34 protein-coding genes are annotated in these 40568 nt (G+C 32.9%); 15 read left to right on the top strand and 19 right to left on the bottom strand.

Annotation, left to right across the window (positions count from 1 at the left end):
* The coding region (locus CXF54_RS15880; RefSeq protein WP_232782605.1) for a PKD domain-containing protein at positions 1 to 3501 on the bottom strand (3501 nt) is incomplete at its 3' end.
* A 46-nt stretch (positions 3502 to 3547) separates the two neighbouring features.
* Positions 3548 to 4024 carry a hypothetical protein gene (locus CXF54_RS09960; RefSeq protein ID WP_101203414.1) on the bottom strand — a complete coding sequence of 159 codons (477 nt, stop codon included), beginning with the start codon at positions 4022 to 4024 and terminating at the stop codon, positions 3548 to 3550.
* A 198-nt stretch (positions 4025 to 4222) separates the two neighbouring features.
* Here CXF54_RS09960 and folE point away from each other — a divergent pair, with 198 nt between their 5' ends.
* The 5 genes from folE (at position 4223) to CXF54_RS09935 (ending at position 8279) form a co-directional block, all read left to right on the top strand.
* Positions 4223 to 4900: a GTP cyclohydrolase I FolE gene (gene folE, locus CXF54_RS09955; protein WP_090841173.1), complete on the top strand. Its 678-nt coding sequence runs from the start codon at positions 4223 to 4225 to the stop codon at positions 4898 to 4900.
* Between the two features lie 9 nt (positions 4901 to 4909).
* The gene (cysS, locus tag CXF54_RS09950; RefSeq protein ID WP_101203413.1) at positions 4910 to 6394 is read left to right on the top strand and encodes a cysteine--tRNA ligase; all 1485 of its coding nucleotides are present in this window, start codon (positions 4910 to 4912) and stop codon (positions 6392 to 6394) included.
* Between the two features lie 43 nt (positions 6395 to 6437).
* The gene (gene yidD / locus CXF54_RS09945; RefSeq protein ID WP_090841177.1) at positions 6438 to 6659 is read left to right on the top strand and encodes a membrane protein insertion efficiency factor YidD; all 222 of its coding nucleotides are present in this window, start codon (positions 6438 to 6440) and stop codon (positions 6657 to 6659) included.
* 187 nt (positions 6660 to 6846) lie between these two features.
* Positions 6847 to 7776, top strand: a complete 930-nt coding sequence (lgt, locus tag CXF54_RS09940; protein ID WP_101203412.1) for a prolipoprotein diacylglyceryl transferase — start codon at positions 6847 to 6849, stop codon at positions 7774 to 7776.
* Complete coding sequence (locus CXF54_RS09935; RefSeq protein WP_090841182.1) at positions 7776 to 8279, top strand: DUF192 domain-containing protein; 504 nt, start codon at positions 7776 to 7778, stop codon at positions 8277 to 8279. Before lgt ends, CXF54_RS09935 begins: the two co-directional genes overlap by 1 nt.
* A gap of 443 nt (positions 8280 to 8722) precedes the next feature.
* On the opposite strand, the gene secDF is transcribed toward CXF54_RS09935, so the two are convergent.
* The 9 genes from secDF to CXF54_RS09890 all read right to left on the bottom strand — a co-directional run bounded on the left by secDF (position 8723) and on the right by CXF54_RS09890 (position 21400).
* Positions 8723 to 11737 carry a protein translocase subunit SecDF gene (gene secDF, locus CXF54_RS09930; protein ID WP_101203411.1) on the bottom strand — a complete coding sequence of 1005 codons (3015 nt, stop codon included), beginning with the start codon at positions 11735 to 11737 and terminating at the stop codon, positions 8723 to 8725.
* Positions 11738 to 11892: 155 nt separating this feature from the next.
* The gene (locus CXF54_RS09925) at positions 11893 to 12483 is read right to left on the bottom strand and encodes a hypothetical protein (protein WP_101203410.1); all 591 of its coding nucleotides are present in this window, start codon (positions 12481 to 12483) and stop codon (positions 11893 to 11895) included.
* Positions 12484 to 12604: 121 nt separating this feature from the next.
* Positions 12605 to 13255 carry a DUF4412 domain-containing protein gene (locus CXF54_RS09920; protein WP_090841190.1) on the bottom strand — a complete coding sequence of 217 codons (651 nt, stop codon included), beginning with the start codon at positions 13253 to 13255 and terminating at the stop codon, positions 12605 to 12607.
* Between the two features lie 298 nt (positions 13256 to 13553).
* A complete protein-coding gene (locus tag CXF54_RS09915) occupies positions 13554 to 14480 on the bottom strand; it encodes a malate dehydrogenase (protein WP_090841192.1) in 927 nt (308 codons plus the stop codon).
* Positions 14481 to 14573: 93 nt separating this feature from the next.
* The gene (locus CXF54_RS09910; RefSeq protein WP_101203409.1) at positions 14574 to 15587 is read right to left on the bottom strand and encodes a DUF6588 family protein; all 1014 of its coding nucleotides are present in this window, start codon (positions 15585 to 15587) and stop codon (positions 14574 to 14576) included.
* A gap of 174 nt (positions 15588 to 15761) precedes the next feature.
* Positions 15762 to 17711 (bottom strand): DNA topoisomerase (ATP-hydrolyzing) subunit B, encoded by a 1950-nt coding sequence (gyrB, locus tag CXF54_RS09905; RefSeq protein WP_090841195.1) that lies wholly within the window; start codon positions 17709 to 17711, stop codon positions 15762 to 15764.
* Between the two features lie 302 nt (positions 17712 to 18013).
* Positions 18014 to 19690, bottom strand: a complete 1677-nt coding sequence (gene asnB, locus CXF54_RS09900) for an asparagine synthase B (RefSeq protein WP_090841197.1) — start codon at positions 19688 to 19690, stop codon at positions 18014 to 18016.
* A 467-nt stretch (positions 19691 to 20157) separates the two neighbouring features.
* The gene (locus CXF54_RS09895; RefSeq protein WP_101203408.1) at positions 20158 to 20706 is read right to left on the bottom strand and encodes an HNH endonuclease; all 549 of its coding nucleotides are present in this window, start codon (positions 20704 to 20706) and stop codon (positions 20158 to 20160) included.
* A 64-nt stretch (positions 20707 to 20770) separates the two neighbouring features.
* The gene (locus tag CXF54_RS09890) at positions 20771 to 21400 is read right to left on the bottom strand and encodes a 7-carboxy-7-deazaguanine synthase QueE (protein WP_101203407.1); all 630 of its coding nucleotides are present in this window, start codon (positions 21398 to 21400) and stop codon (positions 20771 to 20773) included.
* A gap of 106 nt (positions 21401 to 21506) precedes the next feature.
* Between CXF54_RS09890 and CXF54_RS09885 the strand changes: the two genes are divergently transcribed.
* The 7 genes from CXF54_RS09885 (at position 21507) to CXF54_RS09855 (ending at position 26575) form a co-directional block, all read left to right on the top strand.
* Entirely contained in the window at positions 21507 to 23048 is a 1542-nt protein-coding gene (locus CXF54_RS09885) for a helicase HerA-like domain-containing protein (RefSeq protein WP_101203406.1), read from the top strand.
* 72 nt (positions 23049 to 23120) lie between these two features.
* Positions 23121 to 23672, top strand: a complete 552-nt coding sequence (locus tag CXF54_RS09880) for a hypothetical protein (protein WP_101203405.1) — start codon at positions 23121 to 23123, stop codon at positions 23670 to 23672.
* 19 nt (positions 23673 to 23691) lie between these two features.
* Complete coding sequence (locus CXF54_RS09875) at positions 23692 to 24024, top strand: hypothetical protein (protein ID WP_101203404.1); 333 nt, start codon at positions 23692 to 23694, stop codon at positions 24022 to 24024.
* A gap of 1 nt (position 24025) precedes the next feature.
* On the top strand, positions 24026 to 24397 hold the full coding sequence (locus CXF54_RS09870; protein WP_090841207.1) for a cupin domain-containing protein: 372 nt from the start codon (positions 24026 to 24028) through the stop codon (positions 24395 to 24397).
* 3 nt (positions 24398 to 24400) lie between these two features.
* Positions 24401 to 25240, top strand: a complete 840-nt coding sequence (locus CXF54_RS09865; protein WP_232782604.1) for an alpha/beta fold hydrolase — start codon at positions 24401 to 24403, stop codon at positions 25238 to 25240.
* A gap of 6 nt (positions 25241 to 25246) precedes the next feature.
* Positions 25247 to 26149, top strand: coding sequence for a 23S rRNA pseudouridine(2604) synthase RluF (rluF, locus tag CXF54_RS09860; RefSeq protein WP_090841209.1), 903 nt, complete (start codon positions 25247 to 25249; stop codon positions 26147 to 26149).
* 3 nt (positions 26150 to 26152) lie between these two features.
* The gene (locus CXF54_RS09855) at positions 26153 to 26575 is read left to right on the top strand and encodes a VOC family protein (RefSeq protein WP_101203403.1); all 423 of its coding nucleotides are present in this window, start codon (positions 26153 to 26155) and stop codon (positions 26573 to 26575) included.
* Between the two features lie 74 nt (positions 26576 to 26649).
* Here CXF54_RS09855 and CXF54_RS09850 read toward each other — a convergent pair whose 3' ends face one another.
* From CXF54_RS09850 to CXF54_RS09835, 4 genes are all read right to left on the bottom strand, one after another.
* Entirely contained in the window at positions 26650 to 27357 is a 708-nt protein-coding gene (locus CXF54_RS09850) for a TIGR02206 family membrane protein (protein WP_090841213.1), read from the bottom strand.
* 57 nt (positions 27358 to 27414) lie between these two features.
* A complete protein-coding gene (locus CXF54_RS09845) occupies positions 27415 to 28299 on the bottom strand; it encodes a bifunctional 5,10-methylenetetrahydrofolate dehydrogenase/5,10-methenyltetrahydrofolate cyclohydrolase (RefSeq protein ID WP_090841215.1) in 885 nt (294 codons plus the stop codon).
* Positions 28300 to 28414: 115 nt separating this feature from the next.
* Positions 28415 to 29743, bottom strand: a complete 1329-nt coding sequence (gene ffh, locus CXF54_RS09840) for a signal recognition particle protein (RefSeq protein ID WP_090841217.1) — start codon at positions 29741 to 29743, stop codon at positions 28415 to 28417.
* Positions 29744 to 29875: 132 nt separating this feature from the next.
* A complete protein-coding gene (locus tag CXF54_RS09835; protein WP_157823430.1) occupies positions 29876 to 31531 on the bottom strand; it encodes a hypothetical protein in 1656 nt (551 codons plus the stop codon).
* Between the two features lie 137 nt (positions 31532 to 31668).
* Between CXF54_RS09835 and CXF54_RS09830 the strand changes: the two genes are divergently transcribed.
* The 3 genes from CXF54_RS09830 to CXF54_RS09820 are packed head-to-tail and all read left to right on the top strand — an operon-like array spanning position 31669 to position 35409.
* The gene (locus tag CXF54_RS09830) at positions 31669 to 32184 is read left to right on the top strand and encodes an RNA polymerase sigma factor (RefSeq protein WP_090841221.1); all 516 of its coding nucleotides are present in this window, start codon (positions 31669 to 31671) and stop codon (positions 32182 to 32184) included.
* Positions 32185 to 32240: 56 nt separating this feature from the next.
* Complete coding sequence (locus CXF54_RS09825; RefSeq protein WP_101203401.1) at positions 32241 to 33140, top strand: FecR family protein; 900 nt, start codon at positions 32241 to 32243, stop codon at positions 33138 to 33140.
* On the top strand, positions 33133 to 35409 hold the full coding sequence (locus CXF54_RS09820) for a TonB-dependent receptor plug domain-containing protein (RefSeq protein ID WP_101203400.1): 2277 nt from the start codon (positions 33133 to 33135) through the stop codon (positions 35407 to 35409). The genes CXF54_RS09825 and CXF54_RS09820 overlap by 8 nt, the downstream gene beginning before the upstream one ends.
* Before the next feature lie 96 nt (positions 35410 to 35505).
* On the opposite strand, the gene CXF54_RS09815 is transcribed toward CXF54_RS09820, so the two are convergent.
* The 4 genes from CXF54_RS09815 to carA form a co-directional block, all read right to left on the bottom strand.
* Positions 35506 to 36420, bottom strand: a complete 915-nt coding sequence (locus tag CXF54_RS09815; protein WP_090841227.1) for a dimethylarginine dimethylaminohydrolase family protein — start codon at positions 36418 to 36420, stop codon at positions 35506 to 35508.
* Positions 36421 to 36485: 65 nt separating this feature from the next.
* Positions 36486 to 37772, bottom strand: coding sequence for a citrate synthase (locus CXF54_RS09810; RefSeq protein ID WP_101203399.1), 1287 nt, complete (start codon positions 37770 to 37772; stop codon positions 36486 to 36488).
* A gap of 182 nt (positions 37773 to 37954) precedes the next feature.
* The gene (gene eno / locus CXF54_RS09805; RefSeq protein WP_101203398.1) at positions 37955 to 39250 is read right to left on the bottom strand and encodes a phosphopyruvate hydratase; all 1296 of its coding nucleotides are present in this window, start codon (positions 39248 to 39250) and stop codon (positions 37955 to 37957) included.
* 151 nt (positions 39251 to 39401) lie between these two features.
* Entirely contained in the window at positions 39402 to 40505 is a 1104-nt protein-coding gene (gene carA / locus CXF54_RS09800; protein WP_101203397.1) for a glutamine-hydrolyzing carbamoyl-phosphate synthase small subunit, read from the bottom strand.
* Positions 40506 to 40568: the final 63 nt, after the last annotated feature.

The following is a 40568-nucleotide window of genomic DNA, read 5'->3' as shown; positions in this document are numbered from 1 at the left end:
ATAAGGTATTGCTAATGCATTAGTCCCTGAATCTGCTTCCGCTTGTGTTAAATAATAACTTACTGCGTATGCAGGGTTACCACCACTTATTTCGTTGTTTTTAAGGCTTAAATCAATTGAAGTTAAACCATCAGGCGTACCATTATCACAAACAATTAAAGGGGTTGGAGTTACTGCTACAGGTTCTGGATAAACCGTTACTGCAACATTAGTCGTTGTAGGACAAGCTCCACTAGTTGAATAATCAATACTATAAGTTGTATTAGAAATACCTCCAGTAATTAATCCGGTAGCCGCGTCTAAAACAACAGTATCTCCTGCTACTGGTGGTGAATTAAAAGTAAAAGCACCTCCTGTTAATCCTGTAATAGTCGCTATTGCACCATCACAAGTAGGAGTATATGTAAATGAAGAGTCATCTGCCGAAAGTACATTCAGCACCTGAGTGCTAGTCCCTGTACAAGCACCAGCTGTGGTATACTCTATAGTATAACTTGCTCCTGGTGTTGCAGAAGTTACCGTTCCGGTATTCACATCTATAACAGCTGAATCTGAAACCGCAGGGTTAAATGAATAAGTCCCGCCAGATGTAACTACAGAGTCCACTGTACCTCCATTACAATCCGCTAACACAGTAAATCCTGGATCATCTTGATTTAAAACCGTTACATTTTGGAAACTATCATCTGGACAAGGTCCTGACGTCGTGTACTGAACAGTATAAGTTGTTCCAGAAACACCTGAAGTAACCTCTCCAGTTGCTACATCTATAACTGCACCATCAGAAACTGATGGATTAAAAGCAAATACACCTCCAGTGTCTCCAATTATATTCATTGTTGCTCCATCACAATTTTCAATAACAGAGAATGTTGCATCTTCCGAAGCAAAAACGGTTACATCTTGAGTACTACTTTCCGGACAACTTCCTCCTGTAGTATATTCAACAGTATATGTTGTACCCGATGTACCGGCAGTAATTGTTCCGGTAGCTGCATCAATAACAGCTCCATCTGTAGGTATTGGATTGAAAGTAAATGTACCACCTGGAGTAACTACTGTATCTACAGTACCTCCATCACATGTTGGTAACATTGTAAATGAGGCATCGTCAGTAGTCTGAACAAGTAAAACTTGATCTGTAGAAGACGGACATACGCCTGCTGTCGTGTATTGTATTGTATAACTAACACCACTAAGTCCATTAGTAACTTCTCCTGTAGCTGCATTTATTGTTGCACCATCTCCTAAATCAGGATTTAGAGTAAATGTTCCACCTGTTGTGGCAACAGTACCAATAGTTCCACCGGAACAATTTGGCGTTACTGTAAAAGAGGAATCATCATTTGCAGTTACAATTAGGTCAAAAACAGGTGTTGGAGACGCAATATAACATGCAGCATCACCAGCCACTTGAACTCTAACATAAATAGGTTGTGGATTTACGGTATTGGTATAATCACTAACTAAAGCAGTACTTGCTATTCCCGCGTCTGCATCTGCAAAACTTAAATAATAAGTAACAATAAAGTTAGCAGAAGATTGTGTCCCTAAAATAAATGGATTTTGACTTTCTAAATCAAAAGGTGCAAATCCATCATTTGATGGATCATCACAAGTAACCATGTCTGGCGCAGGATTAATTGTTGGTTGAGTCGTTATATTTAAAGTAAATGTTTCCGTTTCAAAACAACCTGATGTTAAATATTCTATTCTAACATAAATAGATTGAGGCACTCCTAACACAGCAGTAGAACTATAACTATTTGGTGTTGCAATCGCTCCTGTACCACTTGTTGCATCCGCTAGACTTTCGTAATAAGTGATGTTTAAATCACCAGCTATAGCAGATGAAGCAGTCATAACAGCATCGTTTTGAGTCAAATCAAAAACAAATGGTGCAGCACCTGGATTACATAAAAACAAATCATTTGGTAAATCATTATCTATTTCTGGTAAAACATCGATACAAACAACTTCAGTATATTCACATCCAAAATCATCCGTAGTTCTATAAGTATAACAGTGTGTACCCGCTGTTGCTGGCTGTACCGTTATATCATTACCTGTAGTAGCAGTAATTGAAGAATCTGCATCCCATCCTTCTGTCACCGTTGTTGGTGTAAAAGATAATTCTGGCGGTTGTAATGCCGGATCAAACTCAATACTCCAAGAAAAGATATACCCATTATCAATAGCTTGATTATCTACCACTCTAATAGCCCAATCTCCATTTAATGGACTACCTAACAAAGCATTAAAACTTTCTACAGGCAAATAAGTTCCTGGTGCATAAGAATTACCTGCTGGGTTTGTACCTGCTGTAACAATTGGGGCATTAGCCAATATAACTGCACCTGAACTTGAAAAACAGTAATCAGCACCTATACCTGGTGTATTAGACCCATCATCATTAGCTCCTCCAAAGTAAGTTCCTCCACCTGCTCGAGCAAATAGTCTTACTTCAAGTCCTGTTGGACCTGTGATGAAAATATCTAGATCTCCAGAAAAAGAATGCTCCATGTTAATACAAATAGATACTAGTTGATTTACATCTGTGAGTGTTTGTGCAGAATCATAACAATCCACTGTAATAGCTGTTTCGTAAGATGCTCCGCTACCATCAGGTAAAAATGTTGTACCACTTACTGGTGGTGTACAGTCATTAATAAATTCCACTGGATTTACAATACCATTTAAAGTTGTAGAGTCTCCAAAACAAATAACACTATCCACTGCGTCAGTTCCTGTAAAATCAGGAGTTGTACCAACTTGTATTACTTGATTAATTAGATTAGTATTATTACATCCGTCAGGGTCCGAACTAGTATTAGTATCAGTAACATTTAAATTAACAATATACACACCTGGCGTACTATAAGAAAACGTAGCAGATTGTCCAGCAATAAAATTACCATCACCTAAATCCCACTCGTAACTAGCCCCAGTACCATCTACTGAAAATGTTGCGCTTCCGTCTAAAGTAATAGGCTCATCAGGACAGACTCTAATATAACCATCGCCATTTGGGGCTGGTGTTGCTGTATCAATCTGAGAAACTATTGTTTGACAAGGTTCAAAACAAGAAATGGTTGCTGCCCAACCCGATGCGTTTGGTGCCCCATCAGAGATAAACTGAATCGTTAAGCACCCTGAAACGTTATCTTGAGTCGCACTTACAAAACCTGGACTAGCTCCTCCTCCTCCTCCTGAGAAGGTTCCAAATACTGGAGCTGAAATATCGTCTCCATTAAAAATAGTCATGACATCCGTATTTAAACCCGTGCTAAAAGCGGTAAAATCTAACTGCACAAGATTACCAGGAGAATCTGGACAAATAGTTAAAATAAAACTTTCGTTATCACCATAATTAGCTGATGGCCCTCCCGAATCGTAAAATACACCACCACATTGATTAACGGTAGCGGTTTGCATTAATACATCTTGAGAGAAAGCGATAAATGAATTTAATAATATAAGAGCTACTAAAAACTTTTTCATTGGTATATGTTTATGATATAATAGTCAGTGTAATCTAACTAATAAATTATTTTCTAAAGGTTTGCGATTTGATAATTATGAAGTACTCAGTATTATCAATTCTATATATGCTAGAACCTACTCCAAAAAACTGAAGGTTATATTTTAACACATTAAAAGTTGAAGCATCATAAGATGCATCAGCTACAAGGTTTTTATTATAATTATTAAAAAGACCAACCTCACTTAGCAACTTATACTTTGCAGTATTACCAACTAAACTTGTTATTTTCTCAATAGATACTCTATTTCTAAGTAAATGCTTAAAATCTTTAATACGCTGAGGGTAGCTTAACACATACGTTTGTAGCTTATCTTGATACACTTCTTTAAGCATAGCCATCTCTGATGATGTTAAAGGTGCCTCAACATTTTTGTTGTATTTAACTAATTGTGTTTTTGCTTTTTTTTTAGTTTGTGCCTCACTTTGTTGAGAAAACAACAATAAGCCAAATAATAGGGTATAGAAAACTCTAAGTCTCATGGTTTTTTTAGGATAAAATTAGATTCGAAAATTAAGAAAATTTTAATAAACAATATGTTAATACAGTTATCTAATTAACTTTTTTTTTACACTTATACATATAACAAGTACATTTAACAAAACCCTACCCTCAATCAAATTTATTTATTGTTTATCTTTGCAAACTATTTTAAACACCATTTTACAGACTTTATTTAAATGAAGATTGAAAACAATATAGACGACAACGATGCTATTGGCGAAAACCATATTGGCACAAATCACGATACTCCATTAAGAGCCGATGCTTTTGACTTATCAGATGCTGATAAAATTGAAAGCATAAAAAAAGACGTCACTAAAATATTAGAGACTTTAGGTTTAGACTTAACTGACGATAGCTTAAAAGGTACACCTAACCGTGTTGCGAAAATGTTTGTTAACGAGATTTTTGGAGGGTTACACCCAGATAAAAAACCAAAAGCATCGACTTTTGATAACAAATATCAATACGGAGAAATGCTAGTAGAAAAAAACATAACCGTTTACTCTACTTGCGAGCATCATTTACTTCCAATAGTAGGACGCGCACATGTTGCTTACATCTCTAACGGAACTGTAGTTGGACTTTCTAAAATGAATCGTATTGTAGATTACTACGCAAAACGCCCACAAGTACAAGAGCGTTTAACAATACAAATTGTAAAAGAATTACAAAAAGCTTTAGGTACGGATGATGTTGCTTGTGTTATAGATGCAAAACATTTATGTGTAAACTCTAGAGGAATTAGAGATATTGAAAGCAGCACAGTAACTTCAGAATTTGGAGGGCAATTTAAAAAGAAATCTACTAGACACGAATTCTTAGAATATATTAAACTAGAGACAAAATTTTAGTAAACAGCAATGGAACTTTACAAACATCAAAATATAAAAATATACAACTCTTTATCAGGAGAAAAAGACAACTTTAAATCTATTAACGAGGGTTATATTGGCATGTATGTTTGTGGACCAACCGTTTACAGTAACGTCCATTTAGGAAACGTTAGAACCTTTATGTCCTTTGATGTGATCTTTAGATATCTTAAACATCTTGGATACAAAGTCCGCTATGTTAGAAATATCACCGATGCCGGACATTTAGAAAATGATGCGGATGCTGGCGAAGATAAAATTACTAAAAAGGCAAGGTTAGAAGAGATTGAACCTATGGAAGTTGTACAACGTTACACAGTAGATTTTCATAACATATTAAATACATTTAATTTTTTACCACCAAGTATAGAGCCTACTGCAACCGGTCATATTATTGAGCAGATAGAGTTAATTAAAACCATTATTGACAATGGTTTTGGTTACGAGGTTAATGGCTCTGTATATTTTGATGTACATAAATATAACGAAACTAACAATTACGGCATTTTAAGCAAACGTAAGTTAGAAGATTTAATACATAACACTAGAGCACTAGACGGGCAATCGGACAAGAAAAATCCACAAGATTTTGCCCTTTGGAAAAAAGCCGAACCTACGCACATCATGCGTTGGCCATCTCCTTGGAGTGACGGTTTTCCTGGATGGCATTTAGAATGTACTGCTATGAGTACTAAATATCTTGGGGATCATTTTGATATCCATGGTGGCGGAATGGACTTAAAATTCCCGCATCACGAGTGCGAAATCGCTCAAAATCAAGCAGCACTAGGAAAATCTCCAGTAAACTATTGGATGCACGCCAACATGCTAGAGCTTAACGGACAACGCATGTCTAAATCTACGGGTAATACTGTAAATCCTGACGAGTTATTATCCGGTAATAATGCCTTTTTTAGTAAAGCCTATACACCAAGTGTTATTAGATTTTTTGTAGCACAATCATCATACCGTAGCATTTTAGACCTTACTGATGACGGGTTATTAGCCAGCGAAAAAGGGTACAATCGTTTGATGGAAGGCGTAAGCCAACTAGACCATTTAAAAACATCAAAAACATCTACATTAAACATTGAAGCTTGGAAGCAAAAATGTTATGATGCCATGAATGATGATTTTAACACACCAATTGCAATTGCAAACTTATTTGAAGGAGTTAAATACATCAATCAAATAAAAGAAGGAACTGAGACAATTTCAGCGCAAGATTTAGAAACTTTTAAAGCAACAATAAATGCTTTTGTATTTGATATTTTAGGATTAAAAAATGACAAAGCAGCAGCCGGAACTGGAACAGATAAATTAGCAGGAGCCGTACAACTATTAATCAAATTACGTCAAGAAGCTAGGATCAATAAAGACTTTGCTTTATCCGATCAAATCAGAGACGAGCTAGCGGAAGCAGGAATACAACTTAACGATGGTAGAGAAGGCACAACCTTTTCTACAAACTAAATAAATTACCCAAGTCCTTTCTTCAAGAAAGGACTTTTTTATTATGAAAAAAATAATAATCGCACCATTCCTCTTTTTAATTAAGGTTTATCAAAACCTCATCTCTCCATTTACACCCGCAACTTGCAGATACCAACCTACCTGCTCAAGTTACACCAAAGAAGCCTTACAAAAACACGGATTACTTAAAGGATTAAAATTAAGCATTAAACGCATTTTTAGCTGTCATCCATGGGGCGGTAGCGGTTACGACCCAGTACCCTAATTATTTGGGCGTTTTAACAGGATGTCCGTTATATCTTTTTTAAGAAAAATAAAAAAGGATGCCACTTCCATCCCTAACGCCTCTGCGACAAGATTTAGTAATATCATTAAATTATTGCTAAACCTTTGCAAAGTAATTCTGATAAATACAGCATAAATACTATATTTACAACTCCAAAAAACAAACTATGTACATACTTAAATTTGATTGGAATCCTTTAACAGGAATCGACATAATAGGTAATTTTAAAATACACTTTTATAGCTTAATGTGGATAGCAGCATTTGTTATCGGGCACGCCATAATGAAACGTATTTTTAAACGCGAAAAAATAAATCTAGAATTTTTAGATCCTTTATTTATATACACCGTTTTAGCAACCATGCTTGGTGCACGTTTAGGACATGTTATATTTTATCAACCTGAATTATTTACTCAAGACTTTTTTAGTGTCTTTTTACCGTTTAAATTTAAAGGTGGATTTGAGTTTCAAGGCTTTCAAGGATTAGCAAGTCACGGAGCAGCAATAGGTATTATTGTCGGGATGTACTTGTACCGCAAAAAATACAACTACAAATCTTTAATGTGGATTTTAGACCGTATTGTTATACCTGTAGCTTCTGGAGCTATTTTTATAAGATTAGGTAATTTTATAAACTCAGAGATTATTGGAAAAGTAACCAACTCTGATTTAGGCGTTAGATTTGTACAAAACTTTTATAATAAATATGAAATTGTACAAAAAACAGGTATTGAAGACGTTAAAAAAGCCTATGCTTCTATAACTGATAATCCAAATATGGTCGAGCTATTAAACGCTGTACCTTATAGACATGCTGCACAATTATATGAGTCGTTTTGCTATATTTTTGTATTCTTAATTTTATGGTTTGTTTATACTAAAACAACCAAAAAAGATCAAACTGGATTTTTATTCGGGTTCTTTTTAATACTACTTTGGAGTGTTAGATTTTTTGTCGAATATGTTAAAGAACCACAAGGAGACGAATTTATTAATTGGTTTGGACTTAACACTGGACAATGGTTAAGTATTCCTTTTATTTTAATTGGTCTTTATTTTATGTTTATTTACAAACCAAAAACTGATATCAAATAATGAAACTATTTTTAAAACCTTATACTCTTATTTTAATTGTGCTTATCGCGTTTAGCTTTACATCTTGCAAAGAAGACAAAGCAATTACACCTGTTAAAATAGAATTTAAAAAAGAAGGAGAACTAACCCTTTTTAAAGGCACTACAGACACAATAATTAAAGTCTTCAATATTGAGGTAGCAAAAACGGATTACGAGATACAAACCGGTTTAATGTACCGTGACAGCATGAAGGATAACCAAGGGATGTTATTTGTGTTTCCAGAAGTAAGACAACGTTCTTTTTACATGAAAAACACACGTATGCCTTTAGATTTAATCTTCTTTGACCACAACAAACGTATTGTTAGTTTTCAAGAAAACGCAAAACCAATGGACGAAAGCGGTTTACCGTCTAACACGCCAGCACAATTTGTTTTAGAACTTAACGCAGGAATGGCGCAAAAGCTATTACTTGATGTTGGTGATAAAATGGACTATTTTGAATACATCTTAGAAAAGTAAAATTTTTATTTAAATTATATAAAAAGCCTAATTGTTACTATTACAATTAGGCTTTTTTTTGTGTTCTTAAATTTGCTTTATCTATACCTTGCACTAAATTTAACACCCATTAAACAAGACCATATTACTATAAAACAATAACACTTTTAGTATTTGAGGTTATAACTAACAGACTAAACGCTAACATTCGTTTAGTAAAAGTTTTATATTACGTCTGAGTTCGCGTTAAGGATTGATGTGGAAATCCTTTTTGTGAGGCACGAGCAAAAAGATTGTAACGGAAAGCCTGACGCACTTTTGCAACTAAAAGCAAAAGTGGGTAACGCCCTAAAAAATCATATGGATTGATTTAAAAAGATTGCTTAACTCTACTCGCAATGACGCAAAACAAAAAAGCCTTTCTAAATTAATAGAAAGGCTTTTTTATACTGTTTAGTTTATGACTACTTCACTACTGTTTCGTCAACTACTACTTCTTTCTTTTTTAATGCGTCTGCTGCATTTCCTTTTTTAACAAAGTCAAACATGATTGGCGTTGCTATAAATAAAGATGAGTAAGTACCTACTACTACACCAATAATTAAGGCAAACATAAATCCTCTAATTGAGTCTCCTCCAAAAATAAAGATTGCTAATAATACTACTAAAGTAGTTAAAGATGTATTTAACGTACGACTTAATGTACTACTTAATGAGGTATCAATTACTTTATCAAATGCCCACTCTGTATGCTCGTTAAAAAATTCACGAATTCTATCAAATACTACTACCGTATCATTTAATGAGTATCCAATTACTGTAAGGATTGCTGCTATAAATGCTTGGTCGATTTCCATTGAGAATGGCATAAACTTGTATGTTAAAGAGAATACCCCTAATACGATGATAACATCATGGAATACTGCTGCTACTGCACCAAGTGAGAATTGCCATCTCTTGAAACGAAATAAGATATATAAGAACACTACAACTAAAGATCCTAAGACTGCCCAGAAAGACGCTTGCTTAATATCATCTGCAATTGATGGACTTACTTTATATTGATCCATAATACCTACTTGCTTATTAGCTTTAGATAGGTCTTTAAAATCTTGGAAAGAAACACCTGTTAAATAAGGTTGTAATGCATCAAACATTTTAACTCTTACTTCTTCGTCAATTTCGTTAGCTGTTTCGTTAATTTTATATTTAGTAGATATTTTTAAGTTATTCTCGTCACCAACAGTTTTTACTGTAGCACTTCCAAAAACATCTTGAGAAGCTAAAATACCTTCTATTTCTGCTGCACTTACTGGCTCTGCAAATCTAACCTGCGTTGTACGTCCTCCAACAAAATCAATACCTTGATCTAAACCATTCATGAATAAAGATCCTAAACTTATAACTAATGCTACTGCAGAAATCATGTAAGCAACTTTACGTTTTTTAAGAAACTCTATATTAATGTTTCTAAATAAGTTTTTAGTTAAACCTGTTGAGAAGTCTAATTTTCCACCTTTGTCTGCATACCAGTCTACTAATAATCTAGTAATAAAAATTGCAGTAAATAATGATGTACCAATACCTATTAATAAAGTAGTTGCAAATCCTTTAATTGGACCCGTACCAAATATAAATAAGATTAATGCTGTTAAACCTGTTGTAATGTTGGCATCTAAAATTGAAGATAATGCATTACTAAATCCATCTTGGATGGCAGCTTTTTGATCTTTACCTTTGGACAACTCTTCCCTGATACGTTCAAAGATAAGTACGTTTGCATCCACAGACATACCAATTGTTAATACAATACCTGCAATACCAGGTAACGTTAATACTGCTCCAATACCTGATAATACACCAAAGATTAATAAGATGTTAAATAACATTGCGATGTCTGCAAATAAACCTGCTTTACCGTAGTAAAATGCCATCCATATTAAAACTAATGCTAATGCAATACCAAAAGACATTGTACCACTATCAATAGCTTCTTGACCTAAAGATGGTCCTACTACACTACTTTGAATAATCTGCGCACGAGCTGGTAACTTACCTGCACGTAATACGTTTGCTAAATCGGTAGCTTCGCTTAATTTAAAGCTTCCAGATATTTCTGTACTTCCTCCTGCAATTGGTCCAGAGTTTGAAGTTGGTGCAGAGTATACTGTTTTATCTAAAACAACAGCAATTTGACTTTGCGTTTTAAAAGCATCACCCGTCATTTGCTCCCAGATTTTTGCTCCTTTACTGTTCATTTGCATACTAACTACAACCCTATTACCTTGGTCATAAGATTGACGTGCATCTGTAACTACAGCTCCATTTAATGGTGGCTCGTTATCTCTGTTACCTTTTAATACATATAGGTCTATTAACTCACTATCTTCAGATGGCTTACCAAATAAGAATTTAGTGTACCTTAAGTCTGCTGGTAGTAACCCTCTAACTTCTGGCATTGCTAAGTAGCTAGCTACTTTTTCTCTATCTGCAATATTAAATTGTGCTAAAGTTGCACCAAAACCAGGTCCTGCAATTAGGTCTAATAATGGGTTAACTTCATTAATAGTTTCGTCTTGTTCTCCTGTAAGAGCAGCAATTGCTTTTTCCTCTTCAGTCATTTCTTTTTCTTCTGCGTCTGCAGTAGCGTCCGTCTTAGTAGTAGCGTTTAATTTAGTTTTTAATAAATCGTTTGCAGATAATAAAAACTGGCTAAATTGCTCTCCTTTTAGACCTTCCCAGAACTCTAACTGTGCTGTTTGAGTAATTAACTCTGTAGCACGTGCTACATCTTTAACACCTGGTAATTCTAATAATACACGTCCAGTGTTACCTAAACGTTGGATGTTTGGAGACGTTACACCAAACTCATCAATACGCTTACGTAATACTTCAAAAGCAGAAACGATTGACTCGTCAACCTTTGTTTCTAAAACTGCTTGCGCATCACTATTAGACATATTTAAGTCAATTTCTCCAACTAAAGATCTGTTAGCAAAGATATCTGGAGATGCTAATTTTTTATCTCCGTCAATATCTTCAAATGCTGTAAAGAAATCTTCTAAGTAGGTGTTTTGACTATCTTTTTGGATTTCGTCTGCATCGTCTAATGCTTTTCTGAATGTAGGATCCTTACTATCGTTTGATAATCCTACTAATAAATCTCTAACTGAGATTTGTAATATTGCTTCTAAACCACCTTTAAGGTCAAGACCTAACTTCATTGAGTTTTGCTTAACGTCCTCATAAGTGTTACCTAAGAAAACGCTTTCTTTTGAAGCTGCTAACGTATCTAAATACTTAGCCGCATACTCGCTTACTAGGTTGTTACGGTCTGTTGCTGAGGCGTCAATCTTACTTTCGGCCACTTGTGCTGCACTGTTTTCAATCGCATTATTTTTAAATGTGAAAGACAGTTGGTAAATACTTACCAACCCAAACAATACTGCAAATAATTTTACTAATCCTTTATTTTGCATGGTTTTGTTTATTTAGTCAATTTTTTTGATCGCGCAAATATATGGTATGCACGTAAATTTGACAATTATTTTTAATGGTTTAAAATGAATTGTTTATGACTCCAATAACGCGATGTTTTGAAGTCTATAAGGTAATATGATGTTATTGAAAAATATTAAGCAGTTGGTCCCGCTCTGCCTTCTGGTATATTGAAGGTCCCTTTATCTATACTAATAGAGATATTAGTATTTACTTTTTTACCAACCACAATAGGTTGATTTAATTGTATAATGTTTTCTGATATGGCAGAAAAAGATACCGTAACCTGAGAGGCTCTAGTATATTCTTGTTTTGCTTCGACAAAATATTTACCATCAAAACCTACACCGGACTGGGTTGTAGTTTTAATTTCAAAAACATCAAAGTTGTAATTCTGGCTTTGTGGATTATCAGACGGTTTATCTTGTCCAACAAGTTTGATTAACTTCTCTTTTAGTAAAATAGCTTTTACACTAGCAACAGAGGCATCACTATAATACGTGATTTTTAGTGTTCCGTTTTGCTCAATAACTGATGTGTTTTTTACACCAATACTTTTAAGTTGGCGTTTTACAACAGCAATAGTAGTTTCTGTTTGAGAAATAGTGGTTTGGTTATCAGTAAATTGAAATACAATTTGCTGATTAGGTACAGTCATTTCTTGTTGACAAACAACAAAAAATGCAAGTGCAGTGATTACAATACCAAAGTACCATTTAGACTTCATGCCTCAAATATAGAAAATAAGGTGATAGTACTATAGTTTTTAAGCAATTAAATAAGGTTATAACGCAAAAAAAGAGCAGCTATTACGCTGCTCTTTCTTGTATTTGTTTTAAAAGGACTTATTACATTCCTTCCATTTTCTCATATCCTTCTGGAGGTGTCATATCAAACTTATCATCTGATACAGATTCTTTATTAACTCCAGTAACTTCATAAGTCATTTTCATTTGCATTCCTGACTGATTAACATTAATGGTCATTAATAATGGAAACCCTTTAAAGTCCTCTCCAAACTCAACTGTTTGTTGGTTTGAAGCTTCAATAGCTTCAGTAGTATAAATATCCATAGTCATAGTAACCCCTTGTTGGTCCATAGCTACATTATATTCATTACAAGTGTATCCTAAAATAGTTTTAGTCCCTTCTCCTTTTGTAATAGTAATTCCTGATGTATCAGGATTAGCTTCAATTTCTGTCTCTGAGTACTTCTTACCCATCATTGGGTTATTAAGTAACGTTAACATCTTTTTAGCTTGTGTATCAATTATTGAAACAGACTCACCAGACATTGGGTTATTAGTTTCAGATCTTGTTTTATCCCCTTTAAAATATGTTTTAATAGCGATATCTCCAATCATTTCGAATTGAGCCTTCATTTGCTCATTATCACTAGACATAGTCATTTTAGAATCGATTACACCTTCGGTCAATTTTTCTTGAGCAACCATAGATAAACTAAAAGTCGCTACTAATAAGAATACTAATTTTTTCATTTTGTAAAATTTGTTATGATTAATTACGGTTATGTTGTTTGCCTCATTAATGACAAATACCTTGCCACAACAATTTTACAACAATAAATAGAAAGCTACAATATTTGCTTTTTATTTAAATACTAATTTCTTAGAACGTAAAAGTAGGATTTATATCTCAAACTTAAAACAGAAAATAAAAAGTAATAGTTCAAATGCATATTATTTTGCATTTGGATTATTAAATAATACTACTTTAAACTAAAAAAAGACTGCCTTTACAGACAGTCTTTTAATTTATATAAATATTAGATACTTATTATAGCTCTAATAATGCGTTAGTTTTTTTAACACCTTCTGCAGACTCAGCTAATTTTGCTTTTTCAGCATCACTTAAGCTAATCTCTACAATTTTCTCAATTCCTTTTGCACCTAATACACAAGGTACACCAATTGATAAATCACTTAAACCAAACTCACCACTTAATAAAGCAGAACATGGGAAGATTTTTTTAGTATCACAAGCAATTGCTTGAACCATTGCAGATACTGCTGCTCCTGGCGCATACCATGCAGATGTACCTAATAAACCTGTAAGTGTTGCACCACCTACTTTAGTATCTTGTACTACTTGCTCCATTCTTTCTTCTGATAAAAACTCAGAAACTTTTACACTATTTCTAGCTGCTTTATTAATTAATGGCACCATTCCTTTATCAGAGTGTCCACCAATTACCATTCCGTCAACATCGCTAATAGGTGCTCCTAAAGCTTCTGCTAATCTGTATTTGAAACGTGCAGAGTCTAAAGCTCCACCCATACCAATAATTCTTTCTTTTGGTAATCCTGTTGTTTTATGCACTAAATAAGTCATAGTATCCATTGGGTTACTTACAACTATAATAATAGTGTTTGGAGAATTTTTGATTAAGTTAGAAGACACTGTTTTTACAATTCCTGCATTAATACCAATTAACTCTTCACGAGTCATTCCTGGTTTTCTTGGAATACCTGAAGTAATCACACAAACATCACTTCCTGCTGTTTTAGTATAATCGTTAGTTACTCCTGTAATTTTTGTATCAAAACCGTTTAATGATGCAGTTTGCATTAAATCCATTGCTTTACCTTCAGCAAAACCTTCTTTAATATCTAATAAAACTACTTCTGATGCAAAGTCTTTAATTGCAATATATTCTGCACAACTTGCTCCTACTGCTCCTGCTCCAACTACTGTTACTTTCATATCTTATTTACTATTTAAAATTAATTGTGTATGTTTTTTACTTCCTACAAAATTAACATTTTAAAATTACTTTTTATTAAGAAAATTATAAATCTAGAACATCAAATTTATTCCTAATGATGCTGTATCAAAATCTGCTAGTGTGTAAGAGGCGTTTAAACCAAAAACACCCAATTTCAAATTCGCGCCAAGTGTAGCTGTAACACCACTTGTGTCTGATTTTACAGAGAATGGATCTACAATTTCTTCTGAAAACAAAATACCGTTTGAGACTCTGTAAGTCCCTAATAAATCTGTTTCTGATGTTGCACTTAAATATCCTATCGCTCCGTAAACATTAAAAACATCGTAATTAGTCCCAGCAATTAATTGAAATAACAAACTATTGACATTGGTTTGTACTTGTTGATTCTCGCCATCAACGACATCTGTTTTTGTAAAATCATAATTAGCATCTAAATGTGTGTACGTTACCAAACCCGAAACTGAAAGCGGAAAACTAGTCCCTTCTGGTAACCAAGCTGTAAATTCTTGCTGAAGACCAACACCGTACAATCCTATTTTAGTATCGTCTGTTTCTACTTTTGGAAAATATCTAGCTTTTATTTGTGTACCCTTAAATACAGAAAAGCTTCCTTGTAAAAAAGCAGTCGGAATTAAATTTACATTAGCAGACCCTACGCCTGTCGGTAAGGTTAACTCCACTTCTTGGTTCCCAAAAATAGGATCGCTATAGGTTACAATAACATTTATTGCTGGATCATTATGTCCTAAAGCTGTTGCTACAGTTTTTGAGGCACTATTATCTGAAAATCTTATGTTTTCGTAATCTGACACATTTAAATCAAATGCTTTGTTTTCGTCCTTTATAAAAGAAGCATTTCCTATAATTGAGAATTCAAAACCATACTTTTCTGGTGATTTAGCATTATTAAACCATCCAGAACTAATCCCATAAGCCAATCCATCTGTTGCTGGCAATACATATTGTCCGGCAAACTGCTGTGCATCATTAATACCTGCTGCCAATAAATCGTTTAAGTTTTGTTGCGCAAAAGACATCTGAAAAGAAAGCGCTAATACTATTAAAATAATTGTTTTTTTCATTGTTATATATTTCTTTCTATAGGTATAAACGTAAAAATATGTGTTTTGGTTTTTCTGAGTAAAATTATTACCATCAAAAACTAGTATCGTGTTGACTTAAACCGATTCACAAAAGACATAAAAAAAGGAAACATTAAAAAATGTTTCCTTTTTAATATAAAAATACTTTACTAATTATGCATCAATATTTGCGTAAATAGCGTTTTTCTCAATAAACTCACGTCTTGGTGGTACTTCATCCCCCATTAACATAGAAAATACGCGATCAGCTTCAACACCATTATCTATTTGAATTTGACGTAATGTTCTAAATTCAGGATTCATTGTTGTATCCCAAAGTTGTTCTGCATTCATCTCTCCAAGACCCTTATAACGTTGAATTTTTGAAGAATCACCAAACTCTTCCATAATCTTAATACGTTCTTCATCACTCCAAGCATACTGCTTTTTAGCACCTCTTTTAACTAAGTATAAAGGTGGTGTTGCAATGTAGACATGTCCGTTTTCAATTAATTCTTTCATATATCTAAAGAAGAAAGTCAAAATTAAAGTTTCAATATGCGAACCATCAATATCGGCATCACACATGATTACTATTTTATGGTATCTTAATTTAGAAAGGTTTAAGGCTTTACTATCTTCTTCTGTACCGATAGTTACACCTAAAGCTGTAAAGATATTTTTTATCTCTTCGTTTTCAAACACTTTATGTGTCATCGCTTTTTCAACATTTAAAATCTTACCACGTAACGGTAAAATAGCTTGAAACGCTCTGTCACGACCTTGCTTTGCCGTACCACCTGCCGAATCCCCCTCGACTAAGTATACTTCACATTTTGCAGGATCTTGCTCAGAACAATCAGATAATTTCCCAGGTAAACCACCTATACTCATTACTGTCTTACGCTGTACCATTTCACGTGCTTTTTGAGCGGCGTGACGGGCTTGTGCTGCAAGTATTACTTTTTGCACAATGATTTTAGCATCGTCTGGATTTTCTTCTAAATAATCAGATAACATTTCTGAAACAGATTGACTTACCGCTGCAGAAACTTCTCTGTTTCCTAATTTAGTTTTTGTTTGTCCTTCAAATTGAGGTTCTTGAACTTTTACCGAAATAATAGCTGTTAAACCTTCACGGAAATCATCTCCTGCAATATCAAACTTTAACTTGTCTAACATTCCTGACTCATCCGCATACTTTTTAAGCGTATGTGTTAAACCACGTCTAAAACCAGAAAGGTGCGTACCACCTTCGTGCGTATTAATGTTGTTTACATAAGAGTGTAAGTTTTCTGCATATGATGTATTATAAATCATTGCAACCTCAACTGGCACTCCGTTTTTTTCACCTTCAAAAGAAATAACATCTTTCATTAAAGGCTCTCTTGTAGCATCTAAAAACTTGATAAATTCTTTTAATCCTTCTTCAGAATGAAATGTTTCACCTTCAAAAGAACCATCTTCTTTTTTACTTCTTCTATCAACTAAATGTACTGTAATACCTTTATTCAAATACGCCAATTCACGCATTCTACTAGCTAAAGTATCATAGTTATAAATTAACGTTTGTGTAAATATTGTTGGATCCGGTCTAAAAGTAACTGTTGTTCCTCTTTTATCTGTATCTCCAATTGCTTTTACTGGGTATAATGCTTTTCCTTTAGAATACTCTTGCTCCCAAATTTTTCCTTCTCTATATACTGTTGCTGTTAAATGATCTGACAATGCATTTACACAACTTACACCAACACCGTGAAGTCCACCAGAGACTTTATAAGAATCTTTATCAAACTTTCCACCGGCACCAATTTTAGTCATTACAACCTCTAAAGCTGAAACACCTTCTTTTTTGTGCATTCCTACAGGAATACCACGACCGTCATCTTCTGTAGTAATCGAGTTATCCTCGTTAATTGTAACTGTAATATTATCACAATGACCAGCTAAGGCTTCATCAATCGAGTTATCTACAACTTCATATACTAAATGGTGTAAACCACGTACTCCTACATCTCCAATATACATTGAAGGACGCATACGTACATGCTCCATACCCTCTAAAGCTTGGATACTATCTGCCGAATATCCATCTTTATTGAACTCTTCCTTTTTTTCGCTCATATTTATATTGTTTATGATCTATTTCTGTTATTTAGGCATAAAAAAAGATGCGATTAAGCGTCCTTTTGAATACAAACAAATATACACAATTAAAAACGTTTTTCAAGTGTATTTAAGCGTAGAGATGAAAAATTATTAACATTTGTTAATTATTACAAAACCCTCTTAAAACGTCTAAAAATAGCTTTAAAATTAAAATACAGAATTTAAAATAGTTGTAAAAAAGCTAAAAAACACAAAACCCCGCAGAAGCGAGGTTTTGAGGCTAATAATCTTTATAATATTTTATCAATTACACAAAATTACTTGGATGTTGCGTAAGATTTATCATGTACATTGGCAATTGCACGTCCAGATGGCTCATTCATGTTTTTAAAGGCTTCATCCCACTCTAATGCTGTCGCAGTACTACATGCAACACTTGCTTCTTGTGGCACGCTTAAAGCAGCTGCATCACTAGGGAAGTGTCCTTCAAAAATAGAACGGTAATAAAACTCTTCTTTGTTTTGCGGTGTCTGTATTGGAAAACGGAATTTAGCATTTGCCATTTGCTCATCTGTTACTGCTGTATCTACTACTTCTTTTAAAGTATCAATCCAACTATATCCCACACCATCACTAAATTGTTCTTTTTGTCTCCATGCTACGCTTTCTGGTAACATATCTTCAAATGCTTTACGGACTACCCATTTTTCCATGCGCTCTCCATTAATCATTTTATCTTGTGGGTTGATACGCATGGCAACATCCATAAATTCTTTATCCAAGAAAGGTACACGACCTTCTATTCCCCAAGCTGCTAAACTCTTGTTTGCTCTTAAGCAATCGTACATGTGCAACTTATCTAATTTACGTACAGTTTCTTCATGAAACTCTTGTGCATTGGGTGCTTTATGAAAATATAAATACCCTCCAAAAATCTCATCAGCACCTTCACCAGACAATACCATTTTTATTCCCATAGATTTAATAACTCTCGCCATTAAATACATTGGTGTAGACGATCTGATTGTGGTTATATCATAGGTTTCTATGTTATAAATCACATCTTTTATTGCATCTAAACCTTCTTGTATAGTAAATTTAATTTCATGATGCACTGTTCCAATATGATCCGCTACTTTTTGTGCTGCAGCTAAATCTGGAGACCCTTCTAATCCTACAGCAAAAGAGTGCGTTTGTGGATACCAAGCTTCTGACGTGTCATCACTTTCAATACGTTTTTGAGCATACTTTTTAGCAATTGCTGATACTACTGAAGAGTCTAAACCTCCCGATAACAACACACCATAAGGCACATCACTCATTAATTGTCTGTGTACCGCTGCTTCTAGAGCTTCTTTTATTTCGGCAATACTTGTTTCGTTTTCTTTTACAGCATCATACTCACTCCAATCTCTATTGTACCATTTTACAAATTCACCATCTTTACTAGACATATAATGTCCTGGAGGAAATAATTCTATCTTAGTACAAACACCTTCTAAAGCTTTTAATTCTGAAGCAACATAAAAAGTTCCGTTTTGATCCCAACCAATATATAAGGGAATAATCCCCATGTGGTCACGTGCAATAAAGTACTCGTCTTTTTCAACATCGTAGATTGCAAATCCAAAAATCCCGTTCATTTCATCTACAAAATCAACACCTTTTTCTTTATAAAGCGCTAAAATAACTTCGCAGTCACTTTCTGTTTGAAACTCGTATTTACCTTCAAACTGCTTACGTAATGCTCTGTGGTTATAGATTTCGCCATTAGCTGCTAAAACCAATTTACCATCAGGGCTAAATAACGGTTGTTTTCCAGATGCTGGATCTACAATTGCTAAACGCTCATGCGCTAAAATAGCTTTATCATCACTATAAATTCCTGACCAATCTGGTCCACGATGACGAATAGTTTTAGACATTTCTAAAACCTGAGGTCTCAAATCTTCACTTTTTTGTTTTAGGTCGAAAGCACATACAATTCCACACATAACTTATATATTTTAAATTCTTTAATTCTAATTGATGTAGCAAATATTGGCTTTATGTTTCAATTTTAAAACAGTAAACACTAAAACACTTACAATTTGTAACTAAAAAATACAAATTCACCATCAATTGCATCTCTAAACCAATAATTATCTAAGGTTTGGTATAGATTTTTAATTTTAAACAACCTTTTTAGCTTAAAAACCAAATACTAACCAACAGTATTACAGAAAAAAGCAAGATTACATATTTTCTTAACTTATTTAAGTTATACTATTTAAAACAATAACACGACATTAAATACAAATGACAAACTACAATAATATAAAAGTGCTCCAAAAGGAACACACATTCCAATTGAAGCACTTTTTATAAATTATTATAATATTTAGGTTACTTAAAAAACATAAGATAAACTGAAGAAATATCGAAAGAAAGATTTAAACCAAACACTAAACTAAAGCAAAAATTAGATTTTAACATGTCCCCAATTCTCACCTGTTTTAATACGGTGTAACTGCATTTCGGACACACCAAATTGTCGTGCTAGTATTTTTAACCTTGTGCGCCTTTTAGGATCAAAAAGTCGTTTTTTAAGTCTTATCACCTCCGTTTCGGTTAATTTAGAGGCTGGAATGACTTTTTTTCTGGTTTTGTAATGCGGATTATTAAATTGATGCACTTCCTTTTCTCGCTTAGTTGCCCATTTTAAATTTTCGATAGTATTATTGCTTTTATCGTAATCTAAGTGCAACACAAATTTAGCGTCTTCAGGTTTTTCCAAATGGTGTTGGGCAACTAATTTGTGAATGTATCTTGCAGTACGCTTACCGTCCTTTTTAAAAACAGGTATGGTACTATATCCATTAATAGGATATGGCTTCTCTATTAAAACATCTACCCCATCTACGACTTTACAAAGCCGTCCAAGGTTAGATATTTTAAATTTTATTTGTTCCGAAATAATTTGGTCAAAAATTACGGGTTTCCAAGTTTCGTTGTAAAAATTTCTAATCATAAAGCAAAGTGTATAAGGATTACTTACGCTGTGATTAATAGTTATAGTCTAAAGTACAACTTTTTTACGGAATATTTAAATACTTATGCGTTTGTAATGATACTTTCCATTTTGGATTAGCCATAACATAATTCACAATCATAGGGATCATAGTATCACGCTTGCTCCATTCTGGCTGTAGATATAAAATACAATCACTATTCACTTTAGCAGCTTGCTCTTCAGCAAACTTAAAATCGTCTTTATTGTAAATAATACATTTTAACTCGTGTGCCTTATCATAAACTCCTTGAGTAGGTAGTTTCATTTTTTTAGGAGATAAACAAATCCAATCCCATTGCCCAGTTAACTCGTAAGCACCAGAAGTTTCAATATGGATTTTACAGCCTTCAGCTTTAAGCTTATCCGTTAATGCTGTCATATCCCAAGTTAATGGCTCACCTCCAGTAACTACTACAGTATCACTATACTTTTTAGCATTAGCAACTATAACATCTGTACTAGTTGGCGGATGTAAATTAGCATTCCAACTTTCTTTAACATCACACCAATGACATCCAACATCACAACCACCAATTCTTATAAAATAAGCAGCAGTTCCTTTATGGAAACCTTCTCCCTGGATAGTATAAAACTCTTCCATTAAAGGCAGCATCAATCCTTTGTTAACTAAATCTTGTATCTCTTGTTTCATGGACTGCAAATATAATCTTATCTATTGGAAATTTTAAGCATTTAAAGTTGAAAGTTTTCAATGATTTACGCTAAGATTAGTATTTTTACATCAAATAATTTCAAGAATGAGTAGACAAGACGAATTTTTCAAACACATCACAGAGGGAAACACTTGTAAAGGCGACTATATAACATTGGGATCTGCTATGCTAGATGGCCAAACGGTTAAAGATGCTTTTGTAAACGTGCCATTAAAAACCATGAATAGACATGGTTTAATCGCAGGTGCTACAGGAACAGGTAAAACTAAAACCCTACAAGTTTTAGCAGAAAACCTAAGTGATAAAGGAATTCCGGTCTTACTTATGGATATTAAAGGGGATTTAAGTGGTATTGCACAACCTAGTCCTGGACATGAAAAAATTGACGAACGTCATGCTAAAATTGGATTACCCTTTGAAGCTAAAGGTTTTCCTGTTGAGATATTAAGTCTATCGGAACAAGATGGTGTAAGACTTCGTGCTACAATAAGCGAATTTGGTCCTGTATTATTATCAAGAATTTTAGACCTTACAGATACACAATCTGGAGTAGTGTCTGTTATTTTTAAATATTGTGATGATAATAAATTACCGTTATTAGATTTAAAAGATTTCAAAAAAATATTACAATACTGCACTAACGAAGGTAAAGAAGAGTTTCAAGAAGAATATGGACGTATCTCCTCTGCCTCTACTGGAGCAATCCTTAGAAAAGTTATAGAAATAGAACAACAAGGTGGTGATTTATTTTTTGGCGAAAAAAGTTTTGAAGTTGAAGATTTATTAAGAACCACAAGAGATGGTCGTGGGTATGTTAACATTATTAGATTAACAGACATACAAGACAGACCAAAATTATTCTCGACATTTATGCTAAGTTTATTAGCAGAACTTTATGAAACTTTACCCGAGCAGGGCGATTCTGGAAAACCAGAATTAATCATGTTTATTGATGAAGCACACCTAATTTTTAACGAAGCCTCTAAAGCATTATTAAACCAAATAGAAAGTATTGTAAAACTAATCCGTAGTAAAGGTGTTGGTTTATACTTTGTCACACAAAATCCAACAGATGTGCCAGAAGGTGTATTAAGTCAGTTAGGTTTAAAAATACAACACGCCCTGCGTGCCTTTACAGCAAAAGACAGAAAAGCAATTAAATTAACTGCTCAAAATTATCCAGACACGGATTATTATGACACCGCAGAGGTCTTAACCTCATTAGGTACAGGAGAAGCTTTGGTATCTGCCTTAGACGAAAAAGGAAGACCTACACCACTTGCATCAACTATGATGCGTGCACCAATGAGTAGAATGGATGTTTTAAACGATAATGAGCTACAAGCGTTACTAGACGACTCTAAGTTAGTTTTAAAATATAACGACACAATAGATCGCGAAAGTGCCTATGAGTTATTAAATAAAAAAATAGAAAAGGCTGAAGCTTTACAAATTGAAGAAGACGCTAAAGCGGAAAAAGAAAAAGAGAAAGAACAAGCAGCAAAACAATCTAGATCAACAACTACAAGACGAAGAAGCACTGCCCAAAACCCGATAATTAAAGTACTAACAAGTGCCACTTTTATTAGAAGTGTCTTCGGTATTTTAAAACGTGTAATGAAATAGTTTTAAAACACGACAGCGTAACAAAACACTATAAAAAGTATTTCGCTTAAGCGGAAATAAAAAATAACACCAATGAAAAAAACAATAGTATCCCTTAGTATTTTAGCATTAATCCTTACTTCTTGTGGTAAAGGAACAGATCCATATTTAGTTCAAAACCAAAACGTAGGATTATTAACCGACTCTACTCAAGTTAAAGAATTAAAAACGATATATGCAAACGACTCCATAATAAGTCCAATTGCTGGAGATGAGTTTTCCGGATCAATAAACACTATCGAGGTATACGAAAAAGGAGGAAAACATTTATTAAGTATCATTCCAAAACAATTACTAGATTCTACTTCAACAATATCTAGTATCAAGTTTAAAGATGCAAGATTTAAAACAGACAAAGGGATTACTAGCAATAGTACTTTTGGAGACATAAAAAAGAATTACACAATAACAAAAATTCAGAACTCATTTAAAAGTGCTTCTATTTTTGTAAAAGAAAGTGATGCGTTTTTCTTAATTGATAAAAAAGAATTACCAGCAGAATTTAAAGTTGATACGCACAAAACAATCGAAGCAACTAACATTCCAGAAACTGCCAAGGTTAAGCATTTTATTTTAGGTTGGTAAATTTTAGAGGATAGCTTAAATGAATAAAAAAGATATTCCTAATGACGTAATAAGGTTTTGGGAAAGTAATCGTTACCTATTCAATTTAGGTAATGGATTATTCGGTATTTTAGGCTTAATACTTTTTGCTGATTATTTTGAAATACAAGAGATTATAGGTCTTATAGTTTACGCCTTAGTTGCAAATATTCTATATTCCTCAGGAATGTTATTAGAAATAGTTGATTTTTACTATTTAAAAAACAAATTAGGTTTGAATAGATTTAGATATTTATTTTTAATATCGGGATTACTATTCTCTTATTGTGTAACTTTTATAGGTGTAATTATACATTACACACCAAATTTTTAAAATGGAAAACAAAAAAAAATATACCATACAAAACAGTCCATTTGTTGTTCCTACAACGGATGGTAAATTAATAGAAGAGCATGTTGGTTTAGCAACAGATGGCAATAAAGATATTAGCATTGCCCACATGGTTGCTCCTGCTGGTTGGAGCGAACCGTTTCAAACCCCTGCATTTGATGAGTATACTTACATTATTAAAGGAAAGAAGCAATTTATTATTGATGATGAAGAAATAATATTAGAAGCTGGACAATCTATTAAAATAGAAAAAAACACTCGTGTACAATACTCAAACCCATTTACAATAGCTTGCGAATATATTGCCATTTGCACGCCTGCTTTTTCAATGGACTTAGTAAACAGAGAAGAATAAAAAATGAAAAAAACAATTGCTAAAGTACTGCCTAAAATAATTGGTAACGGTTTAAACGCGGTTAGCTATGTTGCGCCTAAATACGCAAGCGCAAAAGCATTAGACATATTTGCAACGCCTAGACAAGGACGCTTTAAAGACAAACATCAAGCGTTTTTAGACACTGCTAAACAACATACTTTAAACTACGATAATAACACTATACAAACCTACAATTGGGCTGGAACTAAAAAAACAATCTTACTAGCGCATGGTTGGGAAAGCAATACCTTTAGATGGAAAAAATTAGTTGAAGCGTTACAGCTTTTAGACTATAATATAGTGTCCTTAGATGGTCCTGCTCATGGAAATTCTAGCGGTACACAGTTTAATGCAATTTTATATTCTGAGTTTTTAAATGTAGTTGCTAAACACTATAAGGCAAATGTGATTATTGGTCATTCGGTTGGTGGTATGGCTTCTGTGTTTTTTCAACATAAATATCAAAATGATTCGTTACAAAAAATGATTTTGCTTGGCGCACCTTCAGAATTTACAAACGTTTTTAAAAATTATGTCAATATGTTAGGTTTTAATAAACGTATTGAGAACGGATTAAACCAATTAGTTTTAGAGCGTTTTAATAATTTACCATCACATTTTTCAGCTGCTAAGTTTATAAAAGAAATTGATTTAGAAGGTCTTATTATTCATGATAAAGGAGATAAGATTATACAATATGACGAAGCAGAGCTAATTTCGTCTAACTTTAAAAATTCAACATTAATTACCACACAAGGTTTTGGTCACGGACTACGCGACGATAGTGTAAACAAGGCTATTATTAACTTTATTAAATCGTAAAACATTTTGGAAGAAAAATTAACAAGACTTAATAAATACCTCAGCGAAGCTGGTTTTTGCTCGCGTCGTGAAGGCGATAAACTAATTGATGCTGGACGCGTTACTATTAATGGTGTTGTACCAGAAATGGGAACAAAAGTAACTCCTAGTGATGTTGTTGCTGTAGATGGCGAGATTATTAAAGCCAATACAGAAAAGCCTATATATTTAGCGTTTAACAAACCTGTAGGTATTGTTTGTACAACAGACACAAATGTTGAAAAAGACAATATTATTGATTACATTAATTATCCAAAACGTATTTTTCCAATTGGACGTTTAGATAAATTAAGTGATGGTTTGATCTTTATGACAGATGATGGTGATATTGTAAACAAAATTTTACGTGCTAGTAACAATCACGATAAAGAATATTTGGTAACGGTTGACAAAGCAATATCACAAACCTTTATAAACAGAATGGCTAGCGGAATATATCTTGAAGACTTAGACCGTACAACTAAAAAATGTTCTGTTAAAAAAATAGATTCTCATACATTCAGAATTATTTTAACGCAAGGTTTAAACAGACAGATTAGACGTATGTGTGAGTACTTAACTTATGAAGTAACATCACTTAGACGTGTTAGGATAATGAATATCAAATTAGATGTTCCTGTTGGAGAATACCGTGAGTTTACAGAAAAAGAGTTAAAAACACTACACTTACTTTTAGAAGACTCTACTAAAATACATGAAGCTAAAACTGCCAAAGAAAACACTACTAGAATAAGTAAAGCGAGTAAAGAGAGACAATCTCGAGAAACTACTGAGCATAAAGCAGAACCGTCTAGAGATGATTTAAAGGAAGAACAACCTATTAGAGAAAATAGAGAACGTCCAATTAGAAACCGTCGTAAAGAAGATTAAATTATGGGCAGCGTATCTCCTTTTCATTTAGCAATACCAGTTCATAATTTAGAAGCTTGTCGTCTGTTTTATAGAGATATTTTAAATTGTGAAGAAGGACGTAGCAGTGATCAATGGGTTGACTTCAATTTTTTTGGACACCAATTAGTCATTCATTATAAAGAAAAAACGACAACAGAAACTGTGGCCAATGAAGTTGATGGAAAACACGTACCTGTACCGCATTTTGGTGTTGTTTTAGATTGGGACGCTTTCGCGGAATTTGAAGCACACTTGAAAACTAAAAAGATTCATTTTATTATTGAACCCTACGTGAGATTTGAAGGTTTAGTTGGAGAACAAAAAACAATGTTTTTTAAAGATCCTTCTGGCAATGCTTTAGAGTTTAAGACCTTTAAAGATAATAGCCAATTATTTGCGAAGTAATAATTACACAATATAAAATAGCCCGCACTAGAAAAACTAGTGAGGGCTATTTTTTTTAGCACAAATTAAGCTTACTAATTAACAGCGTTTTTATTTTTCTTACTAACTAAAAAGAAAGGAAAATAAATAAGGAAAAAAGCTGGTATTAAAATTAACTGCGCTGTAATAACATACGTGGGCCACTCTCCAAAATAATCTAAAATAGTAGCTGATTTTGGTTTCTGATTTAAGTAGCCATAATTAGCATCAAGCAATTTATTTATACCCATTAATATTAGTAAATACACTTGTAAACCTATAAATGACTTAACAACGCTTTTCAGGTTTGGTTTCATTTTAAAAACTACAATAGCATAAGCAATTATCAATATTAAACCTAAATGGACCACCCAATATCGGAAGTAATCAAAACTAGGAAAACCAACTTCAATCTCTGGTGTAATAACGCCCTGAGTAGTGCCAATAATAACCCAAAATACTAAAAATTCAAATAAGACAAATCGCCTGGTTGCAGTAAACGCCACTATAAATAAGGCCATAAAACTGCATAAAAACAACGGTAAATCTGTTTGTAAACTGTACCCACCTTTACTAATTTGATACCCATGAAAAACAACCATAACCCCTGATACAAAAACCCCAAGTAATTTAAACACTTGTATTTGTATACTCTCATGTTTGTTTTTTGCATATAAAATAACAACAAAACCCAATACTATAGTTAATAGTATTGGTAGTATATGTTGTAAACTTCCAAACAGTACTCGTGTAGTTAATTCCATAAAAAAACCTGAAACAATTAGTTTCAGGCTGTAAAATAAGTAATTATTTTTATATCGTTATGATCTTTGAATATGACGCTCTCTTGCCAATAATGTGTTTTTTAATAACATTGCTATAGTCATTGGTCCTACGCCTCCAGGAACAGGTGTTATATGACTTGCCTTTTTACTTACGTTTTCAAAATCTACATCTCCAGTAATACGGTAACCTCTCTCTTTAGTCTCATCCGGCACACGTGTAATACCAACATCAATAATAACTACATCATCTTTTACCATTTCTGCTTTTAAGAAATTAGGAACACCTAATGCCGAAATAATAATATCTGCTTGACTAGTAATTTGTGTTATGTTTTTAGTATGACTGTGTGTTAACGTTACGGTACTGTTACCAGGAAATCCTTTACGTCCCATTAAAATACTCATTGGTCTTCCAACAATATGAGAACGACCAATTACTACAGTATGTTTTCCTTTAGTATCTACATTATACCTGTCTAACAATTCTAAAATTCCGAAAGGTGTTGCAGGAATAAAAGTAGACATATCTAATGCCATCTTCCCAAAATTCATTGGGTGAAAACCATCAACATCTTTATCAGGGTTTACAGCCATTAAAACCTTTTGTGTATCTATTTGATCCGGTAATGGTAATTGAATGATAAAACCATCAATATCATCGTTATTATTAAGCTCTTCAATTTTATCTAACAACTCAACTTCACTTGTAGTATTAGATAATCTTACCATTGTAGATTCAAAACCTACACGTTCACAGGCTCTAACTTTACTTCCTACGTAAGTTAAACTTGCACCATCGTTTCCAACTATAACAGCAGCTAAATGGGGTACTTTTTCGCCATTAGCTTTCATCTTATCGACTTCTGCTTTTATTTCGTTTTTGATGTCGTTACTAACTTTTTTTCCGTCTAAAATTGTCATGGTTTAAATAGTCTTCAGGTTGTAGGCCTCAGTTGGCGATCTACAAATTAATATATATTGTAAAACAACGTAAAAAGCAAAAACAGCCTACTTTGGACTGTTTTTTACTTCTAATTTATTTCATGTTTTTCATGGCTTGCATCATGGCTTTTCCTTTACCACCTTGCATCATTTTCATCATCTTGCTCATTTGATTAAATTGCTTTAGCAACTGATTAACTTCTTGCACAGATGTTCCAGATCCTTTACCAATTCGTTTTTTACGACTGGCGTCAATGATAGCTGGATTAGTACGCTCCTTAACTGTCATGGAGTGGATAATAGCTTCGATACCTTTAAAAGCATCATCATCTATATCTACATCTTTCATCATTTTTCCAGCACCAGGAATCATTCCAATAAGGTCTTTCATGTTCCCCATTTTCTTGATTTGCTGAATTTGCTTTAAGAAATCGTCAAAACCAAATTGATTTTTAGCAATTTTCTTTTGAAGCTTTCTAGCTTCTTCCTCATCAAACTGCTCTTGAGCACGCTCTACTAAAGACACAACATCTCCCATACCAAGGATACGATCTGCCATACGAGAAGGATAGAATATATCAATAGCTTCCATTTTCTCTCCAGTACCAATAAATTTAATTGGCTTATTTACTACAGATTTAATAGATATTGCTGCTCCACCACGTGTATCCCCATCTAATTTAGTTAAGATAACACCGTCAAAATTAAGAACATCATTAAAGGCTTTTGCTGTATTTACTGCATCTTGCCCTGTCATTGCATCTACCACAAATAATGTTTCTTGTGGTTGTATAGCTTCATGGATATTAGAAATTTCTTTCATCATTGCTTCATCAACAGCTAAACGACCGGCTGTATCAATAATAACAACGTTATGTCCATTTTGCTTTGCATGCGCAATACCCGCTTTTGCAATAGCAACAGGATCAGTATTTCCTTTATCACTATAAACATCAACTTTTATTTGATCTCCTACAACATGTAATTGATCTACTGCAGCTGGACGATAGACATCACAAGCTACTAATAAAGGTTTTTTAGTTTTTTTATTTTTCAAGAAGTTAGCTAACTTACCTGAAAAGGTAGTTTTACCAGATCCTTGTAAACCAGACATCAAAATAATAGTTGGTGTACCAGACATGTTAATGCCTTCTACATCACCACCCATTAATTCAGTTAATTCGTCTTTAACGATTTTAACCATTAATTGTCCTGGTTGTAACGTTGTTAAAACGTTTAGACCTAGTGCTTTTTCTTTTACTCTATTAGTAAAATCTTTAGCAATTTTAAAGTTAACATCGGCATCTAAAAGTGCTCTACGTACTTCTTTTAAGGTTTCGGCAACGTTTACTTCTGTAATGCTACCATGTCCCTTTAATACGTGTAACGCTTTATCTAACTTTTCGCTTAAATTATTAAACATAATTTTTTCTGGTTTTAAGAAGCACAAAAATAGCAATTTGAAGCGTATTTACGAAGTTTCATATATAAATAATTCCATAAAAAAAGGCTGCTAAAATTAGCAACCTTTAATCAACTTAACTTAAACTAAGTTTTAAATACAATCTTTATCCAAAACTAACTCGTTATTACTATTGCTGACGTCATGCAGTATCATTTGCTCTCCGGTACACTCCACAACATTAAAATCGCCATTTAAAACCTGTACATTTCCTCCAGATATATTTGAAAAAGAAACCACTACTTGACCGCTACTACCAGAAGTAGCCCAATTACCGGTGTAAGTTTCAGTATCTGATGCGATTGTCATGTTTTGATCATCCTGAAAATTAATGTCAAATATATCAAAACTACTATCTCCGGCGTAATTGGTAATAGTCCATACGCACATTTGTAAGGTGCCATCAACATCGCCTTCTGTACAGCTAGTAGAACAGTTTTCTACAAGAATAGTAACCTCAAATATTTGATATGTATTAGGATCATTAGCTAACTCAACTCTAGCATAAAGCACATCTGGGTTTGCCATATTTGTGTATGGAGATACTAATGCGTTTATACTTGCTTCTGCGTCTGCATTAGTATTATAATAGTAAACTACTAAATCATTTTGTGCACAGTCTTGATAGATTGTATCAATATCAAAAGCGGTAAATAAATCCAATGTATCGTCATTATCACATATTGTAACTGTAATATCTTCAAAACAATCAAAAAGATTAGCCGTATTACAATTATTAAGTAGTACTAATGTATCATCGCCTTGTTCCAAAATTAATTCGCCCGAAGCACATTCCACAACTTTCCATTGCCCATTATATGCTTCTAAACCATTAAAATCTATAAACACATACAAGTAACCGCCAATTGTAGCAATATCCCAACTACCATCATAAAACAAATCACCTTCAAACAATGTTGATATTATAGTATTATCTTGAAAACTAAATGTGGTAAAGGATGGAGTATATCCATTTAAACTAGGGATTTGTCCACAACTTAGTAAATAATCACTAACATCTATTTGTGTACAGTCATTATCATCTGTATAATCGTAATCATCATCCTCATCACAATTACCATCGGCACCATTTATAGCATTTTCTAATTCTTGATTGCTATTAACTTCAATAGTATCACCATTAGCCAAAACCATTGTTACAGGAAAATTTAAACTTGCCAGTATCGGTCCTTGTAACGATTCTAAAAACAGATATAATGCTTGATCATCCTCTATTATTGTTACTTCTGTAACCTGAAAATCAGTATTATAAATAGAAAACGCAATTGGATATTGAAAATCAATACACTCAATATCATCATCTGCTTCATTCTCACCATTACAATTTTCTATTTGCCCTTCTAATTCGCCTTGATTATTTATTACAATTTGAGAATAATTATTTAAAACAACGGTAATAGGAAACGTGATCCCAATGATATCATCATCTGTTGTAAAGGCTTCTAATAATGTTTCCAACACATCATAATCTGTAATACTTTCAATAGTTACTGTAACGCCATTTGTTGTAATGGTAACCGGTAACAAGACCTCCAAACAATTAGCATAATCTATAATATTATCTATAGACCCATCATTTAAAACGGTATTACTTATAAGGTTGGCAATTGTTGAATTACCTGATATTAAATCGTCTTGCTGATTTACAATTTCTGACTCTTCATTTTGACAAGAAAAAAATAACATCAAAACTAATAACGGAAATACAAGGGTAGTTTTAAAATTCATAATTGTTTTGGGATTGGTTAATTTCTCTTTTTCAAGGGTATACATTTCGGGTTTCGTTAATAAAACATTTATTTTTAAGAAACTCCTACCCTAAAAATCAAAAAAAATAGTTCTACTTTGTAGCTTTATAAAATATTATGTCAAAAAATTTACATAAAGATATTTGCGATAAATCAAGATTTGAAGCGCTATTTAAACAGCATGCTAAAAACCTACATGACTTTTTGTATTACAAATTTGGTGATCGCTTAAATCCAGAAGATAAAGCACAAGAAGCATTTATTAAGTTATGGCAAAACTGTGAAAAAGTGACGCCAAGTAAAGCAAAAAGCTTTCTATTTACAATTGCTAATAATTTAATGTTAAACGAAGTTGCGCATCAAAAAGTGGTCTTAAAACATCAAAAAACAATAACATCACACCACACCAATTTGTCTCCTGAATTTTTAATGGAAGAAGATCAATACCGTCAAAAATTAGAAAAAGCAATATCTAATCTTACAGAAGCGCAACGTGTCGCTTTTTTAATGAATCGTGTAGAAGGTAAACGTTTTAAAGAAATTGCATCCCTTTTGGATATTAGCACAAAAGCAGTAGAAAAGCGAATCTATGGTGCTTTAAAAAAATTAAGACAAGACATAGAAGAATTATAATAGTAATTAAGGTAGGATTTTTACTCTTGACCTTGTTATATGTTTGAATTGCAATTATGAATAAAGAAGAATTAATATTAAAATGGTTAGATAATAACTTATCGCCCGAAGAGCTTGAAGTATTCAAAGCTCTGGAGGAGTATGAGTCTATTACAAAATTATCTAATTATACCAAGGAATTTAAAGCACCAGAATTTAATACTGAAGCTGCTTTACAGTCTACATTATCTAAATTAGAATCTAAATCTGTTTCTAAAAACAAATGGTTTGCACCGTTACTAAAAGTAGCTGCCATACTAGCCATCTGCTTTAGTACTTATTATTATACCACAACTTTAGACACTACTATAGCCACACAATACGCAGAAAAAACACAAATAAAACTTCCGGATCATTCCAAAGTAAATATAAACGCATTATCAAAAATTACTTATAATAAGAATCAATGGGATGCTAACAAACGTAATATTAACCTTGAAGGTGAAGCCTTTTTTAAAGTTGAAAAAGGAAGTACTTTTAACGTTATCACAGATGCCGGAATTGTAAGTGTCGTTGGGACACAGTTTAATGTTAAGCACCGTCAGAATTATTTTGAAGTTACTTGTTTTGAAGGTATAGTAAGCGTAACTCTTAAAGATCAAACTACTGTATTAAAAGCTGGAGATTCTTTTTTAATTATAGATGGTAATCAAATAGAACGCTTAAAAACCAACAGCCAACAACCTGATTGGATAAATAGTGTAAGTAGTTTTATTAGCGTACCTTTAAAAGAGGTATTAGCTGAGTTTGAAAGACAATATAATGTCAAAATAGAAGTTAATACTATAACAACAAGTACATTGTTTTCTGGTAAGTTTACACATAATGACATAAATATTGCATTACAATCTATAACGCAACCATTACAATTACAATACAAAAAAGTTAACAAAACCATTATTTTAACGCGTGAGTAAATCGTTAAAGACTACACTACTTATTTACCTATTACTAGTTTGTAGTTTTTCCGTTTATGCCCAAAATAAAAAACTACCATTGTTAGATGTTTTGTCTACAATAGAGTATCAATTTAAAGTCAGTTTTTCTTATGCTGACAAAGTCATTAATGGCGTTATGGTTGACTATAACGTAAAAGATAACCTTAGTACTACCCTTTTAAAATTAGAATCTCAAACGGACTTAAAATTTAACCGTTTAGACAGTCACTTTATTACAGTTACTACTAATAAAGATGCCTTTTCTTTTCAAAAATTAGACGAAATTACTATATCCAATTATTTAACAACCGGAATCAATAAAGACAACTCCGGAGCTATTACTATTGCACCCAAACAATTTGGTATTTTACCTGGTTTGATTGCACCAGATATTTTAAAGACCATACAAGACTTACCCGGTGTTTTAAGTGTTGACGAGACCGTATCTAATATTAATGTTAGAGGTGGTACGCATGACCAAAATCTGATTTTATATGACGGTATTAAGATGTATCAATCCGGTCATTTTTTTGGATTAATTTCGGCCATCAACCCTTACTTAACAAAAAGTGTTGCTATAACAAAAAACGGTACAAGTGCTAGATTTGGAGATGGTGTATCTAGTGTTGTAGATATGCAATTATCGGATAGTTCTAACGAAGAATTTAGTGCTGGAATTGGTATAAATATGATTACCGCAGATGGCTTTGCAATAATGCCCTTAGCTAAAAACACACAACTACAGTTATCTACAAGAAGATCTTTAACAGATGTATTAAATACTCCAACTTACAACCAATACTTTAAACGTGTCTTTCAAGACGCTAATGTTAGTAATAATGCAATATCCACTACTAAAAACCAAACCTTCAAGTTTAGTGACATCTCTTTAAAATTATTACACGATTTTAGTAAAAAAGACAAGCTAAGATTTACACTCTTAAATGTATTTAATCAATTGGATTTTGAAGATGCTAGCAATACATCAGATTCAGAAAACAGAACTAATCAATTAAAGCAACAAAATCGAGCATCGGCATTACAGTATGAACATGTTTGGAATAATAAATTAACAACAAGTATAAAAGGATATTATTCTAATTATGATTTAAGATCCTCAGACTACGATATTATTAATAACCAACGCCTGATTCAAGAAAACAAAGTCATTGACAATGGGTTTAACATAGATGCTAGTTATACCTTTAATAAGGTAATAAAGGTAAATGGAGGCATTCAGTTTAACGAAATTGGTATCAGTAATCTAGAAGAAGTAAATGCACCCTTTTTTAAACGCAATATAAAACGTGTCCTTCGTACTTATAGCGCTTACGCGGAAACTGTGTTTAGTTCTATTAATAAAAACACACAACTAAAACTGGGACTGCGACAAAATTATTTTCGAAAATTTAATATTTCCATTACCGAACCTCGTTTTTATTTTAGTCAACGTTTTCTAAAAGATTTTAGGTTGGAATTATCTGGAGAATATAAAAGTCAAAGCACTTCTCAACTTATAGATTTGCAAAACGATTTTTTAGGAGTAGAAAAAAGACGATGGGTTTTAGCCAATGACAATACAATTCCGATTCAAAAAAGCAAACAAATAAGTTTAGGATTAATATATAACAAACACAAATTATTACTAAGTGCTGAAGGGTATTATAAAACTGTAAATGGTATTACCACTAGAAGCCAAGGATTCCAGAACCAATACCAATTTACAAATGCAATCGGAGACTATACCGTTAAAGGTTTAGATGTCTTAATAAACAAAAAAACGGATGCTTTAAGCACATGGATAAGCTACAGTTATAGTGATAACAACTACACTTTTGATAACTTAAATAATAACGATGCTTTTCCAAGTAATTTTGATGTAAAACATCAGATAAACTTTGGGAGCACTTATCAATGGGAGCAACTAAAATTAGCCTTTGGAGTTAATTGGCGCTCCGGTAAGCCTTACACTAAACCAGATAGCAATACGCCTAATACAGGTAACACTATTAACTATCAAGCACCAAATAGTAGTCGATTAGAATCCTACGTCAGAGCCGACTTATCTGCTACATATCAATTTAAACTAGGAAACAATAAGGCTGTTATTGGCGCATCAATTTGGAATATTCTAGATAAAGAAAACATATTAAACACCTATTATACTGTAAAAGAGGATCAAGTCTCTAAAATAGAAAATGTGTCTTTGGGCCTAACCCCTAATGTTAGTTTTAGAGTAAAATTTTAATTTAATTTTGGTCTAATAAAAAAATATACAAACAAAAAACGCCTCTTAAATAAGAGGCGTTTTTTTTTATAATAAATAGTTTACTTAAAAGTATACTTAATCTCTTAATAAAGGCATTGTACTGCAACGTAACAAGCCTTCTTGTTTTGCAATCTCTGCATACGGTACTTCTTCAACAGTAAAACCATTGTTTCTTAACCACCCGTTTAAACGTGTAAAGTTTTTTTCAGAAATAATAACATCCTCAGAAATACTAAATATGTTACTATTCATATTAAACATTTCTTCTTTTGAAATTATAAAACAATTGTCTTTGCCAAAAAAGTCTAATAACCATTCAAATTCAGTTTCATCTCTAAAACCTTCTTTATGCAAAATAGCTTTATTAGTTCCAATAGGCTGAAAACAACAATCTAAATGCAATGCATTATCATGTGGATTAGTTTGCGATTTATTAAGGTCAAAACTCTTTACTGTTTTATTAGGAAATTGTTCTGTAATAAAGTCTACTCCTGCCTTATTAGTTCTAGCCACGATATAATCAGAATAATCTTCACCTCTATAGGTACCTATAAAAATATAGTCATTCCAAAGCATAACATCTCCACCTTCAATATGTACTTCCTCTGGTGGACGAATTACCTTTTTAGGATCTATCTGGTCAATAACATATTGTATTGCTTCTAGCTCGTTCTCACGATCTGGAAGGATATTAGCTTTTACAAAAACGTCATCAATTACAAATGCAATATCACGAGCAAAAATCTGATTACAATCCTGAATTAATTCAGGTCTGTAAACTTTGACATCATATTTCTCAAAAACTTTAGCCACAGCTTCCATTTCTGTAACCATATCTTTTTCTAAAGGATAAGTTCCGGCTTTAATATGTAATAAAGATTTTGGATCGTAAGCCTCTTCTAATTTGGGTGTTGGTCCATTACTAACTGCTGTTCCTAAAACAACTGCTCTTAATCTAGATGTTTCGTTTTTTACGTTTATTTTCAACATAAAGTGTGGGTATAAAAAAGCTCCATAGTAATATATGAAGCTTTCTTTAATATAATTTTAAAATTTTATCTTTCAGAAACTGACTTGAAAGGTCTTAGGTTTTCACCAATATAAATTTGTCTTGGTCTTCCAATTGGTTCTTTACGGTTACGCATTTCTTTCCATTGTGCAATCCAACCTGGTAAACGTCCTAATGCAAACATTACTGTAAACATTTCTGTTGGTATACCCATACCTCTGTAAATAATCCCTGAGTAGAAATCTACGTTTGGATATAATTTACGATCTACAAAGTAAGGATCACTTAAAGCTTCTTCTGCTAAACCTTTTGCTATATCTAATACTGGATCATCAATACCTAAATCAGCTAAGACTTCGTCAGCTGCTTTTTTAATAATTTTTGCTCTAGGATCAAAGTTTTTATAAACTCTGTGTCCAAAGCCCATTAAACGGAAAGGATCTTGTTTATCCTTAGCTTTAGCCATATATTTTTTAGTGTCTCCACCATCTTCCTTAATACCTTCTAACATTTCTAAAACTGCTTGGTTAGCACCACCATGTAATGGTCCCCATAATGCAGAAATACCTGAAGATAAAGACGCGAATAAACCAGCGTGAGAAGATCCTACAATTCTAACAGTAGATGTAGAACAGTTTTGCTCATGATCTGCATGTAAGATTAATAACTTATCTAAAGCATTTACTAAAATTGGATTTTGAGTGTACTCTTGATTTGGTTTTTTAAACATCATTTTAAGGATGTTTTCTACATAACCTAAAGAATCATCACCGTAATCTAATGGCAATCCTTTTTGCTTACGCATTGTCCATGCTACTAACACAGGAAATTTACCCATTATCTTACAAACTGTATTGTAAACATCTTCTTCAGAGTCTACATTTACAGAAGATGGGTTAAATGCTGTTAAAGCACTTGTTAAAGATGATAACACTCCCATTGGATGTGCTGACTTAGGAAAAGCATCTACGATCTTCTTTACGTCATCATCAACAACAGATTGTTCTTTAATATCTTGTTCAAACTTTAATAATTCTTCTTTAGTTGGTAACTCTCCAAAAATCAATAAAAATGCAACTTCTAAGAAATCTGCTTTTTCGGCTAATTCTTCAATAGAATAACCTCTATATCTTAAAATTCCTTTTTCTCCATCTAAAAATGTAATAGCACTTTCGCAAGATCCTGTGTTTTTAAAACCTGGATCTATAGTTGTTACTCCTCCAGTAACAGCTCTAAGATTTTTAATATCTATTCCTATTTCATTTTCTGTACCAACAATTAAAGGAAATTCGTGCTTTTCTCCATTAATTTCAATCGTTGCTTTATCTGACATATATATTAATTTATTGTAAGTTATTTTGGATTGTAAATTTACAAAAACTATAACGATTTAGAAAGTCTATTTATAATGGTTTTAACAATTTTACTATAGGATAAACTTATTCTTATAAATTTAACATAAAAAAGCCTTTCAATTTACATTGAAAGGCTTTTTACAAGAACTTTAAAAATTTCTTATTTTTTTATTTTGAAAGCTTTTACACCAGGATAGTATGCTACTTCTCCTAATTCTTCTTCAATACGCAATAATTGATTGTATTTTGCCATACGATCACTTCTTGATGCCGACCCTGTTTTAATTTGCCCACAATTTAAAGCTACAGCCAAATCAGCAATAGTATTATCTTCTGTCTCTCCAGATCTATGAGACATCACAGACGTATAACCTGCATTATGTGCCATATTAACAGCTGCAATAGTTTCTGTTAACGTTCCGATTTGATTTACTTTAATTAAAATTGAATTAGCTATGTCTTGAGAAATCCCTTTAGCTAAACGTTCTACATTAGTTACATATAAATCATCACCAACTAATTGCACTTTATCTCCAATTTGTTCAGTTAAATATTTCCAACCTTCCCAATCGTTTTCATCCATACCATCTTCAATAGAGATAATCGGATAATTTCTTGATAATTCTGCTAAATAATCAGCTTGTTCTTTACTAGAACGTACTTTACCTGTTGGTCCTTCAAACTTAGAATAATCATAATTACCATCTACATAAAATTCTGCAGCAGCACAATCTAAAGCAATCATAACATCATCTCCTAAAGTGTATCCTGCGTTTTTAACAGCTAATGCGATAGTTTCTAAAGCATCTTCAGTACCTCCTTCTAGATTTGGAGCAAAACCACCTTCATCACCAACAGCTGTACTTAAACCTCTATCATGTAATACCTTTTTAAGATTATGGAAAATTTCCGTTCCCATTTGTAATGCATGTGTAAAGTTTTTAGCTTTTACAGGCATCACCATAAACTCTTGAAAAGCAATAGGTGCATCACTATGTGATCCTCCATTAATAATATTCATCATAGGTACAGGAAGTGTATTAGCACTTACCCCACCAATGTATCTGTATAATGGCATCCCTAATTCTGCAGCAGCAGCTTTAGCAACCGCTAGAGACACTCCTAAAATAGCATTAGCTCCTAATTTAGATTTATTAGGTGTACCATCTATTTCGCACATTAATGTATCTATATAATTCTGTTCGAAAACATTAACACCTAAAAGTTCTGAAGCTAAAATAGAATTTACATTATCTACAGCTTTAGATACCCCTTTACCCATATACTTATCGCCACCATCACGTAATTCTACAGCTTCATGTTCTCCAGTAGAAGCTCCTGACGGTACAGCTGCTCTACCAAAAAAACCATTTTCAGTTTCTACATCTACTTCAACAGTTGGGTTTCCTCTAGAATCAAAAATTTGTCTTGCGTGAACGTTGATTATAATACTCATATAAGTGTGGTTTTAATTTATTAAATTCAAATTTAATGTTTAATTATTAGCTATAAATAAGATTTACAGTAGAAATACATAATAATCTACCTATAACGTTTTAGTATAATAAAAAAGACAACGAAATATGAATATCGTTGCCTTTTTAATATTATTTATTTTTAATATTACTTATAAACTGATCAAATAAGTAAGATGAATCATGTGGCCCAGGACTTGCTTCTGGGTGATATTGAACAGAAAAAACATTTTTCGATTTCATTTTTAAACCTGCTACAGTATCATCATTTAAATGTAAGTGCGTGATTTCTAAATCTGGATGTGCTTCTGCTTCCTCTCTATTAACAGCAAAACCATGATTTTGAGATGTTATTTCTCCTTTACCTGTTACTAAATTTTTAACAGGATGGTTAATACCTCTATGTCCATTATGCATCTTGTAAGTGGAAATACCATTAGCTAAAGCAATCACTTGGTGTCCTAAACAAATACCAAATAATGGTAAATCTCTGCTAATAATTTCTTTAGCTAACGCTTGAGCATCTACCAAAGGTTGTGGATCTCCTGGTCCATTAGACAAGAAATAACCATCGGGATTCCAAGAACTTAAATCCTCAAAACTGGCATTGTAAGGATATACTTTAACGTAAGCGTCACGCTTAACTAAATTTCTTAAGATATTCTTTTTAATACCAATATCTAAAGCTGCAATTTTGATTGGTGCATTTTCATCACCTACAAAATAAGGGACTTTAGTAGATACTTTAGAAGCTAATTCTAAACCATCCATAGAAGGTATATCAGATAATTCTTTTTTAAGGTTTTCTAGATTATCAACATCAGTAGTAATTACAGCATTCATAGCACCATTATCTCTAATGTAACTAACTAATGCACGTGTGTCTACGTCAGATATTGCCAAAAGATTATTTGCATTTAAAAAATCTTCAAGAGATCCGTTAGAATCTACTCTAGAATAATCATAACTAAAGTTTTTACAAATTAAACCAGCAATTTTAATTGAATCTGATTCAACCTCATTATCATTTACCCCGTAATTACCAATATGTGCATTAGTAGTTACCATAAGTTGTCCATAATAGGAAGGGTCTGTAAAAATCTCTTGATAACCTGTCATTCCAGTATTGAAACAAACTTCACCAAATGCAGATCCTTCTCTACCTACTGCTTTACCATGAAAAATGGTACCGTCCTCTAATAAGATTAAGGCTTTTTTTAATTTTTGATACTTCATAGTCTTTAAAAAAGTTTAGCAAAATTGCATAAAAAAAAGGATAATCTAAAATAGATTATCCTT

It is taken from the genome of Olleya sp. 1-3 (assembly GCF_002836085.1).
Taxonomy (GTDB): Bacteria; Bacteroidota; Bacteroidia; order Flavobacteriales; family Flavobacteriaceae; genus Olleya; species Olleya namhaensis.
The sequence above is the reverse complement of the archived record's forward strand: the minus strand, read 5'-3'. Positions and strand labels throughout refer to the sequence as shown.

Excerpts from the sequence above, each read along its gene's own strand:
- CXF54_RS09870 (WP_090841207.1), top strand. The coding sequence starts at position 24,026 with ATGGAAAACAAAAAAAAATATACCATACAAAACAGTCCATTTGTTGTT.
- cysS (WP_101203413.1), top strand. The coding sequence starts at position 4,910 with ATGGAACTTTACAAACATCAAAATATAAAAATATACAACTCTTTATCA.
- CXF54_RS09850 (WP_090841213.1), bottom strand. The coding sequence starts at position 27,357 with ATGGAATTAACTACACGAGTACTGTTTGGAAGTTTACAACATATACTA.
- asnB (WP_090841197.1), bottom strand. The coding sequence starts at position 19,690 with ATGTGTGGAATTGTATGTGCTTTCGACCTAAAACAAAAAAGTGAAGAT.
- CXF54_RS09890 (WP_101203407.1), bottom strand. The coding sequence starts at position 21,400 with ATGAAACAAGAGATACAAGATTTAGTTAACAAAGGATTGATGCTGCCT.
- CXF54_RS09830 (WP_090841221.1), top strand. The coding sequence starts at position 31,669 with ATGTCAAAAAATTTACATAAAGATATTTGCGATAAATCAAGATTTGAA.
- gyrB (WP_090841195.1), bottom strand. The coding sequence starts at position 17,711 with ATGAGCGAAAAAAAGGAAGAGTTCAATAAAGATGGATATTCGGCAGAT.
- carA (WP_101203397.1), bottom strand. The coding sequence starts at position 40,505 with ATGAAGTATCAAAAATTAAAAAAAGCCTTAATCTTATTAGAGGACGGT.
- CXF54_RS09925 (WP_101203410.1), bottom strand. The coding sequence starts at position 12,483 with ATGAAGTCTAAATGGTACTTTGGTATTGTAATCACTGCACTTGCATTT.
- ffh (WP_090841217.1), bottom strand. The coding sequence starts at position 29,743 with ATGTTTAATAATTTAAGCGAAAAGTTAGATAAAGCGTTACACGTATTA.
- lgt (WP_101203412.1), top strand. The coding sequence starts at position 6,847 with ATGTACATACTTAAATTTGATTGGAATCCTTTAACAGGAATCGACATA.
- CXF54_RS09920 (WP_090841190.1), bottom strand. The coding sequence starts at position 13,255 with ATGAAAAAATTAGTATTCTTATTAGTAGCGACTTTTAGTTTATCTATG.
- CXF54_RS09855 (WP_101203403.1), top strand. The coding sequence starts at position 26,153 with ATGGGCAGCGTATCTCCTTTTCATTTAGCAATACCAGTTCATAATTTA.
- CXF54_RS09815 (WP_090841227.1), bottom strand. The coding sequence starts at position 36,420 with ATGTTGAAAATAAACGTAAAAAACGAAACATCTAGATTAAGAGCAGTT.
- CXF54_RS09895 (WP_101203408.1), bottom strand. The coding sequence starts at position 20,706 with ATGATTAGAAATTTTTACAACGAAACTTGGAAACCCGTAATTTTTGAC.
- CXF54_RS09825 (WP_101203401.1), top strand. The coding sequence starts at position 32,241 with ATGAATAAAGAAGAATTAATATTAAAATGGTTAGATAATAACTTATCG.
- CXF54_RS09810 (WP_101203399.1), bottom strand. The coding sequence starts at position 37,772 with ATGTCAGATAAAGCAACGATTGAAATTAATGGAGAAAAGCACGAATTT.
- CXF54_RS09845 (WP_090841215.1), bottom strand. The coding sequence starts at position 28,299 with ATGACAATTTTAGACGGAAAAAAAGTTAGTAACGACATCAAAAACGAA.
- CXF54_RS09885 (WP_101203406.1), top strand. The coding sequence starts at position 21,507 with ATGAGTAGACAAGACGAATTTTTCAAACACATCACAGAGGGAAACACT.
- folE (WP_090841173.1), top strand. The coding sequence starts at position 4,223 with ATGAAGATTGAAAACAATATAGACGACAACGATGCTATTGGCGAAAAC.
- eno (WP_101203398.1), bottom strand. The coding sequence starts at position 39,250 with ATGAGTATTATAATCAACGTTCACGCAAGACAAATTTTTGATTCTAGA.
- CXF54_RS09865 (WP_232782604.1), top strand. The coding sequence starts at position 24,401 with ATGAAAAAAACAATTGCTAAAGTACTGCCTAAAATAATTGGTAACGGT.
- CXF54_RS09910 (WP_101203409.1), bottom strand. The coding sequence starts at position 15,587 with ATGAAAAAAACAATTATTTTAATAGTATTAGCGCTTTCTTTTCAGATG.
- CXF54_RS09875 (WP_101203404.1), top strand. The coding sequence starts at position 23,692 with ATGAATAAAAAAGATATTCCTAATGACGTAATAAGGTTTTGGGAAAGT.
- CXF54_RS09960 (WP_101203414.1), bottom strand. The coding sequence starts at position 4,024 with ATGAGACTTAGAGTTTTCTATACCCTATTATTTGGCTTATTGTTGTTT.
- CXF54_RS09880 (WP_101203405.1), top strand. The coding sequence starts at position 23,121 with ATGAAAAAAACAATAGTATCCCTTAGTATTTTAGCATTAATCCTTACT.
- CXF54_RS09915 (WP_090841192.1), bottom strand. The coding sequence starts at position 14,480 with ATGAAAGTAACAGTAGTTGGAGCAGGAGCAGTAGGAGCAAGTTGTGCA.
- yidD (WP_090841177.1), top strand. The coding sequence starts at position 6,438 with ATGAAAAAAATAATAATCGCACCATTCCTCTTTTTAATTAAGGTTTAT.
- CXF54_RS09935 (WP_090841182.1), top strand. The coding sequence starts at position 7,776 with ATGAAACTATTTTTAAAACCTTATACTCTTATTTTAATTGTGCTTATC.
- secDF (WP_101203411.1), bottom strand. The coding sequence starts at position 11,737 with ATGCAAAATAAAGGATTAGTAAAATTATTTGCAGTATTGTTTGGGTTG.
- CXF54_RS09835 (WP_157823430.1), bottom strand. The coding sequence starts at position 31,531 with ATGAATTTTAAAACTACCCTTGTATTTCCGTTATTAGTTTTGATGTTA.